This window comes from Campylobacter sputorum subsp. sputorum (genome assembly GCF_008245005.1).
GTDB lineage: Bacteria > Campylobacterota > Campylobacteria > Campylobacterales > Campylobacteraceae > Campylobacter_F > Campylobacter_F sputorum.
The window spans coordinates 288,358-346,028 of the sequence record NZ_CP043427.1 but is presented as its reverse complement, the minus strand read 5'-3'; the positions used below and the strand labels follow the sequence as shown (position 1 = coordinate 346,028).

Genomic DNA, 57,671 nt, shown 5'->3' with positions numbered 1-57,671 from the left:
GGATATCTATAGAAACTTCTAAATTATCATAAACTTTTTTTGTTTCATTTTTTTGTGATTTTTGATAAAAATTTCTATTTTTTCTTGGAGTAAAAACAAAATTTTCTGCATCATCTAAATTTGTCATACTTAAAAATCTTGTATTTATTTGAGAATTTTCATTTGTCAAATTTATAGCAAATATAAATGGTTTTTGTTTATCTTCATTACTTAAATTTAAAAACAAATCAAGTGATTTTTCAAAAACGCTCATAGAAAAAGTTCCATAAAGGTCTAAAAGCTTTATTATGCCCATTTTATTACCCTTTTTGGTAATTTTGGTTTCAATGTCTTCTATTTTTGCAACAATCTTTATATCGCTTGAGCCATTAATCTCGCCAAAAGAGTTGCTAAATGTTACGTCTTTTAAGCTTCTTATCTTCTCTTCATACTCTTTAAGCGGATGACCAGAAAGGTAAATTCCAAGAGTTTCAAGCTCATAACCTAAAATTTCCATCAAAGGAAGCTCTTCATCTGTTTTTAAAAGATCAACCTTAACAATACTCATACTCTCATCTTCTCCAAAAAGTGATTCTTTGGCGTTTTTCTTTATACTATCAGAGCTCTTGCATGCATCTAATATATTTTCAACATTTCTTAGCAAACACATTCTACTCAACCCAAGACAGTTAATAGCACCAGCTTTTATGAGAGATTCTAAGACTTTTTTATTTACCTTAAAACTATCAACTTTTGAAACAAAATCATCGATATCTTTAAAACCATCCCCTCTTTGCTCTATTATATTTTCTATAGCACCAAGGCCAACACCTTTTATAGCACCAAGGCCATAAATGATTGATTTTCCATCATCGCCAACACTAAATTCCCTTATAGACATATTTATACTTGGCGGTAAAAGTTCGATATCAAGGCGTTTTATCTCATCCATATATCTTGATAATTTATCTGCATTATTCTCTTCACTTGTTAAAAGTGCAGCCATGAATTCTGCTGGATAATGAGCTTTTAGATAAGCTGTTTGAAAAGTAATCAAAGAATACGCCGCAGCATGCGATTTGTTAAAACCATAAGAGGCAAATTTCATAATAAGTTCAAAAAGCTCATCAGCTTTTGAGACATCATAACCTAGTTTTTTTGCACCATCTAAATACTTTTCTTTCATAGCGGCAAGTTTTTTCTCTTCTTTTTTACCCATTGCACGACGAACCAAATCTGCTTCACCAAGACTAAATCCGCCTATTTTTTGAACAATTTGCATAACTTGCTCTTGATATACGATAATCCCATAAGTTGGCTCTAAAATCTCTTTTATATCATCGATAAGATACTCAACTTTTGCTTTTCCATGTTTTCTATCGATAAAATCTGGTATAAGATCCATTGGTCCTGGACGATAAAGCGCAATCATCGCGATAATATCCTCAAAGCAGTCAGGTTTCAACCTAACACCAAGATCTTGCATACCGCCACTTTCTATCTGAAATACGCCAAGAGTTTTTCCGCTTTGTATAAGCTTATATGTATCTTTTTCATTAAAATCTATCTCTTCCCAAAGTATATCTTTGCCATATCTTCTTTTTATAAGCATTAAAGCATTATTAATAACAGTAAGTGTTTTTAAACCAAGAAAGTCAAATTTGATTAAATCTACATCTTCCAAATAATCTTTTGTATATTGCGTTACATAATGCCCATCTTCTCCATTTGATTGTTTAAAAAGAGGGGTTTTATTCCAAAGAGGCTCATTACTTATCACAACACCTGCTGCGTGCATTCCTGCGTTTCTGTTTAATCCCTCTAAATCATTTGCAAATCTCCAAATTTGATTTGCCAAAGGATTGCTTGAAATAAGCTCTGTTATCTTTGGTTCTTTTTGCAAGGCACCATCAATCATTTTGCCATCTTTTCCAAGATATCCACTAAGTGTTATTTTAAGTTCATCTGGTATAAGCTTTGCCATCTCATCAGCTTCTTTATAAGGCATATCACAAACCCTTGCAACATCTCTAATAACACCTTTTGCAAGCAACTTACCAAAAGTTGCAACTTGTGCAACATTATAACAACCATACTTTTGTATCACATAGTCAATTATCTCGCCTCTTCTATCTTGACAAAAATCCACATCAATATCTGGCATACTTATACGATCAGGATTTAAAAAACGCTCAAAAAGTAGATTGTATGGCAAAGGATCAATGTCAGTTATCTTAAGACTATAAGCTACAAGTGAGCCAGCAGCAGATCCTCTACCAGGTCCAACTGGCACGCCTCTATTTTTTGCCTCTCTGATAAAATCCCAAACTATAAGCATATAACCAGGAAATTTCATCTTATCTATGATAGCTATTTCATGATCTAATCTATCTTTATATAACTTATGCTGATCTTGTGGAATAAATTTAAGTCTTTCTTCTAATCCTCTTTTTGAAATTATCTCAAAAAAAAGTGCATCGTTTGCAAAGCTATATTTATTATCAGGTTCTGGTAAAGCTATATCCATCTCTTTTGCATATTGTGTCGTAAATTTAAAATTTGGCGGAGTTGGATCACCTAGATGAAGCTCTAAATTGCACTTATCCACAATCTCGGCTGTATTTTCTATAACTTCTGGAATATCTGCAAAAATTTCCCTCATCTGATTATCAGTTTTGACATAAAACTCATGCACACTATGCCTTAATCTATCTTTGTCATTTAATGTTTTTTTCATAGCTATACACATAAACACCTCATGAGCTTCGGCTCTTTGTTTAAATGTATAGTGAGCATCATTTGTTGCTATAACTTTTATGCCAGTTTCTTTTGAAATTTGTAAAATTTGATCATCAATTGCTCTTTGTTCATTGATACCATGACGCATAATTTCAAGATAAAAATCATCTCCAAATATATCTTTATACTCAAGTGCAACCTCTTTTGCTCTCTCATAACCTTTTGCGCCGTATTTTGTATTTCTCTCACTTAAATTTAAATGCCAGTTTACTTCACCTGCTAGACATGCTGAAGAGCAAATAAGCCCATCACTATGCTCTCTTAAAACTTTTTTGTTTATTCTAGGATAATAATAAAAACCTTTTATATAAGCCATAGAGCTTAAATACATAAGATTTTTATAGCCTGTTTCATTTTTAGCTATTAAAATGAGGTGAAATCTCTGCTTTGTGCTTTTATCTTCTATATCATCACCATTATGCACATAAGCTTCCATGCCTATAAGTGGCTTTATGCCGCTAGCTTTCATTGTTTTATAAAAATCAATCGCACCAAACATATTTCCATGATCTGTTATTGCACAAGCCCCTACTCCTTGTTCTTTTAGCGTAGAAGCAAGCTCTTTTATCTTATTGGCACCATCAAGTAGTGAATATTCCGTATGTAAATGTAAATGTGTAAATTTGCTCATAATTTTTCCATATATAACTTAATATTAGTTTTTATATTACAGCAAATTTGGTTAAAAAACTCTTTTATACCCTTTATCAAAAAATTTTAAAACCTTAAAATATCTTGATAAATTTTATTTAAATAAAATTTCCAATAAACTAGCTGTCTATATTTTAGTTCTTTTGGTTATTTGCTTTTCTGTATTTACATTCATTAATTATAAATCTACTCGAAGTACGATTATACATACAAGTGAAGCCAGAAAAACATCCATATCTCTTTCTTCAAATTTGTTAGTTAATGAATTCTTCAGCGATAAAATAAAAGCAATTGAAAATTTTGTAGATTTTTTGCAAAAAAAATCCATAATATGTTATAGACAGAGATTTATTAAATCAACAAATAATGTTTATATCAAAAACTTCTAGCTTAGAAAACATATTTTTTGCATATGAGAGTGATGGAAATTTTTATAGAACAGATATTGAAGATAATAAGAAAGTTAGTTTTATTTTTAGAACTATAGAAAAAGATAATTATGAACCAAGAAAAAGGGAGTGGTATAAACTCGCAACTAATAGTGATAAAATAATTTTTACAAAACCATATATCGCAAAAACACGCAATAAGCCAACTATATCTATAGCAAAAAAGGTAATAATTGATAATAAATTAGTAGGAGTTGTTTCAAGTGATGTATTTTTAGATACTTTAAATGATAAATTGTCAAACATAAAAGATTCTGAGACTAGCTTTATTACTGTTGTTGATATAAACTCAAAACAAATAGTTTCTCATCCAAATAAAAAAGTAGTAATGTCAAATGATCCAGAAGCTCAAAGTATAGTAAACATTTTAGAAAATAGTTTTAATAAATATGCTAATAAACCTTTTGAATTTGAATTTAAAGGCGATAAAAGAGTGGCTGCTTGCGAAAAATACGAAGCTGCAAACTGGCTTATTTGTTCAGCAAACTCAATGAGTGATTATGATAGCACACTAAGTTATATAATTAAAAGTCAAAGTGTAACTTCAACTATATTTATTATACTTATAGTAATAATTTTAACCCTAGTAATAACTTATTATCTAAAACCAATCTCCATCATCCAATCAGGTCTAAACAATGTATTTAAATTTATAAATCATGAATCAAAAGATGCTAATACAATAAATGTAAAAACTAAAGATGAATTTGGAGCTATGGCAAAAGCTATTAATGAAAACATAGAAAAAACTAAAAAGAATTTATCTGATGAAGAGATATTTATCAAGCAAGCTGATACATTTGTAGATAAGATAAAAGAAGGAGACTTCTTAGCATCATTTGAAGCAAATAGTAGTAATCCTGCTTTAAATACTCTAAAAGAAGCATTTATAGAGTTACAAGAAACATTAAACTCACTTATAGCAGATGATGGAAATAATATATTAGCTTTATTAAAATCTTTTCAAAACAAAGACTTTAGTGCTCACATAGATGACAATGGTGTTATAGCAAAAGGTGTAAATACATTAGGAGCTGAGATAAGCAGTATGCTTAAACAAAATCTATCTCAAGCAGAAAGCTTACAACAAAAATCAGATCTATTATCTAAAGCAGTAGATCAAATAACAGCTTCAGCTAAAAAACAAGCTAGTTCACTTGAAGAAAGTGCAGCTGCTGTTGAAGAGATGAGTAGTTCAATGAACTCAATTAATCAAAAAACAACAGAAGTTATAGCTCAAAGTGAAGAGATTAAAAATGTTATAACTATTATAAAAGATATATCAGAGCAAACTAACCTTCTAGCACTTAATGCTGCTATAGAAGCAGCAAGAGCTGGAGAAGCAGGAAGAGGATTTGCTGTTGTTGCTGATGAAGTTAGAAAACTAGCAGAAAAAACTGGTAAGTCATTAACTGAAATAGAAGCTAATGTAAATGTTTTAACTCAATCAATAAATGAGATGAGTGAAAGTATTAGAGAACAAACTGAAGCAATATCTATGATAAATAACTCTGTAGCTGATGTAGATGCTTTAACAAAAGAAAATGTTAATATTGCTAATAATACATTTACTATCACAAAAGAACTTGATACTATGTCTAAAGATATAGTTGATAGTGTAAGGAAGAATAAGTTTTAATTATAAATTTAGATGTTAGAGAAAACTCTAACATCTAAGTGTTTATACTAAATTTAAATCACTAAAAGCTTTTTTTAATTTCTTATACAATTTCTCAAAATCAACTCCAGCTACTCTAGTTTCACTTATGGTTGTTATAAATATGACATATAGAATTTTAGAATTTGAAATTTGGAAATAAACTTGGTATATATTTTATAAATTTTTACTATTTATAAGTATAATATTAAAAATTCCAAAGGAGAAAATATGAAAGTATTAAATCAAGATGAGATAAAAAATGTAATGTCAAGTGGAAGCGGTATAGTTTATTTCGGTGCACCATGGTGCAAAGACTGCAAATTTGCCAAACCTATACTTGAAGAGCTAGAAAAAGCGTATTTAAACATAAATTTTTATGATGTAAATGTAGATGATAGTGAAGGTGTGAGAGATGAATACGCAATAAGACACATACCAACTATATTTTATCTAAAAGATGGTAAAGAAATTTATGATAGAGTTGTAGAGCCACGCAGCAAAAGCAGTATAGAAGAAGGTATAAAAAAACTTATGTAAATTTAGTAGCTATTTAGCCACTAAATTTTATAAAATCAATATTATAATTTATTTTTTTATCAAAATTTGGCTAAAATAACAAAAATGATATAAAGTATTTTATGAAAAAAATTATTTTTACAATTATAATAGCCATTTTTTTAAGCGCGTGTTCAAATAAAAATATAACCCATGATCCAATAAAAAATGAACTTTTAGCTTATACACAAAAAACAGAAATCATAAATAAAAACGAGAGAATTTTAGCCTTAGGAACATATCTAAATCCAGTTTATCCAAATTTAGTCAGCAAAAACCTTGAAGAACATTTTATAGTGGCAATTTATCCAAAAGAAATAGATATAAACGAAAATTCGTTTACTGTAAATAGTAGCATTCAAGATGTTATGATAAGAGAATTAAAAGAAGGTGATGAGCTTTTGAAAAAAGTTGCTTTTAGTGTTCCTTGGGGAAAATACTATGAAATTATATCTCCAAGGAAAAACACGGATATACTTAGACTTAATTTCGAAATTTATCCATCGGCTCGGATTGAACTAGCATTTCAAAAAGTTTCTGTATCGATGTATTGGCATCCAAAGCGTTAAGATAAACAACATAGTTTGCCAAAACCTTTTTACCATAATCTCTAGTTTCATCAGCTTTTACTAATTCCATACTCAAAAATGGTTCATATTTGCCTTTTAAAAACATAGCATCGTTTACAAGCATTTTTTTAGTAAAACCAATCCCGCCATTATACGCATAGGCTATGAAAATAGGATGATAAAGATATTTTTCAAGATAATCTAAATGCACATTTGCAAATTTATATGCAACTTCTGGCTTAAACATATCATCTTGATCAAAATTCTCTATATTTAGCTGTTTTTTTCCGATATCATTTGCCAAAAATGGCATAAATTGCATCATTCCTAGAGCATAAGAAACAGAAATAGCACTTGGTATAAACCTGCTTTCCTGCCTTGCTAATGCAAAAATAAGTGCTTTTCTATGCACATCAACTCCATCAAGCAAATAATCATACGCCATTGGATAGTAGTGATTTTTATAATTGCTAGCTTTTTCCATCATATAGCTATAATGCCCAACTGTATCAATGGTATAAAATTTAGCCGCAAAATCAGTAAGCTGTGAGCTATTCATATCTTTTATAGTTTTTTTAGTATATTCCCAAGTAAAAGGATCGCTCACGCTATAATATTTTAACGATGCAACTTTTGGTCTTGGAACAAAAATATCTTTTTTATTAACACTAGCAAGTTCTCTAGCATAAATACTATAAATATTTATATCATCGCTATTTGCTATATCCAAAAGAGTAGTTTTATCTTTACTTAGATAATAAACCCAAAAATTTGCGTTGTCTTTAAAACTTTGATAGGAAGTCATGTTTGCAGCTTGCTTAAAAAATTTTATTGCAATATCTGGCTTATCAAAAAGCAAGGCATTTACGCCTAAATAAAAAGCAACATTATAAGAATACGAGTTTTTTGGATCTGCTTTTAGTAATGATTTTCTAAATTTTGACATATTTTTGTTTATAACAAAACTTTTTATTGTATTTTCAAATCTTTTTTCATTTATAAGTTTATTGATAAAATTTAAATTATAGCTTTTATCAAAATTTTTGTTTTTATTATAAATATTATAATATGTTATAAAATTTAAACTATCTAATGTCTTTTCATAGTATAAAGCAGGATCTTTTGAATTTAAACCCATTAGCATATTGGCAGAATTTGGATAAGAAGATTGATATTTTTCTATAAGTTTGTTTCTATCTTCATTACTTAAATTTAAAACCCTACTCATATAAAGAAGCTTTATTTGGCAACTCTCATTAGCATCCATTATATTTGGATAAGCCATTTCGCACTGCGAAACAACTTCTGGTTTTGATCCAATTACTTTTTCTATCGCTGTTTTTAGCCTACCTTTGTATCTATAAACATCATCTCTAAGAGTATAAACATCGTCTTTTGTATAATTACCTTCAGTTAAAAGTCTATAAAAATAATAATCTTTTGCTAGACTTTTTGGCTCTTTTTTTAAATTTACAGCATCAATAACCACACCAAAAGAAAACCCCAAACATAGAAAAAATACTAAACTACATCGCAGCAGCAAAACCAAATAAACTCCTTACTACAAAAAGATCTAAAAATTGTATTATAAGAATAACAATAACTGGTGCGATGTCAATACCGCCAAATGTTGTTGGCACAATGCTTCTAATCTTGGCATATACAGGCTCTGTAAGTCTATATAAAGCTTGGACTAATTTATTATATGGATCTGGTCTAACCCAAGAAATTAGTGCCGCAATTATTATGACCCACATATATCCTACTAAAACAAAATGAAGTATGCTCGCAATTGCAAATATAAGATTACTTACTATCAAATTATTTCCTTTATATCATTTTTTATAAAATCATAAAGCTCACTTAACTCAGGTCCATGTTCTTTGCCTGTTATAAGAAGTCTAAGTGGCATAAAAAACTTTTTACCTTTTAGGGAAGTTTCACTCATAAGAGCTTTTTTAAACTCATCAAAACTATCTTTATAATCTAATTTTAATATAGCCTCTTTTAAGATTTTCATCTCATTTTCATACTCGCCTTGTATGTGTTTAGGCGAATAAATATGTGAAATTTTATCTTTTATCTCACCAATCAAACTTGATTCTTGTGTATAAAAACGAATAAGTGAAGCAAATTTAATAGGCATTTCAAAAAGTTGTGCCAATCTTTCATCACTTGCTCTTTTTATATGTTCTCTATTTATTTGAGAAAGTTTATCTATGTCAAATTTAGCCGGGCTTTTTGATACTTTTTTTATATCAAACCACTCCACTGCTTCATTCATGCTAAAAATTTCGTATGGAGTTTTATTGCCTAGCATAATTAGATAATTTGCAATTGCTTCTGGCATATAACCAGTTTCTAAAAGCCATTTTACAGAAGAGCTATTTTCTCTTTTGCTCATTTTCGTGCCGTGTTCGTTTAGTATTATAGGGAGATGAGCATATCTAAATTTACCAGTATAACCAAGATATTCTCGTATTAAGTCTTGTTTTGGTGTATTGCTTATATGATCTTCGCCCCTTATAACAAAATCCACACCCTCAAGCATATCATCAACTGCACAAGCAAAGTTATAAGTTGGAGTTTTGTCTGTTCGCATAATAACAAAGCTATCTATATTTTCTGGCTCAAAAGATATCTCGCCTTTTATTTCATCAATAAAACTCATAGTTTTATTAGGTTTTTTCATCCTTATAACAGATGGCTTTTCACAATTCAAAACCTCTTCGTCGCTTAATTTTTCACAAGTTCCATCATATCTATAAGCAATATTTTTCTCTTTTGCAAGTTCTTTTTTCTTTGCGATATCTTCATCAGAACAAAAACACAAAAATGCTTTTTTATCCATCAAAAGTTTTGCCGCTAATTCTCTATGAAATTTAAGATTTTTACTTTGATAATAAAGAGTATCCCATTTTATGCCAAATTTTGTTAAAATTTCTAAAATTTCAGCATCTTTGCCTTCAATGTTTCTTTCTTTATCGGTATCTTCTATACGAAGTATAAAACCGCTTTTATCTTGCAGTGAACAAATATAGTTAAATATAGCTGCACGCAAATTTCCAATATGCATATCACCAGTTGGCGATGGCGCAAAACGATACATTTTAATCCTTAATTTTTTTCTTACGATTATACTAAAACTTTCTTTATAAAAAGAAAATATGAGTATTGTTGTATTATCACAACTATAAAAATATTTTTCAAAATGTATTAAATTTATTTTTATTTATGTTTTTTAAAATATAGAAGCAAAAAGAAAATATTGAATAATTTTTAAATTTGATATTAAATATAAAAGTTAAAAGATAGTATAAATTCATAATTGAATTTATACTAAAGTTTGAGAATTTATTTTTTAAGTTCTTTAATTCTAGCAGCTTTACCACGAAGCTCGCGAAGATAAAATAGTCTCGCTCTTCTAACGCGACCTCTTCTTAGAACCGTGATTGATTCTATACTATCGCTATAAATAGGGAAAATTCTCTCTACGCCTACACCGTTTGCTCCAATTTTACGAATAACAAATGTTTGATTTACAGACTCTCCTCTTCTAACTATACACACACCCTCGAAGTTTTGAACTCTAGTTTTTTCACCTTCTTTTATGCGAATAGCAACTCTTAGTGTATCGCCTGCTCTAAACTCAGGCACTTCTTTATCGGCTTTTTGAGCTTTTTCAAAAGCCTCAATATATTTATTTTTCATTTTATTCCTTTGTTTAGCGACTTTGATTTTATATACAAATCTGGGCGATGGAACCTAGTTTTGCAAATCGCCATATTATCTTTCAAAGCTTTTATTTTACTATGATTTCCCTTTAAAAACTCTGAAACTACTTTTAAATTTTGAAAATTATCTGGCTTTGTAAAAGAAGGAGCTTCCAAAAGAGTGTTTTCAAAGCTTTCTTCTACTAAAGAATTACTATTTCCCAAAACACCCCCAATGTTTCTACTTATAGCATCACACATACAAAGTGCAGGAAGCTCTCCACCAGTTAAAACAAAATCCCCTATACAAAACAACTCATCAGCAAAAAGTTCATAAATTCTTTCATCAATGCCTTCATATCTACCACACACAAAACATAAATGAGAAAAATTTGATAGTCTTTTTGCGTCTTGTTGTGTAAATTTTTTACCAACTGGTGTTGAAAAAATGATTTTTACATTTTTATCCATTTTTTTTAAATGCATCAATAACTCATAAAGTGGCTGGGCACTCATCAAAAGCCCAGCACCGCCACCTATCATATAATCATCTACTTTTTTATATCTGTTTTTACTAAAATCTCTTGGATTTAGAAAATTTATATCAATTAGCTTTTTTTCTGTAGCTCTTTTTAATATAGAATCACAAAAATAAGGCTCTACAAGATTTCTAAAAAGTGTAACAAAGGTAAATTTCATTATGAATTTTCAAGTATGTCTATACTATCTTTTGAAAATATTGTTTTATTTTTTATATCGACGCTTATTATATATCTATCATTATAAGGTATATAAAAGTTTTTTGGCATATTTTTTTGTGTAAGCTCATCAGATGTTTTGATTAATAACATATGATTCATAGGAAATTCTTCTATATCCTCAACTATACCTAAAATTTGATTGTTTTCTACAATTTTGCAACCAATGATATCAAAATAAAAAAATTCATCTTTTTTTAATTTACAATTTTTAATAGTATCTGCTTTTGTGGTATATAAAATCTTATTTGTGAGTATTTTTGCACTATCTATATCGTTATAACCAGTAAATTTGATTAAAAGTTTAGCTTTATCAAAACTCTCAACCTCAAATTCATTTGAATTTTTATCGTAAAAGACAGCACCTTTTTTAAACTGATTTATAAAATCACTTTTATTATTTAACTTTAATTGCCCTTTTAACCCAACAGTCTTACCAACAACAGCAACTTCTAGAAACTCACTATTCAATAGATTTTACCGTAACTCTATAAGAAAGAGAATTTTTTGCCTTACATCCGATGATAACAGCCTTAATAGCATTTATTATTCTGCCATCTTTACCTATAAGTTTTCCGGCATCAGACTTGTTTGCAAAAATAGTAAGTTCGCAAAAATTATCATCAATTTGCTCTTCTTTTATATCAACTTGATCCGGAAATTCGGCTATCAATCTAGCATATTCTAATAAAAAATTTTTTACCATTTTTATTTGCTAGTTATTCTAGCCACCCTATCACTTAGTTTAGCACCAACGCTCTTCCAATACTCAAGTCTTTGAGAATCAAATTTAACTACTTCTGGATCTACCATTGGATTATAATAACCGATACTTTCTATCCAACCACTATCTCTTCTTTTTCTACTATCGGTAACTACTATACGATAAAAAGGTCTTTTCTTGCGACCAGCTCTTGTTAATCTAACAACTGTTGCCATATTTTTACTCCTTAAATTTATAAATAAAGCTTAGGTATAGCCTTTGCCATAACTAAACTTTATTTTCAAAACTTCCCATTATCTAGGGAAATTTTGAGCTCCGCCTAACATACTTTCAATACCACGCATACTATTTTTATTTGATAGCTTTTTAGCTATTTTAGACGCATTGCTAAATTGTTTTAAAAATTTATTAACTTCCATCTGAGAAAGTCCGGCTCCACTAGCGAGTCTTCTCTTTCTAGAATTATTTAAAAGATCTGGATTTTCACGCTCTTTTGGAGTCATTGATTGTATCATAGCTTTTATATGTTTTATTTCATCAGATCCTTCCAAATCAATATCTTTTAATTTTCCAGCAACATTTGAAAGTCCAGGAATCATACCTATAAGGTTTTTCATATTTCCAAGCTTCTTAACACTTTCTAATTGCTCTATGAAATCATTGAAATTAAATTGACCTTTTTTTATTTTTTTATTTAATCTTTTTGCTTCTTTTTCGTCTATTATAGCACTTGTTTTTTCCACAAGTGTTGCCAAATCGCCCTCTCCCATAATACGACTTACTATTCTATCTGGGATAAAACTTTCTAAATCTGCAACTTTTTCTCCAATACCAACAAATCTTAAAGGAATTTCAAGCTGTTTTGCTATACCTATAGCAACACCGCCTTTAGAATCAGAATCAAATTTACTAAGTATAACACCAGTTAAATCAAGTATTTCATCAAAACCCTTGGCTGATCTTACTGCATCTTGACCACTCATAGAATCTGCAACATAAAATATCTCATTTGGGTTTATGGTTGATTTTATATCTTTTAATTCACTCATAAGCTCTTCATCTATAGCCAAGCGTCCTGCAGTATCAACAAGCAAAACATCGTACAAGCCATCTTTTGCTTTTTTTATAGCTTCTTTTGCTACATTAATAGGATTATTTTCTCCATCTAAGTTAAAAAGCTCTATTTCATTTTCAGCACAAAGCTGTTTTAGCTGCTCAACAGCGGCAAGTCTTTGCAAGTCACATGCTGCAACTAAAATCTTTTTTTTGCGTAGTTTTAGAAAATTCGCAAGCTTAACTGTCGTAGTTGTTTTTCCACTACCTTGAAGTCCCGTCATTAAAACTACTGTTGGAGGATTTGATGCATAAACAAAACCTTGATTACCAGGAGCTGTCAATGTAGTAGTCAAATTTTCTTTAATACTATCTAAAAACTGTTTTTGACCAATACCTCTACCTTTAAGGTCTTTTTCTATATTAGATAAAAGATCTTTTACAACTTTATGATAAACATCGGCTTTTAATAGTGCTTTTTTAAGAGTTTCCATCGCATTTTTGAGTGCTTTTTCATCATCGATGGTCTTTAGTTTATTAACAGCTGCCTTAAAAGAATCACTTATTTGCTCAAACACTAATCCTACCTCAATAAAAAATTTATATACAATTAATAAAAGTTCTAATTATACTGTATTTTTCTTAAATTAAAATTTATAAAACAGCATAATGTGCCCAAACACAATTTGATAAATTGCTTATTTTAGCGATAATATCTTTGCTTATATTTTCATCCAATAATATAACAGCAAGAGCATATCCTTCTTCGCCTCTTCCAAGTCTAAAATCCGCTATATTTATATTAGCATCTTTTAATATAGAAGCCACAGACATGATAACTCCAGGGACATCTCTATTTTTAAATACTATCATTTTGCCTTTTGGCTTAAAGTCTGTTTTAAAGCCATTAATGCTAACAATTCTTTGTTCTGTTTGTGAGAATACCGTTCCAGAAATTTCAGTAATTCCACTTTGTGTAATCAAAGAAATAGTTGCTTTATTTCTATAATCTTTTTCTTCTAAAGTCGCAACAGATGTTTTTATATCTTTTTCTTCTGCAACAAATTTGGCATTTACATAGTTGATATGATCTCCTAAAATATGTTTCATTGCACCAACTATAGCAAAAATCAACATTGACTCAGCATAACTTCCAATATCACCTTCTGTTTTAAGATGAATCTCTCTTATAGATCCGTTTGATATCTGTGCACCAAAATAAGCCATTTTTGAAATAAGTTCTATATAAGGCACGACAAATTCAGGAATACTATCTTTTCTTATAGGTAAATTCAGTGCATTTGGATAACTAATACCTCTTATTGCACTTATGGCCTGCTCTGCTGCTGCAATAGCAATTTTTTCTTGAGATTCATATGTATTTGCCCCAAGATGTGGCGTTACTCCAACATTTTCAAATTCCAATAATTCGTGATTTGTTGCTGGTTCTTTTTCAAGCACATCTATACCAAGAGATGCTATTTTACCACTCTTTAAGCCTTTTACAAGCATTGCCTCATTATAAAGACCGCCTCTAGCACAATTAATTAATCTAACTCCATCTTTTAATTTATCTAAATCTTTTTGCGAAATTATATCTATAGTCTCATTCGTTTTTGGTGTATGTATAGTTATAAAATCTGAATTTTTTAGTATATCATCTAAATTTTCAGCATAAACTCCGCCCATACTTGTAACTTTTGTAGGATCTATGTATGGATCATAAGCAATAATATTCATACCAAAAGCCATTGCTCTTTGTGCTACTCTTGATCCGATATTGCCAAATCCAATTATACCAAGAGTTTTTCCAAAAAGCTCTACTCCATACCATTTTTCGCGTTTCCAGTTTCTATTTATCTTAAGATCATTGCTTGAGTTTATAAATTTTCTAGCACAGTTTAATATATGACACATAGTCATCTCAACAGCTGCTATAGTATTTGCTGTTGGAACATTCATTATGATGATACCTTTTTTAGAAGCATTTTCTATATCAACATTATCAACACCAACTCCAGCTCTTACTATCGCAGTTAAATTTTTACCAGCATCTAAAAATTTACTACCAATTTCAGTTGGGCTTCTTGTTATAGCAACATCTGCATTAACTATAACTTTTAAAAGTTCGTCTTTTGCTAAATTTGTAGCATCTATAACTTTTATATCATCTTCTTTTTCTAGAAGCTCAAAACCTTTTTGATGAATAGCGTCACACACAACCACTGTTTTCATAATACAATTTCCTTTGTTTTAGAATTTATATCGTATGTTTTTAAACTAGATACAATATTTTGCAATAACTCTTTATCTCCGGTATATAAGTAGATTAAATTTTGTGTCTCATCTTTTATAACGCTAAACTCAACACCCAAATGCTTAAGAGTTTGAGATACACAAAACATAGAGTAAAAACTATTCTTATCTATAATTAGTTGAGTAATCTTGCCTAAATTTTTTGGGCTACCAACTTTTATATAAATTTTATTTACAGGAAGAGAATAATCACTATTTTTTCTAACCGCAAATTCTTCAATCCACGAAAAATATTTTTTTTCTTTATGCTTAAAAATCTGTTTATTTAATGGTTCAGAGGAGTTATTTTCCACAAAAAGACTTGTATTTGCATAACTCCACAGATAAAAACCAAAAACTAGTAACAAAATAGCTAAAAATGATATAGTGCCAAATGTTAATAGTCTTTTTTTCATAATAATATATTAAGATAGTTGATCTTTTATGATATCGCCTAAATTAAAACTATCATTATCATTTATTTCTTTTAAAACTTCTCTTTCTTTTTGTTTAGAAAGACGCTTTATGCTAAGCCTAATTCTATTTTTTTTATCATCTATAAAAGCTATTACAGATTCTATAGTATCGCCAACTTTTAGAGTAGAAACATCAACACTAGAACCTATATCTTCATTTCTTATAAGAGCTTCAACATCGTCTTGTAATTTTACAAATATTCCAAAATCCTTAATATCTCTTATGGTTCCAGTAACAACATCTCCAACATTGTGTTGTTTTGCATATTCACAAACCGGGCTACTTGTTAAATCTTTTAAAGAAAGAGATATTTTTTCATTTTCTTTATCTATTTTTATAATTTTTACTTCTAATTCATCTCCGGTTTTAAACATATCTTTACATTTTATGTTTCTATCCCAAGATGCATCTTCGTTATGCAAAAGTCCTTCAAGTGAGCCTACTTTTATAAAAGCACCAAAATTTGTAATAGTAGTTATCTCTCCTTTTACTATGTCGCCTTCTTTAAATTTTGACATAAACTCATCAAATGGTTTAGGTAACATATTTTTCAAAGATACTCTAAGCCTTCTATCGCTAGCATCTATTTCGATAACTTCAACATCTACCTCTTGACCCTCGCTTATGAAATCTTTTGGATTTTTTATATTTTTATCCCAAGAAATTTCACTTATATGCAAAAATCCTTCTATATCGTTTCCAAGATCAACAAAAGCACCATATGGCTCTATATTGCTAACTAGAACTTTTATAGTATCACCGACATCAAGACTATCTTCTATCTCATCCCAAGGATCTGGCATAGCGGCTTTTATAGATAAAGAAAGGTGATGTTTCTCATTATCGTATTTTGTAACTTTTACTAAAACCTTATCTCCTTCTTTATATAAAGTTTTAGGATTAACTGGACCTTTGTAACTTATTTCACTATAATGAACAAGTCCATCAACTCCACCAACATCTACAAACATTCCATAAGTTGTAATTTTTTTAACAACTCCTTCTAAAACATCATCATTTTGTAAGATAGAATTTATTATCTCTTTTTTCTTTTTTTTGTCTTCTTCCATAATCTTGCGTCTTGATATAACAATGCTTTGCTCTTGTGGATTTACTTTTATCACTTTTGCTGCAAATGTTTTACCAAGCACATTTCCATCTCTAAAACCACTTTGCGATCTAGGCAAGAAAAACTCAACTCCATCTTTATTTTGAGCGACAAATCCGCCCTTATTTTTAGATATAATTTTTACATCTACTATATTTTCAGCATTTTCATCATAACTATCTATAAAATCTTTTATTTTTTCTTTTCGAATAGCTTTTTTGTGAGAAACTATCGGCTTTCCACCTCTATATCCTGTTATGACTACTTTTATCTCGTCGCCTTCTTTTATATCTAGCTTATCATTATCGTTTTTTAACTCACTAGAATTTAAAATACCCTCAGATTTTTTACCTATATTTAAAAAAATCTCATCGCCTTTTATAGCAACTACAACACCGTTACATACAGTATCGTTTGATTGTTTAAAAGATTCTTCTAACATCGTAGCAAAATCTAAATCATCATCCTCAAAAATATCGTTTTGAACTTTATCGTTCACCTCAGCCATCGTCGTCCTTTTTTGTAATTTTTGCATATTTTGAAATACTCATGATTATACTTAAAAATAACTTATTTTCATATTAATTATTAACTTAAATTTAATGCCAAATTTTTTAAAATTTAAAACTTTTCTAAATTTCTTATAATATTTTGTATTATCCAATCAGGAGTGCTAGCACCGGCACTAACGCCACATATATTTTTATTTATAAACCAATCTTTATTCAATTCTAATTCATTTTCTATAAGATAACTATCTTCGCAAAATTGTTTAGAAATTATGAATAACTGTTTAGTATTTGAAGAGTTTTTACCGCCAATTATTACCATAACATCGGCTTTTTTAGCGAGTTCTTCTACTGCTTCTTGATTTAAAAGAGTTGCATTACAAATTGTATTAAAAACACGAACTTCTTTTGATTTTTCCATTATAACATTTACAATTTCTTTAAAATGTTCTATTTTTTTAGTTGTTTGTGAAATTACGGCTACTTTATTTCTAAGCGATATTTGTTTTATTTCATCTATGCTTAATACAACATAAACATTGCCTTTAGCGTATGATTTTACACCTTTTACTTCTGGATGATTGCCGTCTCCAAAAATAACTATATCATAACCTTCATCGCTCATTTTCTCTACTATTTTTTGTGGCTTTGTAACATATGGGCAAGTAGCGTCAATGATGTCTATGTTTTTTTGCTTTAATATACTTAAATCATCTTTTGTTATACCATGTGTTCTTATAATCGCCTTTTTCTCACAGCTTAATTCATCAATACTATTAAGAGTTTTTACGCCAAAATTATCTTTAAGTCTATTTATCTCTTCTTTGTTGTGTATAAGCTCGCCTATAGTTGCTGAATTTGGTGCATTTTCTGCTAATTTTATAGCTCTTTTTACTCCAAAACAAAAACCACAACTCTTAGCAAGTTCAATCTTCAACTTTAACTCCAATATCTCTTAAAATTTGAGAAAAAGATGGAAAAGATGTATTTATACACTCGCTATTTTCTATTATCATTCCGCATTTTAAACCCAAAATTGCAAAGCTCATAGCTATTCTATGATCTCCACTTGGTTCTATTATTGCTGCATTTGGTACACCGCCGACTATTTCAAAACCATCATCAAACTCTTTCGCATCAATGCCACAAGTTTTTAATCCATCTACCATAACGGCTATTCTATCACACTCTTTTACTCTAAGCTCAGCAGCATTTCTAAGAGTACTTTTTCCATTTGCACAAGCAAAAGCTATAGCAAGGGCTGGTGCTTCATCAATGAGCCAAGATGTATTTTGACTTACTGAGATGCCGTTTAACTGCGAGTATTTAATCTCTATATCCCCAATATCATCATATGAGCTTTCTTTTTTGATAAACTTTACATACACACCCATTTGTCTTAAAACATCATAAGCCATTGTTCTTGTTTTATTTAAAATAACATTTTTTAAAATTATATGAGAATTAGGTATTATAGCCGCAATAAGCGCAAAATAAAATGCCGAACTTGGATCATTTGCAACATTTATATTTAGTGGTTTTAATGGTTTTGAAATCGGCTTGACATCTATATTCAAACCATTTATAGATATATCTGCACCCATTGATATAAGCATTTTTTCACTATGATCTCTACTTAACTCAGGCTCACTTATCTCACAACCATTTGAATTAAGTCCAGCTAAAATAAGCGCTGTTTTTACCTGTGCAGATGCTATTTTACTATCAAATTTAAAATAATCCAGCTTTGTTCCTTTTATGCAAAGTGGTGCTAAATTTCCATCATTTCTACCATAAATTTTAGCTCCAACTTCACTAAGTGGAGCACCAACTCTTTTCATCGGTCTTGAGTTTAAATACTTATCGCCACTTAAAACAAAAAATCCATCTATGCTAGCAAGAAAGCCCATTAAAATTCTCATTGTAGTTCCAGAATTTCCACACTCTAAAACACAGTTTGGTTCTATTATTTCTTTTGGCGGAGTTATGGCTATAAAATCATCATCATACTCAACAATAGCACCAAGCTTTTCTATGATTTTAAGAGTATTTAGCGTATCTTCAGCCTTTAAATAGTTTTTTATAACACTTTTTTGATCGCTTAATAGTGAAAATATGGCACATCTATGTGATATTGACTTATCAGAAGAAATTTTATCAATACTTGCTGTAATAGGCTCTTGTAAAGCTATAATCTTCATCTTATTTCCAAATTTAGTTTATCTTTTAATGAATCTAATATCACTTGCATTTTATCTGCTATTTCATCATCTTTTAATGTATTTTCTATATTTTGGAAAACAAACTTGATACTTAAACTAAAACTATCATTTAAATTTTTATCTTTATAAATGTCAATAGGCATAAATTCTTTTAAATCTTGTATAGTTAGCGAACTTATGCAGTTTTTTATATCTTCATAACGCATAGAATTTGGCACAACCAGACTCAAATCTCTACTAATGCTTGGCATTTTAGAATACTCTTTGGCTATAATTTTTTCAAATTTAAGTTTATTAAATTCTATCTCACAAATATATGTTTTAGGTAAATCCATTTTTTGTTCTATTGCTAAATCTAACCTACCGATATATCCTATCTGAATGCCTTTTTGATAAATTTTTCCTTGTTCAAATTTATTTAAAAACACCAAATCATCGCTAACTTTTATTTCTATGTTTCCGATACAATTTTGCACTTTAGTAGCAAATCTAAGAAAACTTATATCCTCGCCTTTTGGACCATTTAAAAGACTTGGTTCACTATTTAAGCCAGAAATTAAAAATGCTAAGCTTAAATTTTGATTTGCATTTTCATCAAAAACTTCGCCTAATTCAAAAAGTCTTACTGATTTTTTCTGATTTTTTATATTTCTTGATGCTGAGTTTAAAAGATGATTTATCAGAGTTGGTCTTAACATATTAAGTTCATTGTTTATAGGATTTGTCAATTTTAACTTACACTCTTTAAAACCCAATTTTAAAAGTTCCTCTTTATTATCAAAAACATAATGCATACACTCAAAAAATCCATTATCAACGGCTCTATTTTTAATACTTTTTATGTTAGCATAGTTATAAAATACACTATTTAATCTATTCTTCTCTTTAAATTCTAAAGGCTTAGAAACTATGTTATCAACACCAAGAATTCTTACTATTTCCTCACAAATATCATGAGAATTATCTATATCGTGCCTAAAACTAGGAATTTTTACATTTAAAAATTTCTGCTCGGCACTAGAACTTACATCAAAGCCTAATTTTTTTAATATTTTTAAAGCCTCATTTTTTTCTATCTGTATGCCAATCATACTGCTTTGTTCGGTTATATTTATAGTAACCATTTTTTGAGAAATTTCATTATTTATATACTGCGAACCAGCATAAATAGATATAAAATCAAATTTATTAAAACATTTAAAAAGATATCCAAATCCAAACTCTAAGTCAGGCTCGCTTCCTCTGCTAGATCTATAAAGATGCTCATCGCTTTTTATATTTTTATTTTCATAAACAATCCTAGATATCAAATTTGGATCAGTATAATTTGCCTCTATAATGATAACTTTGCTATTTTCATCAGGCATAGCAATATCATTTTGATAAATTCCAGCTATGCTAAGTTTTTCATTTTCAGCTTTTACAACACTAGCTGTCGTGCTATCTTTTATTATATCTAAAGAAATTTTTTCTCTACCATTTGCTATCTTATCAAAATCATAAGCTCTAAACAAAACTCCAGTTGTATGTGTGGCATATGATATAATTTTTTGTATTATATCTGTTTTTTGCATACCTATATAAGCAAGTCTTAATTTTAGTAATAATTTCTCTTCTATATCTCCGTTTAATTTTATAGCTTTGTATTGAAAATTTGAAATAGGCTTTTCATCAGTTTTTATACTTAAAATTCTACCAATTCCAAGCAAATTCTCACCATCTTCATATAGTTCAACTTCTTTTAATGCTATATCTAGTGCAGCAGATAAATCTCTAGCAACACCATAAATACTTAAACAATCTCCCCTATTTGCAGTTAAATCTATCTCTATAATATCATCATTTAAAAGCGGATAATTTTTAAGTTCTTCTCCGAGTTTTAATTCGCCAATACTTGCATCAAGCGGCATTATTCCATCATTTATCTTGGGCATTCCAAGTTCTGTTGATGAGCATATCATTCCCATGCTTTCAACACCTCTTAATTTAGCCTTTTTAATCTCCATTTTATTTGGCATAATAGCCCCCACCATTGCAACTGGCACAAACTGACCCGGTTCAACATTGCTAGCACCACAAACTATGGTTAAAATTTCTTTTCCAACATCAACTTCACATACATTTAAATGATCTGAATTTTCATGCTTTGAGCGACTTTTTACATATCCGACAACTATATTTGAAGGTATTCTAACTTCTTTAAAACTATCAACTTCTAGTCCGATAGAATTTAGAGTTTTTAATAATAACTCATTACTAACACCGCTTATATCTATCCATTCATTTAACCAATTTCTAGTAACTACCATCTAAACTGCTCCAAAAGTCTTAAATCTCCCTCAAACATACTTCTTAAATCAGGAACTTGATGTAAAAGCATTGCAAATCTCTCAACTCCAAGTCCAAAAGCATATCCACTTACATCTTTATATCCAACAAATTCAAAAACATTAGGATCAACTATGCCGCTTCCCAAAACTTCCAACCAACCACTATTTGAACATACTCTACAGCCTTTTCCGCCACAGAAAATACAGCTTATATCAACTTCTGTTGAAGGTTCTGTAAAAGGAAAAAAGCTTGGACGAAATCTTACTTTAACATCTCCAAACATATGAATCAAAAAATCTTCTAACATATATTTTAAATTTGCGAAACTTACGCTGTTTCCATTTTCAACCACAAGTCCTTCAACCTGATGAAACATAGGCGTATGAGTTAAATCCAAATCACGCCTAAAAACTGACCCAGGTGCTATCATTCTAATAGGTGGTTTTTGATTTTGCATAGTTCTTATTTGAACGGGGCTAGTGTGAGTTCTAAGCAAACTACCATTATCAAAATAAAATGTATCTTGCATATCTCTAGCTGGATGATATTTTGGTAAATTTAACGCTTCAAAGTTATGAAAATCATCTTCTATTAGCGGTCCTTCTTCTACGGAAAAATTTTGCGAAACAAAATAATCAATGATTTTATTCATAGTAATTGTTATCGGATGTAATGCACCACTACTTGAAAGCTCATTAAAAAGAGTTATATCATAAGCTTCTTTTTTCATTTTTACATTAAGCTCTTCTTGTTCAAACTCTAATTTTTTTAAATTTAAAAGCTCACTAAGAGAGTCTCTTTGTGCATTTAAATTAGCAGCAAAGGTCTTTTTTTCTTCTCCATCTAACTCTTTTAATTTAGCAAATCCTTGAGTTATAATGCCTTTTTTACCAAAAAGATTGACTCTTATTTCTTCTAGCTCACTTAGATTTTTGCTATTTTTTATGCTATTTTCAATATCTTTCAAAATAAACCTTTTTGAATAAATTTTTGTTGATTTTACTGTTTTTATGCTAATAATATGCTTTAATGGATATGTTGTTTTATTGTTATGAATTTATAGTATAATGTTTAAAATTTTACATCTAAAAAGGATAAAAAATGACAGAAAAAACAGTATTTGAAAAGATAATTGATGGTGAGCTTCCTTGCAATAAAGTTATGGAAGATAGTGATTTTTTAGCTTTTCACGACATAAATCCAAAGGCTCCTATACATATTTTAGTAGTTCCTAAAAAACATTTTGAAAACTTTCAAGAAGTTGAACCTGCTATAATGGCAAAAATGACAGAATTTATTCACAATGTAGCAAAATTATTAGGAATAGACAAAAGCGGTTATAGACTTATAACAAATTGTGGTAAAAATGCAGGTCAAGAGGTTATGCATTTGCATTTCCATATGATTTCAGGCGGTGAATTTACATGGAGTGATAAAGGCGTAAATCCACAATCAACATTTTAGTATATGATAAATGAAAATTATTTTCATAAATTTAATTATTTTGATATAAATTTATCTTATTTTAATAATTTTATAGATATAATTTCTCAATTAATAAAATTTATTTAAAAGGATACAATATGTTAGTAACAAATAAAGCACCTGATTTTACAGCACCAGCTGTTCTTGGAGACAATCAAATAGTTGAAGATTTTAATCTTTATAAAAATATAGGAAAAAACGGAGCCGTAGTATTTTTTTATCCAAAAGATTTTACATTTGTTTGCCCAAGTGAGATTATAGCTTTTGATAACAGATTTAAAGAATTTCAAGATAGAGGTATAAGTCTTATAGGCGTAAGTTGCGATAACGAATACACTCACTTTGCTTGGAAAAACACTCCAAGAGATAATGGTGGTATAGGAAATATCCAGTTTCCATTAGTAGCTGATCTTAAAAAAGAGATAGCAAGAGGTTTTGATGTACTTTTTGATGATGCAGTTGCACTTCGCGGCTCATTTTTATTAGACAAAGACGGAACAGTTCGTCATGCAGTTATAAATGATATGCCTCTTGGAAGAAACATTGATGAAATGATAAGAATGGTAGATACAATGTTATTTACAAACGAACATGGTGAAGTTTGCCCTGCTGGATGGCACAAAGACGACGCTGGAATGAAAGCCTCAACTCAGGGCGTAGCAGAATACCTTTCTAAAAACGCTTCAAAATTATAATTTTTAGAGTGTCCTTTGACACTCTATTACATCATTTAAACCCTAACATCAACCCCAATCTTTTTTCTAATTTCTCCATAAGCTCTAGAAGAGTTTTACATCTTATTTATTTTGTCTTTGTAAAAGCTTACTAGCATAAAATAAATAGTCTTGGATCATTTTGCATATCATAAGTTTCTTTATTAAAAGTTTTTCCTTCTATTGGTTTATACTTATCTAGTATCTCTTTTTCTCGCTCTTTTGCTAGTTTTTCATTATATTCTCTTATTTCTTTATTTTCTTTCTCAACTTGTGCTCTTTTTGCAGCAGTTGTTTTTTCCATATCTTCTCTAAAAAGTTTTTTAAACTCAGTTATATCTTCATCATAATAATTAAAATATAGTGCAGCTCCATATACACTAATTGAGGAATCTTTTGGCAATGAATCAAAAAAAATCCTCCAGCTCTTGCTCTTGTTGCATTGTTCCCCAGCCTAGCCTTCTATCCCAAATAGATAATTTTCCACCTTGTGCAACTTTATCTTTTAAATTATGTAACTAAGTTACTAAATTATTATCAACTAAAAGATCTGCATCTCCTATAGTTTCTATATCAAATATTGATATATTAAATATATATTCTTGCTCTTCTTTTGTATATTTTTTATTTAGCAATTCTTCAAGTTGGACTATAGATTTTTCTTTCCAATCAACTTCATTTCTATCAAATTTAACAAATTCTCCAAGGATATCATAATCTGATTTATTATAAAAGTAGTTTCTAAATCTAGCATTTTGTTTAGCCATCTCTTCTTTTGATTGTGTTTTTTGTTTTTCTTTGATTTTTGTAATTATATCTTTTGTATTTTCTTCTAATTTGTTTTCATTAGTTTGATTTATGGTTTGCTCTTGTGTAGTTTGTTCTTTGATATTAGAGTTATCTCGCGTTAATTGTTCTTTTACAGAGTTTTCTTTTAAATTTGTTGTTGTATTTGTATTGTAATAACTTAAATTTGATTCAAATCCATTTATACTACCTATCATTTTAAATACTTTTTAATAGCACTCTTTGATAAATCCATAATCGTCAAATTTAAAATAAAATTTAGTTATAAATTTCTAGTAATGTAAAGTATCTTATATGATTATCCTTACAAAAACATTCATAAAATATCTTTTAAATTTGAATTATCTTTTTATGTTTTTGTTACAATCTTTTTTATGCTTGTAAAGCAGCTAATAAGTTAAATTTCTTAGGTGTTATTTAAAACTTTTAGATTTTAACTAATCTTTTAAAGCTATATTTAAAAACTCTTTTTTGTATTGTTTAAACACTTTCATACTCTAACATCAACTTTTCTATAAAACATATCCTTTGGGTGAATTGTTTTGTTTGTAGTATTATTTAAATTTAAAGATAAGTTATTTAAATTTGAGCTGTTGTTATCTAAATTTAGCCCATTGTTGTTTATGCTATTATTTATATTGTTATTTGAATTTAACTTATTGTGATTGTTTAAATTTGAATTTAAATTGTTATTGTTATTTAAATTATTTTTGAAATTTAGATTATTGTTTAAATTTAAACTATTTGAGTTGTTATCATTTAAATTTAAATTACTATTATTGTTATTTGAGTTTTTATTTAAACTGTTGCTGTTATTATTTAAACCACTACTATCATTTAAAAATCTATCTATATAAGTTATATTATAAAGCTCTTTTGTGGTTATAAATGTATTATCCTGTAAGTAGAGTATAAATTTATTATTTGATAGTTTTTTAATGCTTTTTACTCCTAAGTCTTTTAGAGTTTGGTATCTGTTATTTTCTGTTTTTATACCTATGCTATCTGATTTAGTGCTTACTAATAAATTTAACTCATCTTCATTCATATTTTTAGCTTTTAAATTTACACTTACTTGTTTATCTTTATCACCTAAAAGTTTGCCTGTATCACTATATAGTTCATTTACAACTATTTGTCTGCCGCTATTAAATTTAAGTGTTATAGAACCATTTTTATTTAGTTTCATAGCAACAACACTATCTGTGTCTTTTAGAGCATTAGCTGTTTTAGCTTTGTTTATATCAAAAGCTTGTTTTACTTTATTTAAATTTTCTAAACTAAAATCTAGCCCAGTTGCTTCTTTGAATTCATTTTCCATAGCTATAAGATAAGGAGATTTTATATCTTTTAATTTATCTATATAAATATCAGCATCTTTTACATCATAATCTTTTAGATTTTTACTTAGCCACTCTATATTTTTATTATGAGAGTTTAGCTCTTTATAGTAATCATCATAAAACTTCATAAAGTTTTGTTTTTGATAGTTTGTATATGAGAAGTCTTTATCTAGTTTTTTATCACTAAATATAGGATTAAACTCACTAAGGCTTAATTCGCCATTTAAATCTTTTTTCATATAAGCAAAGTTATGAAAAGCTGAGTTTTTATTAAAAATAGCATTATGATTATTTGTTAAATCAACCCAACCATCTTCATTAGCATACATCTCAAAGAATTTGTTTAGCTCTTTTTCTTCAATCATCTCATATCTATATTCTGCTTTAAATTTGGTATATGGGTTTGAAGCATTATATGATAGTCTATAATCAAGCTTTGATTTGTCTATTTTTTGATGTGGATATTTTGAGTTATGCTCATCTATATATTTATCATTATAATTGATTATATCATTATTTATAAAATCTCTTAAATTTATACTTGGCATAACATCACTAAGCTTAGCTATCTTTTCATTGCCATTTATATCATATCCTCTTACTTTTAGTTTATTAAATAATTTATCATTTGCATCAACAATTCCATCACCATTTGAATCAAAGTTAAAAAGCAGAGAATTTGATGAGAATGTTCCAAATCCCAGTTTATCATTATCATCAAACTCATCATAAAATATAGTTACTTCACCATAAGGTGTTTTTAAAAGATTAGAGTTTGCATATGAGTTTAGGTTTAGGGGTTTGGTGTCAAAGATTACTAGTGAGTCTATTATCCCATCATAGTTTATATTTTCAAAGTATGAGTTTTTACAAATACAAAAACTATTTTTCATGGTAGAAAAATCAGGTTTTTTAATATCTCGATCAGACATATCGTAAAACCTATCTGTTGCAAAGTAACCTACCATACCATAGCTTGCAATTGCGTCATAAGTTCTTCTAAAGCTACTATTATACTCCAACCCATGACCAAATGTTTCTATGTTATGTATGGGTTTAAGTGCATCATAATGAATGGCAATGGTATCATACTCATTTGTAAATCTATTATACGCAACATAAGTTCTGTTTTCTTCTGCTTCATCAAATTTGAAATCTTGCATATGATAATAATCGTATTTTTTAAAACTTGGTTTATAATCCGAAATAGTAGCATTTATAGATGATAATATATAAGTTTTAGCGGAGTTTTCTAAATTTTTTTGAGTTATTTCATACTTTGTGTATTCTTCATACTTTGTATCTATATCTATGGTGCGTGGATTTTGCTCTACCTGTTTTTGAGATTGTAATCTCTGCACATTATCAAATTTCAAATTGTCATTATAGACGACTATATCACCACTACTAAGCGAGCTTATGTTCATTATAAATCCTTTTATGATGTTAGAAGTATTATCGGCTAAAGTAGGGATTTATAAACTAAATTTATAAATTTTTTATAGATATATTATTAAAATACATAATTTACTTAAATTTAAAAGGAAATATTATGTTGAAAAAATTATTTTTATTTATACTATTTTTTTGTTTTTCTTTTGGAGAAGAGCTTGAAGAATATATTTCAAAATGCAACAATGGCGATGCAAAAGCTTGCCTTGAGGCTGGTGTTTTTTATGATAGCAAAGAAAAAGATATCATAAAAAGAAGAGAATTGCAAAAACCACTATTTCAAAAAGGTTGCGATCTCGGAAATGGTATGTCTTGCCTTAACTTGCATTCTATTTACGTTTTTGAAAATAAATTTATAGAGGCATTACAATACTTAAAAACAGGTTGTGAAAACCTAAATCATCCAACAAGTTGTCAGCAATTAGGTTTGGCGTATAAAATGGGAGACTATGGTTTAAATAAAGATATAAAAAAAGCAAAATTTTATTATAAAAAAGCTTGTAAATTGGGCTTACAGCTTAGTTGTAACTACGCAAAAGAGCTTTAAACTCTTTTGCATTTTAACTAAAATCCATTAAAAGCTAACTCGATATTACCTTTCTCTCGATTTAAAATTTGCTTCATAAAATTATATGCTAAAACATTTTTTCTAATAGTTTCTCTTTCGTCTATAAGATTTTTTTCTGATATAAGAATGGATTCTAAAGTAGCTTTTAAATCGCCATTAAAAATAACAATAATCAAACTAGATATGAAATCATATTTGCTTATTAAATCCTCTGCTATCGTTTTGAATAAATTAGCAAATTAAACTATTCTATTTGTTTTAATTATTTCATTGCCCATATTTTCAACTATATCAATAATCTCTTGGGTCACATCTTGATATGTGTATCTGCTTACATCATATCCAAGCTCTTCTCTTGTATAAAATGCCTTTAAAAAAGTATAAGCCATTGCTTGTTTTTGTTCAAAAGTTAAGTTATTCATTTTCTATCCTTTAAATTTGTTTGATTTATGGTATTTGTGTTTCTATCGCCAACACTTACTAAAGCACTGCAACCAATGATTACAAATGCAACTACAAATATAAAAAAGATCTTTTTCATATTTTTCTCCTTTAATATTTATAAAACTTTAACCATAAACACACTATAATCAAACACTCTTACATATTTGAGGTTGGTGTGTTTAGAAATATTTTTCATACTTTACATATCATCCTCCTTAAATTTATTAAATATTACGCATATTAATACACATAAACTTTACTTTTAGCAAAACTTATGGTAAGATACAAGAAATATTTGTGTAATTATATGAAAATATTTTCATTATGTCAAGGGTTAAATATGGAATTATGTAAAAAACTTCGTATATGTAGAAAAGATGCGGGACTTAGCCAAGAAGATGCATCAAGACAGCTAAATATCAGCACCAGAACATTACAAAACTATGAGTATGGAACACAGGTTCCAAATTTAGACATACTTAAAAATATAGCTAAGCTCTATAATGTAAGTATGGAGTATTTTTTAAAAGATGAGGAGTTAACTCAAAAAAATAACTACGATGAAGATACTATTTATATACCTTATTTTACAAATGCGAAAGTTTCTGCAGGTTTTGGCGAGATACAAAATGATAATTCCAATGATTGCGAGTTTTTACCTTTTCAAAAACAAAATTTAAGAGATATGTTTAAAATTTATAATGTAGATAAATTATACGCAATTTCTTGCATAGGCAACTCTATGATGCCAACTATAAACGAAGGAGAGAAAATCATTTTTCAAAATGATGGAAGTTTTATAGAAGGTGCGATATATGTTATAAGAAAAGAAAATGAATTATTTGTAAAGCGTATAAGCAAATCCCCATTAATGCTTATTAGCGACAATGCTCAATATGAGCCTATAAAGATAAAAAATTTAGAAGAGATTGAAATTTTAGGAAGAGTAATAGGAAGTTATGATATAAGAGTTAAGAATTTCTAATCACATTTTTAGGTTTTTATTTATAAATTTTGCTTATTTAAAAACTATAAAATTATATTTTTAATTTATTTTATAAATTTCACTTGATATAATAATTCAAAATATTTTAGGGAATTTATTATGAAAAATTTGCAAGAAAATTTAAAACTTTTTTATATTGGACTAAAAGATGGTGAGCCATATTTGTATAAAAATAAAGACTTAACAACTCACGCTACGATTATAGGTATGACAGGAAGTGGAAAAACTGGTCTTGGAATCACGCTTTTAGAAGAAGCTTGCATTGATAATATCCCAACTTTTATCATAGATCCAAAAGGCGATCTTACAAATTTATGCCTTGCATTTTCTGATATGAAAAAAGAAGATTTCTTGCCATATATGGATGAAAATGAGGCTCAAAACGCATCTCTTAGTGTTGATGAACTAGCTACAAAAACCGCAAAAGAGTGGAAAGAAGGCATAGAAAATAGCTTTCAAAGTTTAGATAGAGTTAAACTTTTTAAAGAAAGTGCAGAGTTTAAAATTTACACACCAAAAAGTTCTGATGGTATCTCCATATCATTACTTAATGATTTTAATGCACCAAATTTAAGCGATGAAGAAAACTTAAATGAATACATAACATCTCTTACATCATCGCTTTTATCGCTACTTGGAATAGATACAAATGATATCAGCTCAAGAGAATATGTCCTTATATCAAACATTTTTTTAAACGAATTTAAAGATAAAAAAGATATCAGCCTTGTAAATTTGATAGAATTCATAGCAAATCCGCCATTTCAAAAAATTGGAGTTTTTGGTGTAGATACATTTTTCCCAGCAAATGATAGGCTAAAACTTGCTATGAAATTAAACTCACTTATAGCAAGTCCGTCATTTTCGCAGTGGAGAGTTGGAGAAAAACTAGATATAAAAAATATGTTTTTTAACAAAGATGGCAAAGCAAGGTGCAATATATTTTCCATATCGCATTTAAGCGATAGCGAAAGAATGTTTTTTGTTACACTTTTTTTAAACGAAATGATAGCTTGGATGAGAACAAGCGAGGGCACAAGCTCGCTTAGGGCTATTTTGTATATGGATGAGATTTTTGGATTTTTCCCGCCAACTTCAAATCCACCATCTAAAACGCCTATGCTTACACTTTTAAAACAAGCCCGTGCATTTGGGCTTGGAGTTGTTTTATCTACGCAAAACCCTGTAGATTTGGATTATAAAGGTCTTTCAAATATCGGAACATGGTTTATAGGAAGACTTCAAACAGCCCAGGATAAACAAAAAGTTATATCAGGACTTAGTGGAATTAGTGGTAGCAATTTAGACAAAACCGAGCTAGAAAATTTGCTTTCAAATTTACCAAAAAGAAATTTTTTAGTAAAAAATATAAACGCAAATGGACTTGATGTGATAAACACAAGATGGGCTTTAAGTTATCTTAAAGGACCGCTTAGCAAAGAACAAATTTCAAATTTAATGCAAAATTATAAAACGCAGATAAACGAACATAAAAAAATAGATTTTAGCTCATCAAAACCGCTTTTATCTTCGGATATAACGCAAAAATACAGCTATGGAGAGGATTTAAATTTAGAACCTTATTTGCTGGCAAATGCAAAAATAAGATTTTTTGATAGTAAAAAAAATATCGACATTATCAAAGATACACAAATGTTGCTTTTTTTAGATGGAGAAAATTCCATAAACTGGGACGATGCTTCGCAAAATTTACAACTTGCTTTACAAAACGAATCAAAAGAAAATTCAAAGTATTCATCTTTGCCATCTTTTATATCAAGCTTAAAAAACTTCATTTCACAAGAAAAAGATTTTAAAGAATATCTTTATAGAAACATAAAACTTTACCTCTATTCGGCTCTTGATATAACTTCAATTCCAAATGAGAGCAAAGAGGAATTTATGATAAGATTACAAGATAAATGTAATGAAATTTTAGAAAAAACTACAGATGAGATAACTGCTAAATTTGAAAAAGAGAAAAACAAAATAGAAGACAAATTATCAAAAGCTATGATAAAACTTGAAAAAGAGAAAAATGATCTAAAATCAGAAGGCATAAATGCTGTAATAAACATAGGAACTTCGATATTAGGAGCTATTTTTGGCGGCAAAATTGCATCTAGGACAAATATGGGAAAAGTTGCAACGGGTGCAAGAAATGCTGGGCGTGTATTAAATCAAAAAAAAGATGTAGAGTATGCAAGCCAAAGTATAGAAAGTATAAACGAAGAGCTTAATGCGATTGTTACAAATTTTGAAAATGAGATAAATGAATTAAAAAATAGATATAATATCAAAAATATACAAATACAAGAAATTGCATTAAGCCCTAAAAAAAGCGATATTTTTGATGAAAAAATTACATTAGTATGGAAAAGTTAAAGGATAAAAATGAATGAAAATTTAGTTGCGTATTTAGTTGCGTATCTCATAGGTGCGATACCTTTTGGACTTATTTTATGTAAAAAATTTACAAATATAGATATAAGAAAAGAAGGTAGCCATAGCATAGGTGCTACAAATGTTTTAAGGGTTTTAAAAGAACACGGCTCTAAAGAAGCCAAAAAAGCAGCCATTTTAGTCGTGGTTTTTGATGCTTTAAAAGGAATAATCCCTATACTTATAGGAAAATATATTTTTGATTTACACATAACTACACTATGGAGCATGGGAGTATTTGCAGTTCTTGGACACTGCTTTTCACCATATCTTAAATTTGAAGGTGGAAAAGGTATAGCAACTGGAGCTGGAGTGTTCGCGTGTTTTTTACCACTTGAATTAATCGGTGCGTTAGTTGTTTGGTTTTTTGTAGGAAAAGTGCTAAAAATATCATCTCTTGCCAGTCTTTGTGCACTTCTAGCAATGGTTCTTCTATCGTTTATCTTTCATTATGATATGCCAGGAATTAATACTCACGCACCAATACTTATAATCGCATTTATCGTTACTTATAAGCACATTCCAAACATAAAAAGACTTTTAAGCAAAACAGAGAGTAAAGTTATATGAAAACTATCATAAAAGATTTTGAATTTAAAACAATTATCGGATGTTTGGAATTTGAAAGAGAGCACAAGCAAATCATTACTTTAGATATAGAATATCAAAGTGACGATATTATTGATTATAGGTTAGTTATGCAAGAAATTGAGCTAATTTATAAAAATGGTAAATTTGAATTTGTAGAAGAGTCTATAAAAGTAACTTTTGAAAAACTTAAATTAAAATTTCCAAATTTAATATCTGTTAAGATTAGGGTTATCAAGCCTCAAGCCCTTAAAAACTGCAAAGTAGGTGCTATGGATGAAATAGTTTATTGATTTTGTGCTATCTTGAATTTTTTCTTAATATTTGATACAATTCCTTAAAATATTATGAAAGAGAGATAAAAATTATGAGAATCTTAATAGTAGAAGATGAGTTGACACTAAATAAAACCATAGTGGAAGGTCTACAAGAATTCGGATATCAAACAGATAGTTGTGAAAATTTCAAAGATGCTGAATATTTTATAGGCATAAGAAATTATGATTTAGTTTTAACAGATTTAATGCTTCCAGATGGAGACGGGATCGATTTAATCGATATCATAAAACAAAAATCAGCAAGAACATCCGTGATAGTTTTATCTGCAAAAGATAACAAAGAAACAGAGATAAAAGCTCTAAAAATAGGTGCGGATGATTTTATAAAAAAACCATTTGATTTTGATATATTAGTTGCCAGAATAGAAGCAAGATTACGCTTTGGTGGCACAAATACAATCAAAATAGATGAACTAACAATAGACCCAGATGAAGAAAAAATCATATATAAAGGGCAAGAAATAGAACTAAAAGGAAAACCTTTTGAGGTTTTAACACACCTTGCAAGACATAGCGATCAAATCGTTTCAAAAGAGCAACTTTTAGATGCAATTTGGGAAGAACCGGAACTTGTAACGCCAAATGTTATTGAAGTTGCAATAAATCAAATCAGACAAAAAATGGACAAACCTCTTAACATATCTACAATAGAAACAGTTAGAAGACGTGGATATAGATTTTGTTTTCCAAAAAAAGCTTAAGAAGTAAATTTATACTACAGTTGGTGCTAGCATCAACTGTTTTAATAACCATAATATCGGTTATGCTTTACCATTATATAAAAATTACTATATTTGAAACAGTTGTTCAAAATATCATACAAGAAGCAAATTCACTTAAAAATTTATCAAAAGAAGATCTACAAAAAGCAGATTTAAATAATGGTTATTTAAAAGATCATACAACTCAAATAAAAATAGTTGATTTAAACTCATCTGTGCAAAAACCATTTTTTAAAAATGTTTTAAGAGAAGATACGAATTATCTTACTTTGGTATTTCCAGACAAACAAAGAAATTTTACCATACTTATAAGAAAAGAAACAACGCAATATAACCAAATAATAAAACAAGTTTTATTTGACATTATAGTTGTAAATGCGACATCTATATTGTTAGTTCTTTTTTATGCACTATTTCTTTCAAGAATGCTACTTTTCCCTATTAAAACCTTATCATATAAATTAAGTAGCTTAAATGAAGGCTATTTGAAAGAATTTGATCCAAAAGATGTTCCGCAAGAATTTATTCCGTTAATTGGTGGCATAAATCATTTGATATCTAGGATTCAAACTTTTTTGCAATACCAAAAAGAACTTTTTATCGGCGTTGCACATGAATTAAAGACTCCACTTGCTGTTATGAAAACTAAAAATGAAGTAACTTTAATAAAACAAAGAGATAGCGAAAAATATATAGAAGCCCTAAAAAACAATAATGAAGCCATAAATAAAATGAATTCTATGATAAATTCTGTCCTAGAAATCGGCAGACAAGAAGGTGCTCAATTCGAAGAACCTAAAAAAATAGACATAATATCTTATATAAATGAACTAACAAATAGTTTTAGAATTTTATCACATTTAGAAAATATAAAAATATCCACGGATCTAAAACCAGATAAACTTGAGATTATGATACAACAAACTCTATTTTTACATATAATTCAAAATTTTGTTCAAAATGCTATTAAATTTTCACCGCCACAATCCACAATTATGATTAAATCATATATAACAAAAGATAACAAATTTACAGTTGAAGTTATAGATGAGGGTTGTGGCATAGATGAAAACAAAGATTTATTTGCACCATTTGTTAGAAGTGGAAATAAAACCGGAGCCGGGCTCGGACTTTTTTTGGCACTAAATGCAGCTCAAGCAATAGGAGCTAGTATAGGAATAAAAAATAAAGAAACAAAAGATGGAGCAATTTCTTATCTATTATTACCATTATCAATAAAATTTAAACAAAAATCTCGCAATAAATAGAATTTTAGCTTCTTTTAAAAAGAATTATTGTATAAACTCACTAAAAAATTTATTAAAGGTAAAAAATGGCATTAATGATAACAAATGATTGTATAAGTTGCGATGCATGTAGGGAAGAGTGTCCTGATGACGCTATTTTTGAAGATAGTCCTATTTATATCATAGATCCTGATAGGTGTAGTGAATGTATTGGGGATTATGCAGAACCTGCTTGCATAGTTGTATGCCCAACAGATTGCATTATACTTGATCCTGACAATATAGAAACAGCAGAGGAACTTAGACTAAAACACGAACAATCAAGTGAAGTGTAATGGCAAAAAAAACCGCCGTTATTGACCTTGGTTCTAATTCTATGAGAATGGCCATATTTGCTAGGACTAGTAGATATGGCTTTTATATATTAAATGAAAGTAAAGTAAGAGCAAGACTTGGCGAAAATGCATACGAAAATGGCGGTTATATACAGCCAAATGCAATGCAAAAAGTTTTAAATGGTTTTGATTACTTTAAAAAAATAGCCAAAGAGTATGGATGCAATAAATTTTATTGTGTAGGAACATCTGCTTTAAGAGACGCACCAAATGCTAATGAATTTATATCAATTGTAAAAAGAAAATTTGGTTTAAATTTAAAATGCATAGACGGCAAAACGGAGGCAAGGCTTGGAGGAATTGCATCTAGCAATCTACTTCATGATATTACAGAAGCAACAACTATAGATATAGGAGGTGGTTCAACAGAGCTTGCACTCATACAAAATTCAAAAGTAGTTGATACAATATCGCTAAATTTAGGCACAGTTAGATTAAAAGAGCTATTTTTTGATAAAAAAGATTTAGATGGTGCAAAAAAATTTATAGATACATTATTATCACAAATACCGCCAAATTTTAAAAATCAAAATTTAATAGCAATTGGGGGCAGCCTTAGAGCAGTTTCAAATTCTATAATGCAAAAAAAGAATTATCCTTTAAAAATAGTGCATAATTTTTTATATGATTTTGATGAATACAAAGATTATATATCAGATATTTGCAACTCTCATGTCACAGAGTTAAAAAACTATGCCATCAAACAAGAAAGACTTGATACGATCAGGGAGGGGGTTATGATATTTTTAAAAATAGCTAATTACCTTGAAGTTAAAAATATCTGCACAAGCGGAGTTGGCGTAAGAGAAGGTATATTTTTAAATAGTATTTTAGGAAAATTTAGTAAATTTCCTGCAAATTTTAATCCAAGCTTAAAATCCTTGCAAGATAGATTTTTACATACTAATAATTCAACTATTTGTAAATATTGCAAGGAAATATTCATAGCTTTAAAACCCATTCACAAGATAGATGATAAATATCTTTTTGAACTTATAACAGCAGCAAAAATTCATAATATCGGGGAGTATTTGGGATTTTATTCACAGCATTTGCATAGTAGTTATTTTGTATTAAATTCTTTAAATTATGGCTATACTCATGCACAAAAAAGCCTTATATCACTTATAATAAAAAATCACGGAAAAAAAGAGATTGATAAAAATGAATTATTATTGTTTAGTGATTTATTGCCAGATAGTAAAACTATATTATGGCTTAGCTTTATACTAGCTTTTGCAAAAATACTTGCGCCGTTTGTAAAAAAACAACTAGTTTTTACGCTATCAAATCAAACTTTGCATATAGAAAATTTAGACAACATAAATATCCAAAAAGAACAGATTAAAAAACTACCAAAACCTGCAACTTTTGCTATATCTTTTGATTAATTAAGACTCGCTTTTTGTTTATAATCACTAAGTGAGTTTTGTCTCTCTTCTAAAAATTTACCCAGTCTTTGTCTGTTTTCCTCAAAAAATACTTCAAAATCATCGCTTGTTTGTATATTATCAGCTCCAAATTTATCTAAAACCACATTCGAGCTTCCAACCAAAATAAGATATTTTCTATTTTCATGTTTTAATAACATAATTTGATTTTGTTTATCTAATGGACGCTGAAAAATGATATCTATACTATTTTTATTATCATTTTTTATAAATTTTTGCAATGGATTTTTTATATCTCTAACACCATAAGATATGTTTTTGTTAGATGTGATATATCTTTTTATAAAAAATAGTATTATTATCAAAATAACTAAAAATACCATTACTATTATATATTTTGTATCAAGCATTGAATCTTCATTTGCAAATTGTATTGCATTATTTATATTGTTTTGAGTTGCGGTAGCTGTATTTGTAGTAGTATTTCCGCTTAAAACCCTAACTCTTAGACCATATCTATCTTTAGTCATAGCAGCTTCAATGCTTATTGGTTTATCTGCCCATAAAACCAAGTTAGTAGAGTTTTGAGAGCCTTCTATAGACATAGTTTGTAAAATCATAGAATCAAGTGTTCTATCTATATTTTGCGAAAAACTTACCCCATTTAATGTAAGTATGTTTATACCGTTTTCTAATTTTTGAACTATTTTTCCCTCATACGGGGCATCAAAGCTAAGCATCAAATCAACTCTTTGATCTCGCTCATAAATATTATAAGTAAGAAGATTTACGCCAAATAGCGGCAAAGATAAAAATATAATTAATAAATATCTCATTATAACTCTTTTTTAAAATACTGAACTACAGATTTTGAGTCCAAAATTTCATTAATTCTAATTGCTAAGTTTTTCTCATAAACCATAACTTCGCCTTTGCCAACGATTCTGTTATTTATATATAACTCCACACTCTCGCCAGCTGGCTTTTCAAGATCAATCACAGAGCCATTTTCAAGCTTCATAAACTCTTTTACACTAAGTGTTGTAGTGCCAAGCTCTGCTGTAAAATACACACTAATATCTAAAAGCTCACTATAATCAGAAAAAAGCCCCTCACTTATAGCTTCACTTGCAACATTCAAAGTGCTATCTTCACTCATACTTTTTTATATCCGATTTGAAATGTTCTATTGTTCATTTTAAAAATAATCTTTTCATTTAATCTTACGCCAAAGTTTTTTGTCATACCCAAATACTCAGGAGTGCCTAGTTTATACTCATCCTTGCCTCTATCTACTAGTAAATTTTTAGCATAACCTATTATCTGATTTGCGACTTCTTTACATATATCACATAGATCGTCTTCTGGCAATTTATCGTTGTTTAACAAGGCTTTACCAAAACTATTTAATGTTTCTTTTTTAAAATATAGATAAAAACTATATTCTACACCATTTTTAAAAATAGGTATTGATGCACCATAATAATCTTTCCCCAAAGTTTTACCTTTTTGAAGTTCATAACCCAATATATCAACACAAAAATGTTTCACAGAATACTCAATAGCACTAAGCATGTTTTTATCCTTTTTAAGCTAGTTTTATACAATTATACTTTAAAAAGCGTAAAATGTTTATAAATTTAATCCTCAAATATTTTTGAAATTTCTTTCATAGCATCTTTAACACTACAATTTTCTGTAAGTTTTACTATACTTGTCCCAACTATAGCACCATCGGCATATGTTTTAGTAAGTCTTACATCTTCATTACTCCTTATTCCAAAACCAACCGCAACTGGTAAATTTGTAGATTTTTTTATATCTGAAACCATATTTTTAAGACGCTCTATAGGGGTTTGTTTGCCACCTGTTACGCCTATTGAACCAACTGCGTATATAAAGCCGCTTGATCTTTTTAAAAGTTTATTTAGCCTATGTTCCGATGTTACGCTTATCAATGGAATCAAAGAAATTCCTAAATTTTTGCATTTTTCATACAACTCTTCATTTTCCTCGCAAGGTAAATCAGGCACTATAAGCCCACTTATACCACATTCTTTGGTATCTTTTAAAAATTTATCAACACCATAAGAAAATATAAGTCCATAATAAACCAAAAAAACCAAGCATTTATCGGTTTTACAATGCTTTAACATATCAAAAACTTTTTTTGTATCAACTCCATTTTGCACAGCATTAAAACTAGCATTAAATATAACTTTTCCATCTGCTAATGGATCAGAGTATGGAATGCCTATCTCAAGCATATCAAGAGAACTTTCATCAAGTGAATTTATAAACTCTTTTGTGTATTCTAAATTTGGATAACCAGCAACGATATATCCGATATTTGCTTTTTTATTTTCAAAGGCTTTTGATATCTTATCCATAAATAGTTCCTTTTTTGTAATTCATTATAGTATTTACATCTTTATCGCCTCTACCGGAGACATTTACAACGATAGTTGATTTTTTAGTAAGTGTAGGACAAAGTTTTTCTAAATAAGCCAAAGCATGGGCACTTTCTATAGCTGGTATTATGCCCTCTAGCTTAGATGATATTTTTATAGCCTCTATACACTCATCATCGCTAATAGCTTCATATTTTGCTCTTTTTATGCTATTTAGATATGAATGCTCTGGTCCAATTCCAGGATAATCAAGACCAGCAGATATGCTATGAACTGGTAAATTTCTTCCAAATTCATCTTGCAAAACCATAGTTTTCATTCCATGTATTATCCCAACTCTTCCATTCGTCATAGTTGCGGCATGATAAGGAGTATTTGCACCAAGTCCTCCTGCTTCAACGCCTATTAAATTTACATTTTTATCATCTATAAAAGCCGTAAAAATACCCATAGCGTTACTTCCGCCACCAACACAAGCTATTACATAATCTGCTTGTATATTTTTTTCTTTTAGTTGAATTTTGGTTTCATCGCCGATAATTCTTTGAAAATCCTTAACTATCATAGGATATGGATATGGACCTACAACAGAACCAATTACATAAAAAACATTCTCTATCTCATTTACCCAAGCTTGAATGGCAGCCGTTGTGGCCTCTTTTAGTGTTTTTAAGCCATCTTTTATCTCTACAACATCAGCCCCCAAAAGGTGCATTCTAAATTTATTTAATTCCTGTCTTTTTGCATCAACTTCACCCATATAAACATCACATTTTAGTCCAAGAAGTGCCGCAGCTGTAGCTGTAGCAACGCCGTGTTGTCCGGCACCAGTTTCAGCAATTACTTTTTTCTTCCCCATTTTTTTAGCAAGTAGTGTTTGACCCAAAGCGTTATTGATTTTATGAGCACCAGTGTGATTTAAGTCTTCTCTTTTAAGATAAATTTCATGACCATAATGCTCACTTAATCTTTTTGCATGATAAAGCGGAGTTGGGCGACCAACATATTCTTTTAAGAGATAATCCAACTCTTCTTTGAACTCTTTACTTTTTGCAATGCTCTCATAAGCCTCTTCTAACTCTTCAAGTGCAAACATAGCAGTTTCTGGTATAAACTGCCCGCCAAAATCACCAAAATACGATTTTTTATCCATGCTAAGCCTTGTGTGTGTAAAATTAGTTTATTATAATCAAATTTGCGTTAAATTTGGCTTTTTTAAACTTATTAATTTATTTTTAGTTTAATATTATTTACAAAAAATATATATAATTATTTCAACTTATTTAAAAATCAAGGAGTTTAGTTATGTTAAGAAATGTACTTTTAGCAACTGGTCTTGCTGCTTTACTTGCTGGTTGTAGTGCAACAAACAAATCCGAGCCTACTGGCGATCCAGTAGTTATTGCTGATAATGTCCAAGTAAGTGTTTTTGTTGATAAAAACGGAGGAGTATATACAGTAAATACTACAGATAATTATGAAACTGCCAAATTTACAGACGCAGCCGGCAAAATTTTCACACTTGAAAGACAACCATCTGCAAATGGTATAAGACTAGTAGATGGCGATACAGAAGTATTTTTTACAGATGTCGATGCTTTTATAACAGTTAATGGAAAAGAAATTCCAGTTACTAAAAAAAATAAATTTTAGCCCAAAAATGGGCTAAAATTTTGTATTTAGATATTTTTAAAATTATTTTATTTCCATTAGATTGCTTAATGTTAAAGATATTTTTTTAGCCGATTTTATGCCATTTTCATCTTCAACCATACTATTTATATCTATAACTTCTGGCTTATATGAGCTTGCAAGTGAGATATTATAAGCACCTATGCCACCTGCTAAGCCAAATTTGGTTTTTAAATTTTTTAAAATACTCCAATCAAAACTAATTCCATTTCCACCAATATTTTTACCTTTGCAATCAAAAAGAGGCATATCATAAAAATCATTTTCTAAATTTGGAAGTTCATTACTAACGCTAAAAACTTTCCAAATTTCTATATTTTCTAAGTGTAAGTTTTTATATAAATTTGGCGAAATTTCGCCATAAATTTGAACTACATCTAAATTTGCTTTTTTAGAAATTTCTAAAATTTCATCTTCGCTAATATCAGCAAAAACACCAACTATTTTTATTTTGTTTTTATGGACTAAATTTGAAATTTCCATAGCAAGATCTAAGCCAACTTTTCTCTTACTTTTAGCAAATATAACGCCGATATAAGATATATCAAAGCTTAAAACAACTCTGGCTTCATCAACGCTTTTTATACCACAAATTTTAATTTTTTGCATTTTTATAGTTTTGATAAAACTCCCAAACTTTGCCATCTTTTATAGCTTTTAAGATAATTTCTTTTGCATCCATTGGCGTTTTAACCTTACCAGCACAATACATCCCAAACATAGCATTTAAGACAACTATATCAAATTTAGCGCCACTTATCTCGCCTTTTAAGGTTGCTTCTAAAATTTTACCATTTTCTTCGCCAGTTCCGCCCTCAACATCTTTATGAAACGCTCTATTAAAACCGAATTGTTCCGGTGTGATCTTATACTCTATGATTTTATCATCTTTTACTTCGTGGATTAAAGTTTCATCGCAAATTGTAATCTCATCCATTCCATCCATTCCATGAACTACAAGAGCGTGTTTTCTGCCTAAATTCATAAGAGTTTTTGCCATAAGTTCATTAACCTCTTCAAGATAATTTCCTGCTATTTGATAACGAAGTGATAAATTTGGATTTAAAAGAGGTCCTAGCATATTAAAAACGGTTCCGATTTTAAGCCTATCTCTTACTTCTTTAACCTCAGCTGTGATTTTATGAAAAAGCGGTGCGTGAAAAAATGCCAAACCTTTTTGCTCTAAAAGTTTTCTATTTTCTTCTATACTTCCACTCATTGGTATATTAAGAGCACTAAGGGCATCGCTACTTCCGCTTTTACTTGTAACTGCTCTATTTCCGTGTTTTGAAACTTTTACCCCAAGAGCTGCAAGTATAAAAGCCGTAGTTGTAGAGATATTTATAGTTTTTAGTCTATCACCACCAGTTCCAACGATATCAAAAAATTCCCCATCATCACTATAAGTAAGTGAGTATTTTAATATATTTTTTACTAACGCTGCAAGACTATCTGCATAAAGGCTTTTTTCGCTTATAAGTACAAGCAATCCTGCAAGCTGGACAATGTCATAATCTTTATCATTCAATGCTTTACAAATAACCTCATAATCAGAGCTATCAAGCGGATAGCCTTTTTGAAGTTTTGTCATATATGGTGCGAAATTTGTCATATTTTCTCCTTTTAAATTTTTGTCATATTTTATAAAATTTTCTATGATTTTTTTGCCATACTCACTAAAATAACTCTCTGGATGAAACTGAACTCCAAAAATAGGCTTTGTTTTGTGTCTAAAAGCCATTATTACATTATCATCCAAACTTTTTGCTAAAATTTCAAAATCTTTTGGAATCTTACTAACATACAAAGAGTGATATCTCATAACGCTAAATTCATCGCTTAGACCATCAAATATCACACCTTTTTGATAAACTTTTATCTTTGATGTTTTTCCATGAATTGGTTTTTTAAGCTTAGAAATTTCTCCACCAAAAACAAGACCTATCGCTTGGTGACCAAGACAAACGCCCAAAATAGGTATATTTAAATTTGATTTTAAAATTTCTAAACAAATTCCACTATCTTTTGGATGCTTTGGTCCAGGGCTTAAAATGATATGAGTTGGATTTAGATTTTTTATCTCATCAAGCGTTATTTTATCATTTCTAACACACATCACATCATCGCTACTCATCTGTTTTATATACTGATATATATTATAAACAAAACTATCGTAATTATCAATTATAAGTATCATTTTTCTTCCTTGCATAACTCTTTTATAGCTTTCAAACACGAGTTTCTTTTGTTGCAAATTTCAGCATATTCATTTTCTTCAATGCTATCATAAACTATGCCAGCACCTGCTCCTATGTAAGCAATGCCATCTACAAAAATCGCACTTCTTATCAAAATTGCCATTTGGACATTTTCATTAAAATGCCAAAAACCTATGCCGCCACCATAAATTTTTCTCTGCTTTAACTCTAACTCATCAATGATTTGCATAGCCCTTATCTTTGGGCTTCCACTAAGAGTTCCGGCTGGAAAAATGCTTTTAAAAATATCAAAATTATCACTATTTTTGTCTTTTTTGCCCCAAACTTCACTAATTATATGCATTACACTTTCGTAAAACACAACTTCCATAGGTTTTGCAACTCTGACAGATGCTGGTTTTGAGTGCTTCCCAACATCATTTCTAGCTAAATCTATCAGCATTTTATGCTCTGCTAATTCTTTTTCATCGCATAGTAAATCGCTCTTTAAAACCATATCTTTTTCGTAGTTTTCGCCTCTTTTTCTTGTTCCTGCAATTGGAGCTACAAAAATATTATCATCTTTTATCTCAAAAACGAGCTCCGGACTGCTTCCGACCACATCGCCATAAATTGTAGGAAAATGAAACATATACGGGCTTTTGTTGTTTGCTTTTAGTTTTTTATAAAATTCCAAGCTTGATAAATCTGTTTTTACTTTTAAAATTTCTCCTAAAACAACTTGAAAAACATCGCCATTTTCTATATAAGTTTTTGCTTTTTTTACCATATCAAAAAAATGTTTTTTTTCACTATCATAATCTGTTAAAATTTTAAATTTATATTTGTTTTTTACAATTTTTTCTTCTACATTTAAAAGCAAATTTTCTAGGTTTAAATCACCATAAAATGTATAAATTTTACTCATTTTATCGTAGTGAATGTATGAATTTGCATTTGCATAATAAAAATTTGGAAATTCATAGTAACTATCTTTTTTATCGCCAATGCTTTCTATAGTTTTTACTATATCATAACTCATTACACCAAAAAGTCCAGCAAAAGGAGCGATTTTATTTGATTTACAAGAGTTAAAAATATCTCGCAATTCATCTACATTTTCGCCACTTACATAAGAGCAATTAACGCCTATGATAACTTGCAAATTATCTTCTGCTAAAAAGCTATTTTTATAAATTTTTAAAATTTCTTCATAATATATCAAAGGTTCTAATAAAAGCATATAACTCCAAGTTTATACAAAAAAATGAATTATTTAGTAAAGCAATTTTACCATCTCTTAACAAAAATATCGATAAAATAAAAAGAATAAAAATTTAAAATAAAGTTGTGTTGACACGATGGAAATCATTCTTTTAATCATTTTTGGTGTGTTTGCTGGTTTTTGTGGCGGATTTTTTGGCATAGGTGGGGGAACTATTGTAGTTCCACTTGTTATGAGCATGGGATATGACATAAAAACAGCTGTTGGAATTTCAATACTTCAAATGCTTTTTAGTTCAACTTTTGGCTCTTATGTTAATTACAAAAAAGGCAAACTCAAAGTTGATGAAGGAATTTTCGTAGGACTTGGTGGCTTTGTAGGAGCTGGATTTAGTGGTTTTATAGTCTCAGCAGTTAGTTCAAAAGTCCTTGAAGTTGGCTTACTTTTAGCACTTCTTATAGCTATTTTAAAATTTTTTAAATCAAATTTAAACTATAGCCCAAAAAATCCATCAAATTTTATACTTTTTATAATAGGCTTTTGCATAGGAGCATTTGCGATAAGTATGGGCATTGGCGGGGCACTTTTCTTAACGCCTATTTTGGTTGGATTTTTTGGCGTTGATATCAAAAAAGCAGTTTCTATGGGGTTATTTTTTGTTATTTTTAGTGCAGTAAGTGGATTTATCTCTCTTGCCATAAATGGACATGTAAATTATATAGCTGGAACACTTTTAGGGCTTGGTAGTCTTGTAGGGGTATATTTTGGAACTACAACAAGCCACAAAATAGAGAAATCTACTCAAAAAATGTGGCTTTTAGTCCTTTATGTTTCTATGTTTTTATTAACTCTTAAAGAGGTTTTATTTGGATAAATTTATAAATTTTTTATAGCATTTATTATAAATTTTATCGTTTTTTCTATACCAAATTTAGATGTATCTATGCATAAATCATAATAAATACTATCTCCCCATTTTTCATTTGTATAGTAGTTGTGAAATGACTCTCTATTTGTGTCTTCTAGCTCCATATATTCTAGTGCATTTTGTTTATTTAAATTTTCTTGCTGCATAATCCTTTTAGTCTTAAACTCGGCACTAGCGTGTAAAAATACAGACAAAAAATCACTATTTTGCCTTAAAAAATAATTAGCACATCTACCAACAATGATATAATCCCCATCTTTTGTAAGCTCGTTGTAAATTTTTCTTATATTATCTTTTTTTTCTAGAGCAACTTCATTTTTTACAATTGCTTGCAAAAGCGAATTTACCGGTTTTTCCTTATAAAGTCTATTCATCTCTTCAAAATAACCGAAATCTTTGGCTTTTTGAAGTAATTTTTCTTTATTTAGATATGTAAAATTTAACTCATTTGAAAGCTTATAAGCTATCTCTCTACCGCCACTTCCCGTTTGTCTTCCTATAGATATTATCACTATTTATCCTTTAATCTTAAAAAAATCTAGCAAATATAGACGCACCTACAACTGTTAAAAGCCCACTTACTGCAATCGACAAAGATGCCATCGCACCTTCTATGTCGCCATACTCTATAGCTTTGGCAGTTCCCATAACATGAGATGCACAACCAAGCGAAATGCCTTTTGCTATTTTATTTTTTATTTTAAAAATTTTAAATAAACTATCTGCTATAACACTACCAAAAATACCTGTTATTAATATAACACCAACAGTTATAGTAACTACACCGCCTAATTGATGAGATATACCTATGCCAATTGGCGTTGTTACAGATTTTGGTAGCATTGTTACATACATTTGATAATCTAACCCTAAAAGTATGCTTAATGCAAAAATACTTAATAATCCAAAAAATACACCGCTTACAAGCCCAATTAATATTGCAACATAGTTATGTTTTAATAATTCAAGTTGCTCATAAAGTGGAACTGCAAGACAAATGGTAGCCGGAGTTAGAAAAAAGCTGATATGCTTCGCACTTGCGTTAAATTTCTCATAAGGCATATCAAAAAGATACAAACATAATATACACAAAATTATCGCTATTAAAAGTGGATTTAATATAGCAAATTTAAATTTTCTTTTTATCAAAAGACCGATTTGATGTGTAAATAAGCACAAAAATACACCAAAAAACGCAGAATTTAAAAAAACTTCTCTCATAGATTATCTTCTTTATCTTTTTTAGTAACATTGCAGATAATCTGTGTCATAAACGCACTTGCAAGCATAACCACAATAGTGCTAATAAAAGTTATAGCAATAATTGGGAAGAAATTTTTTAAAATTTCATTTTGTGAATTTATAAGTCCAACTCCAGCTGGTATAAAAATTATTGGCATAATTTCGATAAAAAACACCGCACTTTCTCTTATTTGATGAACTTTTATTACCTTAAAATAAAGTGCAAAAAACATAATAACAAGCCCATAAATACTACTTGGTATATTTCCTGGCAAATCATAGCTTAGCATTTCAGCCAAAAAAGATATACCTAAAATAATCATAATTTGTTTTAAATATTTCATCTCTCTCCTTTAAATTTTCGCAAAATTATATATCAATTTCCAATATAAGTTTATAAATTTAAACATATGTTATGCTTTTTTTCATATAATTAAAGATTAATTTTGATTTAAAGCTAGGAAAAAAGATGAATGATATTATAAATGTAATTGGCGCTAAACAACACAATCTAAAAAATATAAATTTAAAAATTCCTAAAAATAAACTTGTAGTTTTTACAGGACTTAGTGGAAGTGGTAAAAGCACACTTGCATTTGATACGCTATATGCTGAGGGTCAAAGAAGGTATTTAGAAAGTTTAAGTTCATATGCAAGACAATTTTTAGACCGCATTGCAAAACCAGATGTAGTTAAAATAGAAGGCTTAACTCCGGCAATAGCAATAGATCAAAAAACAACATCTAAAAATCCTCGCTCAACCGTTGGAACTATAACTGAAATTTATGATTATATGCGTTTATTATATGCAAGAGTTGGCATTCAGCACTGCCATAAATGCGGCAAACCGATATCAAAAATGAGTGCAAGTGATATCATAAATGAAATTTTAAAACTACCATATGGAGCAAAAATTTCCATTATCTCCCCAATAGTTCGTGAAAAAAAAGGAACTTTTGCAGATATTATAGAAAATATGAGAAACAAAGGTTTTGTTAGAGCGATAATTGATGGAGTTACGGTTCGCCTAGATGAAGAGATAGAGCTTAGTAAAACCAAAAAACACTCTATTTCTATTATCATTGATAGAGTTGGAGTAAGCAAAGAAAACTCAGCTAGGATAGCAGACGATGTAGAAAAAGCACTTCATGAGAGTTTTGGTGAAGTTGAGATTGAAATAGCAAACGCAAAAGAGCTTGATATAAAAAATTCCCACATTCATTTTAGTGAGCATATGGCTTGTTTTGATTGTAAAATTTCATTTAAACCACTTGAACCGCTATCTTTTAGTTTTAATTCACCAAAAGGAGCATGCGAAAGTTGTGATGGTCTTGGGATAAAATTTAGCCTAGATTTAACAAAAATTATAAACGAAAATGCAACTATATCGGGCGGAGCTATAAAAATAATGCATGGTTTTTTTAAAAGCTATTATGCTAAATTTTTGCAAGCATTTTGCGAACAAATGGGTATAAAAACAAATGTTCCTTACTGCGAATTAAGCCAAGATGATCAAAAACTTCTACTTTATGGAAGCGTCAAAGATATCAACTTTTTATGGAAAAGGCACAAACTAACGCGTAAATTTGAAGGCGTTGTAAAGATGGCATATGATATTTTAAAAGATCATAAAGATTTAGAAAATTTCATGAGCGAGAAAATTTGCCCTGATTGTAACGGACATAGACTAAAGCCAGAAAGCTTGAGTGTCAAAGTAGCGGGAAAAGGAATTGGCGATATCTTGGATATGAGCATAGAAAAATGTGTAGATTTTTTTAGCGATGAAAAAAATTTTAGTTATCTAAATGAGCAAGAAAAAATGATAGCTATACCTATACTAAACGAAATTAACGCAAGACTTTATTTTCTTAAAAATGTTGGTCTTGGATATCTAAGTTTAGGGCGAGACGCTAGAACAATAAGCGGAGGAGAAGCCCAAAGGATAAGGATAGCTTCTCAAATAGGAAGTGGTTTAAGTGGAGTAATGTATGTCTTAGATGAGCCTAGTATCGGGCTTCACGAAAGAGATACGGCAAAACTCATAGCAACTCTTAGAAGTCTGCAAGAAAAAGGAAACTCGGTTATAGTTGTAGAACATGATAAAAAAACGATAGAAGAAGCGGACTTTGTAGTTGATATAGGACCAGGAGCTGGAATGCATGGAGGAAATGTTGTATTTAGTGGAGATGTGACATCTTTACTAAAATCAGGCACACAAACCGCACAGTATCTAAATGGCGAGAAAAGTATAGATTATTATAAAAACAGAAAACAAGATGACTTCTTAGAAATAAAAAATGTAAATATAAATAATATTTCAAATTTAAGCACCAAATTTCCACTTAGAAATTTAGTAGGAATTACAGGCGTTAGCGGAAGTGGAAAAAGTTCTCTTATACTACAAACTCTTCTTCCTAACGCACTAGAACAACTAAATCACGCTAAGAAAATAAAAAAAATAAAAGGTGTTATCATAAATGGACTTGAAAAACTAGATAAAGTAATTTATCTTGATCAAAGCCCAATTGGCAGAACCCCTAGAAGTAATCCAGCAACATATACAGGCGTAATGGATGAGATAAGAAATCTCTTTGCTTCTACAAAAGAAGCCAAACTTCGAGGATACAAGATAGGTAGATTTAGTTTTAATGTAAAAGGCGGAAGATGTGAAAAATGTGGGGGTGATGGCGAAATAAAAATAGAAATGCACTTTTTACCAGATATTACGGTGGTTTGTGACGCTTGCAATGGCTCTAGATATAATGCTCAAACACTAGAAATTTTATATAAAGGTAAAAACATTTCAGATGTGCTAAATATGAGCGTTGATGAAGCGTTGGAGTTTTTTAAGGCTGTGCCAAAAATAAACTCTATATTGCACACTTTACAAGATGTTGGACTTGGATATATAACTCTTGGGCAAAATGCAACAACATTAAGTGGTGGAGAAGCCCAAAGGATAAAATTAGCAAAAGAATTAAGTAGAAGCGATACGGGAAATACTCTTTATATATTAGACGAACCAACAACTGGACTTCATTTTGCCGATATTGACAAACTTACAAAAGTTTTACAGCATTTAGTTGATCTTGGAAATTCGGTTTTTGTAATAGAACACAATATGGATATCATAAAAAATTGCGATTATCTCATAGATATGGGGCCAGAAGGCGGAAGTGGTGGCGGAAAAGTAATAGCAACTGGCTCTCCAAAAGACTTAGCTAAAAACTACAAAAAGACCCATTCTTATACAGGAGAGTATCTAAGTTACGAGTTAAAGGGCAAAATAATGATAGCAGTTTATCTTTTCATAAGCACGATGTTAAGAGGCGTGATTTGTCTTTTGCCATTTTTTATATTGAGTTTTTTCATAAAAGTACCAAAAAAACTAAAGCACATTGGGGTTTTTATAATAGCAGTTTGCATATCTACATATTTTTCATCTAAAGTTGAGATGCAAGGAAAAGAACTTGTGTTTTATTTTTTACTAGATATGCTTACAACTTATCTTGGCGTAATTACTTTGATGGGGCTTGGGATAAGCTTACATAACTCTAAGCTTTGCAGCTTTTGTAAAAAATATAGAAAAATTTAGGAGAGTGCGATGAAAACTTTAACAATAGTTGATACATTTGGATTTTTTTTCAGACTTTATTATGCTATGACTTCGCTAAAATCAAAAGATGGTAAACCAAGCGGCATGGTAAATGGTTTTGCAAATTTCATAATGAATTTAAAGGATGAATTTAGAAGCGATTATATAATTTTTGCACTTGATAGCAAAGGAAAAACATTTAGAAGCGATATTGATCCAAACTATAAAATGAATAGAATAAGTCCGCCAGATGACTTAAAAGAGCAGCTTGTGGTTTGCATAGATATGATAGAAAAAATGGGGCTTTATAGTCTTAGCAAAGAAGGGTATGAAGCAGATGATATAATAGCAAGCGTTGTAAAAAAATTTAAAAATGATATGCAAATAAATATAGTAACTCACGATAAAGATCTTTATCAACTAATATCAGATAATGTTAGCATATATTCAGCCGCAAAAAAAGAGCTTTACGATAGAAATGGTTGCTTTGAAAAATACGGAGTTTATCCTCAGCAGATGATAGACTTTTTGGCGATTTGTGGCGATAGTGCGGATAATATACCAGGAATTAAAGGCATAGGAGAAAAAGGTGCAAAAAAACTATTAGATGAGTTTAAAAATTTAGAAGAAATTTACTCAAATTTAAGTCTTATAAGAAATGAAAGAACTAGAAATCTTTTGATTGAAGGCAAGGAAAATGCGTTTATTAGCAAAAAATTAGCATCTTTATATGATGATTTGGAAATTCCAGATATAAAAAAAGCCGAGTTTCCTAAGTCAAATCCACTTTTAAATGTTATGGATATTTTAAAGGATTACTCATTAAATCGTATTCTTTCAAATTTACAAACAAAAACAGATAAAGTTATTTCAAGTTTTGAGCCAGTTTTGATACTTGATGAAGAAACATTAAATGAACTGCTTTATGATATAAACGAAGATACTCTCATAAGTTTTGATACAGAAACAACGAGCATTGATAGCAAAAATGCGGACATTGTGGGTTTTTCATTTTGTTTTAATGATACAAAAAGTTACTATGTGCCACTAGCTCACAAATACTTAGGAGCACCAAAACAAGTTAGTTTAAAAGCTGCTAAATGGGCAGTAGAACAGATTTTCAAAGGTTATGTTATAGGTCAAAATTTGAAATATGATTTTAATATTGTAAAAAATTGTCTTGGTGTAAATTTACCACAAAAATATGCTGATACTATGATATTAGCTTGGCTAGATAACCCTGAACTTAGCGTTGGTATGGATAATCTTGCAAAAAGACTCTATGATTATGATACTATCAAATTTGAAGAAGTTGTTAAAAAGGGTGAAAATTTTGCAAGCGTAGATGTTCAAAGTGCTTTAAAATATGCAAGCGAAGATGCTTGGATAACACTGAAATTTTTTAATACGCTAAAAAATTCTCTTGATGAAAATCTTTTTAGTTTGGCTTGTAATTTGGAATTTCCATTTATAAAAGTGCTTTTAGATATGGAAAATAACGGCATAAAGTTAAATTTAGAAAAATTAAAAGAACTAATTAGCTCAAATGAAAAAAATTTAAAAACTCTAACTGATGAAATTTATGAAATGAGTGGAGAAAAATTTAACATAAACTCACCAAAACAACTTGGCGAAGTGCTTTTTGAAAAACTAAAATTACCAACCGGTAAAAAGACAAAAACCGGTTATAGCACAAATGAAAATGTATTAAACTCACTTCTAAAAGAGCACCCTGTAATAGAAAAAATTCTCTCATACAGAGAACTTTACAAACTGCAAAGCACATATTGCGAGCCTCTTTTTAGCCTAGCTATGAAAGATAAAGATAATAAAGTTTTTACAAATTTTATCCAAACAGGCACAGCAACAGGCAGACTTTCAAGTAAAAATCCAAATTTACAAAATATACCGGCAAGGGGAAGTTTAGCAAAACAGATGAGAGAAGTATTTGAAGCTAGCAGTGAATATAAGCTAATTTCGCTTGATTATTCGCAAATAGAGCTAAGACTTCTTGCACATTTTAGTAAAGATCCCGCACTTTTAGAAGCTTTTAAAAATGATGAAGATATACACTCAAGAACGGCTATTAGTATATTTGGAAGCAGTGATGGGGAGTATAGAGCTATAGCAAAAAGTATAAATTTCGGACTTATCTATGGAATGGGCTCAAACAAACTCGCAAATCAAGTAAATATCTCAAAAAGTGAAGCAAAAGAGTATATAGAAAAATACTTTCAAGCATTTTCAACTATAAAAGATTTTTTAGAAAATATTAAAAATGATACTAAAAATAGTGGTTTTACCACAACTTTACTTGGTAGAAAGAGGTATTTTGATTTTTCAAAAGCAACACCTATGCAACTTGCTGCTTACGAAAGAGAGGCGGTAAATACTAAATTTCAAGGAAGTGCGGCTGATATCATAAAACTTGCTATGTTTGAAATTTCAAAATATCTAAATAAGGATATAAAAATGCTGCTTCAAATTCACGATGAATTAGTTTTTGAGGTAAAAAATGAACTTATAGATGAATTTGCCCTAAAAACTCAAAATATAATGCAAAATATAATAAAACTAAATGTTCCGCTAAAAACCAGTTTAAGCATAGCAGACAACTGGGGAGATTTAAAATAATAAATTTAATGCGATTTTTAAGAAATTTGAAGTATAATTGCAAAATAATTATTTAATGGAGATTAAATGGATTTATCTACTTTACTAGGTCTAGTTTTAGCAATCACAAGTATATCAGTTGGAGATATACTTGAAGGCGGAAATCCTCTCCATGTTATACACCTATCCTCATTTTTGATAGTTATACCAACAGCTATGTTTGCTTCTGTTACAGCTACGCATAAAAGATATGTAAAAGCTGCTTTTAAAGAATTAAAATTAGTATTTAAAGGCGCTAATGTAAACTTTGCTCAAACTATATCCATGATGGTTGAGTATTCAACAATAGCTAGAAAAGATGGTATTTTAGCATTAGAATCAAAAACAAATGATATAGAAGATCTTTTTTTAAAAGACGGTATGATGATGATGATAGATGGGCAACCAATAGATGAAATAAAAGAAAATTTAGAACTACAACTAGAATCAGTTGAAGAGTATTATCATGAATGTAGTCATTATTGGATGAGAGCTGGAGAGAGTTGCCCGACTTTTGGTCTAGTTGGTGCTGTTATGGGTCTTATGCTAGCTCTTGGGTTACTTTCTGATCCTGCTGCTATGGCTGCCGGTATTGCTGGTGCATTTACAGCAACAGTTACTGGGATTATGGGTGCTTATGCATTTTTTATACCATTTGGAACAAAAATGGCATCAAATGCAAAAGATTTAATAAAACAAAAAATAATCATAATAGAAGCAATTGTTGGAATTTCAGAAGGAGCAAATCCTAGAAATTTAGAAGCAAAACTATTTAACTACTTGCCTCAAGGTGAACCTAGAGTTTCGCAATTTAGTTAAGGATAAAAATGGCAAAAAAGAAAAAACCTCAAGAGTGTCCAGCTGGAGAAAAATGGGCAGTTCCATATGCAGACTTTTTATCCCTACTGTTGGCTTTATTTATTGCACTTTGGGCTATTTCTGATTCAAGCAAAAGCAAAACAGAAGCTTTGCAAACTGAGTTTATAAAAATTTTTGATCATCCAAAAACTGTTGCATTAAAAGGGCAAAAATCTGGCGGAACTGAAAATGCAAATAAAGATAGTTTAAGTGGCAAAAACTCATCTGCAAACGCAGAATCAGAAGTAGGCGAAGAGCTGATGTCGCTATTAGATCAAAAAGAGTCACAAGTTGCTCTTGATTTTCCTGCTTCAATAAAATTTCTCCCAAGAAGTTCTGATATCAATGATCCAGATATAATAAATTTTATAAAAATAGTATCTCTTAGTATTAAAAAATTACCCCCGCAAGTAAATGTAGAAGTGCGTGGTTATGCAGATGATTATAGTGATGATTTGGAAAATTTTAAACTAGCTTCACAAAGAGCTTATAATGTAACTAAACTTTTATCACAAAATGGAATAGACCCAAAAATACTAACTTTTTCAGCACATACATCTACAAAAAATGTTCTTAAAAATGCTAATTCTAAATCTGTAAAAATTTATTTTAAAGTAAATAAAAACGATGTTAAAACACAAAAATCAGTTTTAGATAGTATTGAAAATGTGCAAAAATAGCCTAATCATAGTCTATTTTTAAATTTAGCTTTATTGCTTGTATATACAAAACTAAGAACTTCGGCAACTGCCCTATATAAATTAGCAGGGATTTCGTCGTCTATATCACAAACTTTATACAATTCTCTTGCAAGAGGCGGATTTTCTATTATAGGAATTTGATGCTCGGTTGCGATGGCCCTTATTTTAAGAGCCAAATGATCAACGCCTTTTGCTAGCACGATTGGAGCATTTTCCTTTGTTTTGTCATATCTTAGTGCAACTGCATAGTGCGTCGGGTTAGTTATAACAACATCGGCAACTGGAATATTTTGCATCATTCTACGCTGTGCCATTTGTCGTTGCAAACTTCTGATTTTGCCTTTTATTTGAGGATCTCCCTCCATCTGTTTGTATTCATCTTTTATTTCTTGTTTACTCATTCTAAGACCTTTAAAGTATTGAAATCTAACAAGCAAAATATCTAAAAGAGAAATTACCAAAAAAAGCATTAGCATAACTGCTGCTAATATCATAATTTTTCCCCTTAACCACAGCAGTTGCGAAAACATTGTAAAAAGTAGAGTTTGTGGTAACTCTTTTACAAAAGATAGTAAAAAATAAAATGCTATTATAAAAACCAGACTAACTTTTAAGATAATTTTTGCACTCTCAATAAGTTTTTTAAGAGAAAAGAGTTTTTTTAAGCCGCTTAATGGATTTATTTTATTTAAATTAAACTCAAGTGGTTTTGTTGTAAATATAAAACCAAATTGCATAACATTTCCTATAACTCCAGCTATAGCAACGCTTATAGTTATCGGAAGTACCATCATTAGTGTTCTTAAAATTGATGTTATAACTATTTGATAAACTAGCTCTTTTGTAAATTCTAATCCAATTAAACCTTGATAATAATGATATAAAAAAATAAGCTGTTTGCCAATAAATGGAATCATCACAAAAACCAAAACAAGTGCAACAAGAAGTGTTATAAAGCCTGATAAATCTTGACTTTTTGGGACATTTCCTTCTTTTCTAGCGTCTTCAATCTTTTTGGAGGTGGGTTCTTCTGTTTTTTCGTCATCAGCCATTTGCAAACTTTAAAATTATGAAATTTAAAAACTATTATAACAATATATATCTTTAAATAATGTAATTTTAAATTTATAAACACATTTAACCAACATTGCTGCAACTATTTTACATTTATTTAATAAATTTTATTGTAAAATAAAAATTTAATTTAATATTTTAAGGAGTAAAAATGAAATTTTTTTCTATCGTTGCTTCAATGCTAATTGTAAGCTCTACATTTGCCACAGACTTAATACAAAGTGCGAAAGATTTCGGTTTGGAACCACTTCCTCAATCACAAAAAGAAATTGATGATGCACTTAAAAATATCGGTATAAAATCAGGTAAATTTACGAAAGAAAAAGCAGAGCTTGGTAAAAAATTATATTTTGAACCTAGGCTTTCAAAAAGTGGAATTATAAGCTGTAACACCTGTCATAACTTAGGTCTTGGTGGAACAGACGGTGTAAGTGCGGCAGTTGGGCATGGATGGAAAGAAAATCCACATCATCTTAACTCTCCAACTGTATATAACTCTATTTTTAATACAACACAATTTTGGGATGGAAGATCTTCAACTTTAGCAGATCAAGCCAAAGGTCCTATTGAAAATCCTGTTGAAATGGCAACTCCAGCTAATTTGGCTGTTGAAAAAATTGCTTCATTACCGCAATATGTTGATGAGTTTAAAAAAATATATGGAAAAGAAGGCGTTACATTTGATAATATTGCAGATTCTATAGCTATGTTTGAAAGAACACTTATAACTCCCTCAAGATATGATAAGTTTTTAAGAGGCGATAAAAAAGCACTAAGCAAAGCGGAACAAGATGGATTAAAACTATTTATAGATAAAGGCTGTGCAACTTGTCATAATGGTATAAATTTAGGTGGAAGTATGCAAACTTTTGACCTTGCTAAAAAATACAAATTTGCTAATCTTGGTGATTTTAAAGGTGATGTAAACGGAATGGTTAAAACACCAACTCTTAGAAATATCACATTGACAGCACCATATTTTCACAATGGTGCAATTTGGAGCATAGAAGAGGCGATAAAAACAATGGGAAGTCTTCAACTTGGAATCGAAATAACAGATGAGGAAACAAAAAGTATAAAAACATTTTTAGAATCACTAACTGGTGAAATGCCACAAGTAACCTATCCTATGTTTCCAGCTAGTACCCAAAAAACACCACAACCAGATTTTAGTTTCTAATATTTTAATGTCTTTAAAAACTATCCTACATTTTTATAGGATAGTTTTACGATATTTTAAGTATTTTTTAACTACAATAAAAGTTTCCAACCAAAAAAGCCCCATAAATCTTTTTAAATATAAAAAGTGCTTTTTGGTCTTACCAAAATTTAAAGGATAGTTTGATGTATGCTATTATCAAACACAGCGGCAAACAGTATAAGGTTAGTGAGGGTGATTATCTTAACCTTGATAGATTTGAAGCTGAGAAGAAAGATACTATCGAAGTTACAGATGTTTTAGCTGTAAATGATGGTAGTTTAAAGGTAGGTGCACCATTTGTTGAGGGTGCAAAAGTTGTCTTAGAAGTGATTAATTTAGGTAAAGATAAAAAAGTCGTTATCTATAAAAAACGCAGAAGAAAAGACTCAAAACTAAAACGCGGTTTTAGAAGACAATTTACTCGCGTAAAAGTTACAAGCATAAAAGCCTAAGGAGATAAAATGGCACATAAAAAAGGTCAGAGTTCAACTCAAAATAACCGCGATTCTATCGGCCGCCGCTTAGGTGTAAAAAAATTCGGTGGCGAATTTGTTCGTGCTGGAAATATAATTATACGCCAAAGAGGAACAGCAACTCATCCAGGCAGCAATGTAGGTATAGGCAAAGACCATACTATATTTGCTTTGATTGATGGTTTTGTTAAATTTGAAAGAAAAGACAAAACTAGAAAAAAAGTTTCTGTTTATCCAGCTGCTTAAAAACTTATAAACCTTGATAAAGCCAAATATCAAGGTTTATATCTTATATAATTTAATTTATTTTAAAATAGCTATACCAAGCCCAACTTTATTTACTTGTCTATTGTAATCAATCAGACTTTCTCCATATCCATTAAAGTATTGTAAATATCCATAAATATCGTTAAATAAAGGGAAATACCATGAAAGTTCTACCGCACCACGATTATCATGGAAATTTAAATTATTTCTTAGCATCGCAGCAAGTTTGTGGCCATATAAATCATAAACAAATTCTATATCGCCATAACCCATATAACTACTTATGTCGTCATTATATTTATCGGGATTAAATGAATACCAAGCCCTAGGTATTATGCTTAAATTACCAAATGTAAGTTTA

General features: G+C 29.6%; 56 protein-coding genes and 3 pseudogenes (2 of these 59 only partly in view). 24 read left to right on the top strand and 35 right to left on the bottom strand.

The genetic code is table 11. The features are described from left to right. Positions 1-3,409: the 5' portion of a DNA polymerase III subunit alpha gene (dnaE, locus tag CSPT_RS01730; RefSeq protein ID WP_089182021.1), read on the bottom strand. It extends 176 nt beyond the left edge of the window; the window shows 3,409 of its 3,585 coding nt (coding positions 1-3,409); the start codon lies at positions 3,407-3,409; its stop codon lies off the left edge, out of view. A 386-nt stretch (positions 3,410-3,795) separates the two neighbouring features. On the opposite strand from dnaE, the pseudogene CSPT_RS09535 reads away from it, so the two are divergent. The 4 genes and pseudogenes from CSPT_RS09535 to CSPT_RS01715 form a co-directional block, all read left to right on the top strand. Beyond that, positions 3,796-4,095: pseudogene (locus CSPT_RS09535) on the top strand (cache domain-containing protein); the annotation flags it as partial. Positions 4,096-5,115: 1,020 nt separating this feature from the next. Continuing rightward, a pseudogene (locus CSPT_RS09440) lies at positions 5,116-5,517 on the top strand (methyl-accepting chemotaxis protein); the annotation flags it as partial. 249 nt (positions 5,518-5,766) lie between these two features. Continuing rightward, positions 5,767-6,075: a thioredoxin family protein gene (locus CSPT_RS01720; protein ID WP_089182019.1), complete on the top strand. Its 309-nt coding sequence runs from the start codon at positions 5,767-5,769 to the stop codon at positions 6,073-6,075. Positions 6,076-6,176: 101 nt separating this feature from the next. Then, entirely contained in the window at positions 6,177-6,662 is a 486-nt protein-coding gene (locus CSPT_RS01715; RefSeq protein ID WP_089182018.1) for a lipoprotein, read from the top strand. Here CSPT_RS01715 and CSPT_RS01710 read toward each other — a convergent pair. The 16 genes from CSPT_RS01710 to pheS form a co-directional block, all read right to left on the bottom strand. Further along, a complete protein-coding gene (locus tag CSPT_RS01710) occupies positions 6,577-8,211 on the bottom strand; it encodes a lytic transglycosylase domain-containing protein (protein WP_170228709.1) in 1,635 nt (544 codons plus the stop codon). The two genes, CSPT_RS01715 and CSPT_RS01710, sit on opposite strands and share 86 nt — an antisense overlap. Continuing rightward, the gene (locus tag CSPT_RS01705; protein WP_033916838.1) at positions 8,189-8,482 is read right to left on the bottom strand and encodes a YggT family protein; all 294 of its coding nucleotides are present in this window, start codon (positions 8,480-8,482) and stop codon (positions 8,189-8,191) included. Before CSPT_RS01705 ends, CSPT_RS01710 begins: the two co-directional genes overlap by 23 nt. Then, entirely contained in the window at positions 8,479-9,771 is a 1,293-nt protein-coding gene (gltX, locus tag CSPT_RS01700; RefSeq protein WP_089182017.1) for a glutamate--tRNA ligase, read from the bottom strand. Before gltX ends, CSPT_RS01705 begins: the two co-directional genes overlap by 4 nt. Positions 9,772-10,016: 245 nt before the next feature. Next, the gene (gene rplS / locus CSPT_RS01695; protein ID WP_089182016.1) at positions 10,017-10,373 is read right to left on the bottom strand and encodes a 50S ribosomal protein L19; all 357 of its coding nucleotides are present in this window, start codon (positions 10,371-10,373) and stop codon (positions 10,017-10,019) included. Continuing rightward, on the bottom strand, positions 10,370-11,074 hold the full coding sequence (gene trmD, locus CSPT_RS01690) for a tRNA (guanosine(37)-N1)-methyltransferase TrmD (protein WP_089182015.1): 705 nt from the start codon (positions 11,072-11,074) through the stop codon (positions 10,370-10,372). The genes rplS and trmD overlap by 4 nt, the downstream gene beginning before the upstream one ends. Further along, entirely contained in the window at positions 11,074-11,604 is a 531-nt protein-coding gene (gene rimM / locus CSPT_RS01685) for a ribosome maturation factor RimM (RefSeq protein ID WP_089182014.1), read from the bottom strand. The genes trmD and rimM overlap by 1 nt, the downstream gene beginning before the upstream one ends. Further along, positions 11,597-11,839: a KH domain-containing protein gene (locus CSPT_RS01680; RefSeq protein WP_089182013.1), complete on the bottom strand. Its 243-nt coding sequence runs from the start codon at positions 11,837-11,839 to the stop codon at positions 11,597-11,599. The genes rimM and CSPT_RS01680 overlap by 8 nt, the downstream gene beginning before the upstream one ends. A gap of 2 nt (positions 11,840-11,841) precedes the next feature. Then, complete coding sequence (gene rpsP / locus CSPT_RS01675) at positions 11,842-12,072, bottom strand: 30S ribosomal protein S16 (RefSeq protein ID WP_089182012.1); 231 nt, start codon at positions 12,070-12,072, stop codon at positions 11,842-11,844. 78 nt (positions 12,073-12,150) lie between these two features. Beyond that, on the bottom strand, positions 12,151-13,488 hold the full coding sequence (gene ffh, locus CSPT_RS01670) for a signal recognition particle protein (RefSeq protein WP_089182011.1): 1,338 nt from the start codon (positions 13,486-13,488) through the stop codon (positions 12,151-12,153). A gap of 76 nt (positions 13,489-13,564) precedes the next feature. Beyond that, positions 13,565-15,148 (bottom strand): phosphoglycerate dehydrogenase, encoded by a 1,584-nt coding sequence (gene serA / locus CSPT_RS01665; protein WP_235610093.1) that lies wholly within the window; start codon positions 15,146-15,148, stop codon positions 13,565-13,567. Continuing rightward, positions 15,142-15,621: a hypothetical protein gene (locus CSPT_RS01660; protein WP_089182009.1), complete on the bottom strand. Its 480-nt coding sequence runs from the start codon at positions 15,619-15,621 to the stop codon at positions 15,142-15,144. Before CSPT_RS01660 ends, serA begins: the two co-directional genes overlap by 7 nt. 9 nt (positions 15,622-15,630) lie before the next feature. Beyond that, on the bottom strand, positions 15,631-17,298 hold the full coding sequence (locus CSPT_RS01655) for a 30S ribosomal protein S1 (RefSeq protein WP_089187823.1): 1,668 nt from the start codon (positions 17,296-17,298) through the stop codon (positions 15,631-15,633). Between the two features lie 113 nt (positions 17,299-17,411). Further along, positions 17,412-18,236: a 4-hydroxy-3-methylbut-2-enyl diphosphate reductase gene (locus tag CSPT_RS01650; RefSeq protein WP_089182007.1), complete on the bottom strand. Its 825-nt coding sequence runs from the start codon at positions 18,234-18,236 to the stop codon at positions 17,412-17,414. After that, the gene (gene aroA / locus CSPT_RS01645; RefSeq protein ID WP_089182006.1) at positions 18,226-19,500 is read right to left on the bottom strand and encodes a 3-phosphoshikimate 1-carboxyvinyltransferase; all 1,275 of its coding nucleotides are present in this window, start codon (positions 19,498-19,500) and stop codon (positions 18,226-18,228) included. The genes CSPT_RS01650 and aroA overlap by 11 nt, the downstream gene beginning before the upstream one ends. Further along, entirely contained in the window at positions 19,497-21,830 is a 2,334-nt protein-coding gene (gene pheT, locus CSPT_RS01640) for a phenylalanine--tRNA ligase subunit beta (protein WP_089182005.1), read from the bottom strand. The genes aroA and pheT overlap by 4 nt, the downstream gene beginning before the upstream one ends. Continuing rightward, positions 21,824-22,819 carry a phenylalanine--tRNA ligase subunit alpha gene (gene pheS / locus CSPT_RS01635; RefSeq protein WP_089182004.1) on the bottom strand — a complete coding sequence of 332 codons (996 nt, stop codon included), beginning with the start codon at positions 22,817-22,819 and terminating at the stop codon, positions 21,824-21,826. Before pheS ends, pheT begins: the two co-directional genes overlap by 7 nt. A gap of 134 nt (positions 22,820-22,953) precedes the next feature. On the opposite strand from pheS, the gene CSPT_RS01630 reads away from it, so the two are divergent. Both CSPT_RS01630 and CSPT_RS01625 read left to right on the top strand, forming a co-directional pair. After that, positions 22,954-23,316: a histidine triad nucleotide-binding protein gene (locus tag CSPT_RS01630; protein ID WP_089182003.1), complete on the top strand. Its 363-nt coding sequence runs from the start codon at positions 22,954-22,956 to the stop codon at positions 23,314-23,316. A gap of 119 nt (positions 23,317-23,435) precedes the next feature. Beyond that, a complete protein-coding gene (locus CSPT_RS01625) occupies positions 23,436-24,032 on the top strand; it encodes a peroxiredoxin (RefSeq protein WP_033916854.1) in 597 nt (198 codons plus the stop codon). Positions 24,033-24,162: 130 nt separating this feature from the next. Here CSPT_RS01625 and CSPT_RS01620 read toward each other — a convergent pair whose 3' ends face one another. The 3 genes from CSPT_RS01620 to CSPT_RS01610 form a co-directional block, all read right to left on the bottom strand. After that, positions 24,163-24,453, bottom strand: coding sequence for a hypothetical protein (locus CSPT_RS01620; RefSeq protein WP_089181953.1), 291 nt, complete (start codon positions 24,451-24,453; stop codon positions 24,163-24,165). Positions 24,454-24,568: 115 nt separating this feature from the next. Then, on the bottom strand, positions 24,569-25,054 hold the full coding sequence (locus CSPT_RS01615) for a hypothetical protein (protein WP_089181954.1): 486 nt from the start codon (positions 25,052-25,054) through the stop codon (positions 24,569-24,571). Between the two features lie 293 nt (positions 25,055-25,347). Next, complete coding sequence (locus CSPT_RS01610) at positions 25,348-27,627, bottom strand: hypothetical protein (RefSeq protein ID WP_089182002.1); 2,280 nt, start codon at positions 27,625-27,627, stop codon at positions 25,348-25,350. 125 nt (positions 27,628-27,752) lie between these two features. Here CSPT_RS01610 and CSPT_RS01605 point away from each other — a divergent pair, with 125 nt between their 5' ends. Then, on the top strand, positions 27,753-28,199 hold the full coding sequence (locus tag CSPT_RS01605) for an SEL1-like repeat protein (RefSeq protein WP_089182001.1): 447 nt from the start codon (positions 27,753-27,755) through the stop codon (positions 28,197-28,199). Between the two features lie 260 nt (positions 28,200-28,459). On the opposite strand, the gene CSPT_RS01600 is transcribed toward CSPT_RS01605, so the two are convergent. Both CSPT_RS01600 and CSPT_RS09320 read right to left on the bottom strand, forming a co-directional pair. Next, a complete protein-coding gene (locus tag CSPT_RS01600) occupies positions 28,460-28,642 on the bottom strand; it encodes a hypothetical protein (protein WP_089181999.1) in 183 nt (60 codons plus the stop codon). Next, a complete protein-coding gene (locus tag CSPT_RS09320; protein ID WP_255410844.1) occupies positions 28,639-28,761 on the bottom strand; it encodes a hypothetical protein in 123 nt (40 codons plus the stop codon). Before CSPT_RS09320 ends, CSPT_RS01600 begins: the two co-directional genes overlap by 4 nt. Before the next feature lie 243 nt (positions 28,762-29,004). Between CSPT_RS09320 and CSPT_RS01595 the strand changes: the two genes are divergently transcribed. The 8 genes from CSPT_RS01595 to CSPT_RS01560 all read left to right on the top strand — a co-directional run bounded on the left by CSPT_RS01595 (position 29,005) and on the right by CSPT_RS01560 (position 36,793). Further along, positions 29,005-29,649 (top strand): XRE family transcriptional regulator, encoded by a 645-nt coding sequence (locus CSPT_RS01595; protein WP_161492066.1) that lies wholly within the window; start codon positions 29,005-29,007, stop codon positions 29,647-29,649. A 120-nt stretch (positions 29,650-29,769) separates the two neighbouring features. Then, the gene (locus tag CSPT_RS01590) at positions 29,770-32,055 is read left to right on the top strand and encodes an ATP-binding protein (RefSeq protein WP_089181997.1); all 2,286 of its coding nucleotides are present in this window, start codon (positions 29,770-29,772) and stop codon (positions 32,053-32,055) included. Between the two features lie 9 nt (positions 32,056-32,064). Then, positions 32,065-32,682, top strand: a complete 618-nt coding sequence (gene plsY, locus CSPT_RS01585; RefSeq protein WP_033916862.1) for a glycerol-3-phosphate 1-O-acyltransferase PlsY — start codon at positions 32,065-32,067, stop codon at positions 32,680-32,682. Then, the gene (locus tag CSPT_RS01580; RefSeq protein WP_089181996.1) at positions 32,679-32,993 is read left to right on the top strand and encodes a dihydroneopterin aldolase; all 315 of its coding nucleotides are present in this window, start codon (positions 32,679-32,681) and stop codon (positions 32,991-32,993) included. Before plsY ends, CSPT_RS01580 begins: the two co-directional genes overlap by 4 nt. A 74-nt stretch (positions 32,994-33,067) precedes the next feature. After that, positions 33,068-33,739, top strand: coding sequence for a homeostatic response regulator transcription factor HsrA (hsrA, locus tag CSPT_RS01575; RefSeq protein WP_033916864.1), 672 nt, complete (start codon positions 33,068-33,070; stop codon positions 33,737-33,739). A gap of 62 nt (positions 33,740-33,801) precedes the next feature. After that, positions 33,802-35,028, top strand: a complete 1,227-nt coding sequence (locus CSPT_RS01570; RefSeq protein WP_089183286.1) for a sensor histidine kinase — start codon at positions 33,802-33,804, stop codon at positions 35,026-35,028. A gap of 65 nt (positions 35,029-35,093) precedes the next feature. After that, positions 35,094-35,342 carry a YfhL family 4Fe-4S dicluster ferredoxin gene (locus CSPT_RS01565; protein WP_089181995.1) on the top strand — a complete coding sequence of 83 codons (249 nt, stop codon included), beginning with the start codon at positions 35,094-35,096 and terminating at the stop codon, positions 35,340-35,342. Then, positions 35,342-36,793, top strand: a complete 1,452-nt coding sequence (locus CSPT_RS01560; protein ID WP_089181994.1) for a Ppx/GppA phosphatase family protein — start codon at positions 35,342-35,344, stop codon at positions 36,791-36,793. The genes CSPT_RS01565 and CSPT_RS01560 overlap by 1 nt, the downstream gene beginning before the upstream one ends. On the opposite strand, the gene CSPT_RS01555 is transcribed toward CSPT_RS01560, so the two are convergent. The 5 genes from CSPT_RS01555 to trpB form a co-directional block, all read right to left on the bottom strand. Beyond that, entirely contained in the window at positions 36,790-37,629 is an 840-nt protein-coding gene (locus CSPT_RS01555) for a hypothetical protein (RefSeq protein WP_089181993.1), read from the bottom strand. The two genes, CSPT_RS01560 and CSPT_RS01555, sit on opposite strands and share 4 nt — an antisense overlap. Then, positions 37,629-37,952 (bottom strand): flagellar motor switch protein FliN, encoded by a 324-nt coding sequence (gene fliN / locus CSPT_RS01550; RefSeq protein WP_089181992.1) that lies wholly within the window; start codon positions 37,950-37,952, stop codon positions 37,629-37,631. Before fliN ends, CSPT_RS01555 begins: the two co-directional genes overlap by 1 nt. After that, the gene (locus tag CSPT_RS01545; protein ID WP_089181991.1) at positions 37,949-38,368 is read right to left on the bottom strand and encodes a restriction endonuclease; all 420 of its coding nucleotides are present in this window, start codon (positions 38,366-38,368) and stop codon (positions 37,949-37,951) included. The genes fliN and CSPT_RS01545 overlap by 4 nt, the downstream gene beginning before the upstream one ends. Before the next feature lie 65 nt (positions 38,369-38,433). Further along, positions 38,434-39,183, bottom strand: a complete 750-nt coding sequence (trpA, locus tag CSPT_RS01540; RefSeq protein WP_089181990.1) for a tryptophan synthase subunit alpha — start codon at positions 39,181-39,183, stop codon at positions 38,434-38,436. Further along, the gene (gene trpB, locus CSPT_RS01535) at positions 39,176-40,357 is read right to left on the bottom strand and encodes a tryptophan synthase subunit beta (RefSeq protein WP_089181989.1); all 1,182 of its coding nucleotides are present in this window, start codon (positions 40,355-40,357) and stop codon (positions 39,176-39,178) included. The genes trpA and trpB overlap by 8 nt, the downstream gene beginning before the upstream one ends. 152 nt (positions 40,358-40,509) lie before the next feature. Between trpB and CSPT_RS01530 the strand changes: the two genes are divergently transcribed. Next, on the top strand, positions 40,510-40,857 hold the full coding sequence (locus CSPT_RS01530; RefSeq protein WP_089181988.1) for a hypothetical protein: 348 nt from the start codon (positions 40,510-40,512) through the stop codon (positions 40,855-40,857). A gap of 42 nt (positions 40,858-40,899) precedes the next feature. On the opposite strand, the gene CSPT_RS01525 is transcribed toward CSPT_RS01530, so the two are convergent. The 3 genes from CSPT_RS01525 to CSPT_RS01515 are packed head-to-tail and all read right to left on the bottom strand — an operon-like array spanning position 40,900 to position 44,337. Then, positions 40,900-41,505 (bottom strand): phosphoribosylanthranilate isomerase, encoded by a 606-nt coding sequence (locus CSPT_RS01525; RefSeq protein ID WP_089183285.1) that lies wholly within the window; start codon positions 41,503-41,505, stop codon positions 40,900-40,902. After that, positions 41,492-43,093 carry an anthranilate phosphoribosyltransferase gene (gene trpD / locus CSPT_RS01520; RefSeq protein WP_089183284.1) on the bottom strand — a complete coding sequence of 534 codons (1,602 nt, stop codon included), beginning with the start codon at positions 43,091-43,093 and terminating at the stop codon, positions 41,492-41,494. The genes CSPT_RS01525 and trpD overlap by 14 nt, the downstream gene beginning before the upstream one ends. Continuing rightward, positions 43,090-44,337, bottom strand: a complete 1,248-nt coding sequence (locus tag CSPT_RS01515; RefSeq protein WP_089181987.1) for an anthranilate synthase component I family protein — start codon at positions 44,335-44,337, stop codon at positions 43,090-43,092. Before CSPT_RS01515 ends, trpD begins: the two co-directional genes overlap by 4 nt. Positions 44,338-44,455: 118 nt before the next feature. Between CSPT_RS01515 and CSPT_RS01510 the strand changes: the two genes are divergently transcribed. After that, positions 44,456-45,193, top strand: coding sequence for a sulfite exporter TauE/SafE family protein (locus CSPT_RS01510; RefSeq protein ID WP_089181986.1), 738 nt, complete (start codon positions 44,456-44,458; stop codon positions 45,191-45,193). Positions 45,194-45,195: 2 nt separating this feature from the next. Here CSPT_RS01510 and CSPT_RS01505 read toward each other — a convergent pair whose 3' ends face one another. Genes CSPT_RS01505 through CSPT_RS01495 form a run of 3 tightly spaced genes read right to left on the bottom strand, consistent with a single transcriptional unit; the run spans position 45,196 to position 46,833 of the window. Next, positions 45,196-45,759 (bottom strand): cytidylate kinase-like family protein, encoded by a 564-nt coding sequence (locus tag CSPT_RS01505; protein ID WP_161492067.1) that lies wholly within the window; start codon positions 45,757-45,759, stop codon positions 45,196-45,198. Positions 45,760-45,775: 16 nt separating this feature from the next. Then, on the bottom strand, positions 45,776-46,468 hold the full coding sequence (locus tag CSPT_RS01500; RefSeq protein WP_089181984.1) for an LrgB family protein: 693 nt from the start codon (positions 46,466-46,468) through the stop codon (positions 45,776-45,778). Next, on the bottom strand, positions 46,465-46,833 hold the full coding sequence (locus CSPT_RS01495; protein ID WP_089181983.1) for a CidA/LrgA family protein: 369 nt from the start codon (positions 46,831-46,833) through the stop codon (positions 46,465-46,467). The genes CSPT_RS01500 and CSPT_RS01495 overlap by 4 nt, the downstream gene beginning before the upstream one ends. Positions 46,834-46,958: 125 nt before the next feature. Between CSPT_RS01495 and uvrA the strand changes: the two are divergent. The 4 genes and pseudogenes from uvrA to motB all read left to right on the top strand — a co-directional run. Further along, positions 46,959-49,769 (top strand): annotated as a pseudogene (gene uvrA / locus CSPT_RS01490) (excinuclease ABC subunit UvrA); the annotation flags it as partial. Between the two features lie 324 nt (positions 49,770-50,093). Further along, positions 50,094-52,718, top strand: a complete 2,625-nt coding sequence (gene polA / locus CSPT_RS01485) for a DNA polymerase I (protein ID WP_089181981.1) — start codon at positions 50,094-50,096, stop codon at positions 52,716-52,718. Between the two features lie 66 nt (positions 52,719-52,784). After that, positions 52,785-53,555, top strand: coding sequence for a flagellar motor stator protein MotA (gene motA, locus CSPT_RS01480; RefSeq protein WP_089181980.1), 771 nt, complete (start codon positions 52,785-52,787; stop codon positions 53,553-53,555). Between the two features lie 8 nt (positions 53,556-53,563). Next, positions 53,564-54,274 carry a flagellar motor protein MotB gene (motB, locus tag CSPT_RS01475; RefSeq protein WP_089181979.1) on the top strand — a complete coding sequence of 237 codons (711 nt, stop codon included), beginning with the start codon at positions 53,564-53,566 and terminating at the stop codon, positions 54,272-54,274. 5 nt (positions 54,275-54,279) lie between these two features. Here the strand turns inward: motB and flhB are convergent, their stop codons facing one another. Continuing rightward, positions 54,280-55,347: a flagellar biosynthesis protein FlhB gene (flhB, locus tag CSPT_RS01470; protein ID WP_374188415.1), complete on the bottom strand. Its 1,068-nt coding sequence runs from the start codon at positions 55,345-55,347 to the stop codon at positions 54,280-54,282. A gap of 173 nt (positions 55,348-55,520) precedes the next feature. Here flhB and CSPT_RS01465 point away from each other — a divergent pair, with 173 nt between their 5' ends. The 3 genes from CSPT_RS01465 to rpmA all read left to right on the top strand — a co-directional run bounded on the left by CSPT_RS01465 (position 55,521) and on the right by rpmA (position 57,289). Continuing rightward, complete coding sequence (locus CSPT_RS01465; RefSeq protein WP_089181977.1) at positions 55,521-56,549, top strand: cytochrome-c peroxidase; 1,029 nt, start codon at positions 55,521-55,523, stop codon at positions 56,547-56,549. A gap of 164 nt (positions 56,550-56,713) precedes the next feature. Beyond that, positions 56,714-57,022, top strand: coding sequence for a 50S ribosomal protein L21 (gene rplU, locus CSPT_RS01460; protein WP_089181976.1), 309 nt, complete (start codon positions 56,714-56,716; stop codon positions 57,020-57,022). 9 nt (positions 57,023-57,031) lie between these two features. Continuing rightward, a complete protein-coding gene (rpmA, locus tag CSPT_RS01455; RefSeq protein WP_089181975.1) occupies positions 57,032-57,289 on the top strand; it encodes a 50S ribosomal protein L27 in 258 nt (85 codons plus the stop codon). A gap of 57 nt (positions 57,290-57,346) precedes the next feature. Here the strand turns inward: rpmA and CSPT_RS01450 are convergent, their stop codons facing one another. Next, positions 57,347-57,671, bottom strand: partial view of a phospholipase A gene (locus CSPT_RS01450; RefSeq protein ID WP_089181974.1) — the 3' portion only. 614 nt of this gene lie beyond the right edge of the window; only the last 325 of its 939 coding nucleotides appear in the window; its start codon lies beyond the right edge, outside the window; its stop codon occupies positions 57,347-57,349.

Coding starts and splice junctions, on each gene's coding strand:
- CSPT_RS01720 (WP_089182019.1), top strand. CDS start 5,767: ATGAAAGTATTAAATCAAGATGAGATAAAAAATGTAATGTCAAGTGGA.
- CSPT_RS01715 (WP_089182018.1), top strand. CDS start 6,177: ATGAAAAAAATTATTTTTACAATTATAATAGCCATTTTTTTAAGCGCG.
- gltX (WP_089182017.1), bottom strand. CDS start 9,771: ATGTATCGTTTTGCGCCATCGCCAACTGGTGATATGCATATTGGAAAT.
- rplS (WP_089182016.1), bottom strand. CDS start 10,373: ATGAAAAATAAATATATTGAGGCTTTTGAAAAAGCTCAAAAAGCCGAT.
- trmD (WP_089182015.1), bottom strand. CDS start 11,074: ATGAAATTTACCTTTGTTACACTTTTTAGAAATCTTGTAGAGCCTTAT.
- CSPT_RS01680 (WP_089182013.1), bottom strand. CDS start 11,839: ATGGTAAAAAATTTTTTATTAGAATATGCTAGATTGATAGCCGAATTT.
- rpsP (WP_089182012.1), bottom strand. CDS start 12,072: ATGGCAACAGTTGTTAGATTAACAAGAGCTGGTCGCAAGAAAAGACCT.
- CSPT_RS01660 (WP_089182009.1), bottom strand. CDS start 15,621: ATGAAAAAAAGACTATTAACATTTGGCACTATATCATTTTTAGCTATT.
- CSPT_RS01655 (WP_089187823.1), bottom strand. CDS start 17,298: ATGGCTGAGGTGAACGATAAAGTTCAAAACGATATTTTTGAGGATGAT.
- aroA (WP_089182006.1), bottom strand. CDS start 19,500: ATGAAGATTATAGCTTTACAAGAGCCTATTACAGCAAGTATTGATAAA.
- pheT (WP_089182005.1), bottom strand. CDS start 21,830: ATGGTAGTTACTAGAAATTGGTTAAATGAATGGATAGATATAAGCGGT.
- CSPT_RS01630 (WP_089182003.1), top strand. CDS start 22,954: ATGACAGAAAAAACAGTATTTGAAAAGATAATTGATGGTGAGCTTCCT.
- CSPT_RS01625 (WP_033916854.1), top strand. CDS start 23,436: ATGTTAGTAACAAATAAAGCACCTGATTTTACAGCACCAGCTGTTCTT.
- CSPT_RS01615 (WP_089181954.1), bottom strand. CDS start 25,054: ATGATAGGTAGTATAAATGGATTTGAATCAAATTTAAGTTATTACAAT.
- CSPT_RS01610 (WP_089182002.1), bottom strand. CDS start 27,627: ATGAACATAAGCTCGCTTAGTAGTGGTGATATAGTCGTCTATAATGAC.
- CSPT_RS01605 (WP_089182001.1), top strand. CDS start 27,753: ATGTTGAAAAAATTATTTTTATTTATACTATTTTTTTGTTTTTCTTTT.
- CSPT_RS01600 (WP_089181999.1), bottom strand. CDS start 28,642: ATGAATAACTTAACTTTTGAACAAAAACAAGCAATGGCTTATACTTTT.
- CSPT_RS09320 (WP_255410844.1), bottom strand. CDS start 28,761: ATGAAAAAGATCTTTTTTATATTTGTAGTTGCATTTGTAATCATTGGT.
- CSPT_RS01595 (WP_161492066.1), top strand. CDS start 29,005: ATGGAATTATGTAAAAAACTTCGTATATGTAGAAAAGATGCGGGACTT.
- CSPT_RS01590 (WP_089181997.1), top strand. CDS start 29,770: ATGAAAAATTTGCAAGAAAATTTAAAACTTTTTTATATTGGACTAAAA.
- plsY (WP_033916862.1), top strand. CDS start 32,065: ATGAATGAAAATTTAGTTGCGTATTTAGTTGCGTATCTCATAGGTGCG.
- CSPT_RS01580 (WP_089181996.1), top strand. CDS start 32,679: ATGAAAACTATCATAAAAGATTTTGAATTTAAAACAATTATCGGATGT.
- hsrA (WP_033916864.1), top strand. CDS start 33,068: ATGAGAATCTTAATAGTAGAAGATGAGTTGACACTAAATAAAACCATA.
- CSPT_RS01570 (WP_089183286.1), top strand. CDS start 33,802: ATGCTTTACCATTATATAAAAATTACTATATTTGAAACAGTTGTTCAA.
- CSPT_RS01565 (WP_089181995.1), top strand. CDS start 35,094: ATGGCATTAATGATAACAAATGATTGTATAAGTTGCGATGCATGTAGG.
- CSPT_RS01560 (WP_089181994.1), top strand. CDS start 35,342: ATGGCAAAAAAAACCGCCGTTATTGACCTTGGTTCTAATTCTATGAGA.
- CSPT_RS01555 (WP_089181993.1), bottom strand. CDS start 37,629: ATGAGATATTTATTAATTATATTTTTATCTTTGCCGCTATTTGGCGTA.
- fliN (WP_089181992.1), bottom strand. CDS start 37,952: ATGAGTGAAGATAGCACTTTGAATGTTGCAAGTGAAGCTATAAGTGAG.
- CSPT_RS01545 (WP_089181991.1), bottom strand. CDS start 38,368: ATGCTTAGTGCTATTGAGTATTCTGTGAAACATTTTTGTGTTGATATA.
- trpA (WP_089181990.1), bottom strand. CDS start 39,183: ATGGATAAGATATCAAAAGCCTTTGAAAATAAAAAAGCAAATATCGGA.
- trpB (WP_089181989.1), bottom strand. CDS start 40,357: ATGGATAAAAAATCGTATTTTGGTGATTTTGGCGGGCAGTTTATACCA.
- CSPT_RS01530 (WP_089181988.1), top strand. CDS start 40,510: ATGTTAAGAAATGTACTTTTAGCAACTGGTCTTGCTGCTTTACTTGCT.
- CSPT_RS01525 (WP_089183285.1), bottom strand. CDS start 41,505: ATGCAAAAAATTAAAATTTGTGGTATAAAAAGCGTTGATGAAGCCAGA.
- trpD (WP_089183284.1), bottom strand. CDS start 43,093: ATGATACTTATAATTGATAATTACGATAGTTTTGTTTATAATATATAT.
- CSPT_RS01515 (WP_089181987.1), bottom strand. CDS start 44,337: ATGCTTTTATTAGAACCTTTGATATATTATGAAGAAATTTTAAAAATT.
- CSPT_RS01510 (WP_089181986.1), top strand. CDS start 44,456: ATGGAAATCATTCTTTTAATCATTTTTGGTGTGTTTGCTGGTTTTTGT.
- CSPT_RS01500 (WP_089181984.1), bottom strand. CDS start 46,468: ATGAGAGAAGTTTTTTTAAATTCTGCGTTTTTTGGTGTATTTTTGTGC.
- CSPT_RS01495 (WP_089181983.1), bottom strand. CDS start 46,833: ATGAAATATTTAAAACAAATTATGATTATTTTAGGTATATCTTTTTTG.
- polA (WP_089181981.1), top strand. CDS start 50,094: ATGAAAACTTTAACAATAGTTGATACATTTGGATTTTTTTTCAGACTT.
- motA (WP_089181980.1), top strand. CDS start 52,785: ATGGATTTATCTACTTTACTAGGTCTAGTTTTAGCAATCACAAGTATA.
- motB (WP_089181979.1), top strand. CDS start 53,564: ATGGCAAAAAAGAAAAAACCTCAAGAGTGTCCAGCTGGAGAAAAATGG.
- flhB (WP_374188415.1), bottom strand. CDS start 55,347: ATGGCTGATGACGAAAAAACAGAAGAACCCACCTCCAAAAAGATTGAA.
- CSPT_RS01465 (WP_089181977.1), top strand. CDS start 55,521: ATGAAATTTTTTTCTATCGTTGCTTCAATGCTAATTGTAAGCTCTACA.
- rplU (WP_089181976.1), top strand. CDS start 56,714: ATGTATGCTATTATCAAACACAGCGGCAAACAGTATAAGGTTAGTGAG.
- rpmA (WP_089181975.1), top strand. CDS start 57,032: ATGGCACATAAAAAAGGTCAGAGTTCAACTCAAAATAACCGCGATTCT.